Raw genomic sequence first — 53002 nt, 5'->3', positions numbered from 1 at the left:
TAAATAAAATTATATGAAAAAGCATAAAGAATTTCGAATCTTAACTGGGTTAGCAGTTGCAATATTTATTTTTATTTTTTCCCCTCAAGGATTTGCCCAAAGCGAAAATCCTGGACCAAAGATAGGAATAAAAGGTGGTTTAAACTTTTCTCAGTTCTTTGTAGACCAACCAACGGTTGATGATGAAAATATGAAGGTTGGATTACATTTTGGTATTTTCACTAAAATAGCCCTTTCCAATTCCATAGCTTTTCAGCCTGAATTACTCTATACTAATGTTGGTTCCAAAATTGCCTATGGAAGTTCTGCTGGAAGTCTATTGGGTGTAAGTGAAGGAGAAGTAAGATACAATTTGAACTACATCCAATTACCGCTTGCTTTTGTCTTCAATATAGGGCCATTAAATCTCCATGCGGGTCCTTACTTCTCATATTTGGCATCAGCTAATGTTAAGAATTTGAGAACTTCCGATCTTACAACATTAAATTCAATTGAGTTAAACAAAGATAATTTCAACAGCCTGGATTATGGTTTACTAGCCGGTATTGGTTTCGATTTTGGAAATTTAACTATTGGTGCAAGGTACAATCATGGTTTGCGTGAAGTTGCAAAAGATGGAATAGCCCGTGATCTTACAAACAATTCCAAAAATTCTGTAGCCCAAGTATATATTGGTATTGGATTTTAATGATACGATCCTAGGCGATAATATGCCAGAATGGTTCTGAATTAAAGCATATTGGAATGGTTATTAAAAACCAAAATACCCCAATCTCCCAAATGTTTTTTTTGGGGGATTGGGGTATTTTCGTAAAAATTCATTTTTACTAAACATACAAATTGGAATTCACCACTTTGCTGTTCTGGTAAAAATGAGCGAAGGGCATAAGATCTCCTGTCACTTGGCCCTCTCTACCGTTTCATTTTTCATCTTCCCAGTCAAATGTAATACACTTAATCTGATCAGCAATACCCAAGGAATGGCGTGAAATACAAAATCAAACCAATCCAAGGCCGCCATTCCTTTGGCCCCTCCGGCAATCCATTTTATTTTACCCCAAATATGTGGTTCAGGCACAAATGGAGCCAGGCCTAAGGTCAAACTCATGAGGATAACAAACCTCCAATTATTGATCGTTGCTTTCATTTTTTCACTTTTAAAGTAGCTTTTCTCAAGTCTTCCCCAATCTGAGATGTGTAATTTTTTTCACTGTTCTTTTTGACAAAGGGATAAGTAATCTGCGTCCAGAAGGTCTTGGGAAATGCTTCCATTCCATCAAAGCCCAACGCCTCATCTCTACCCTCATGGGGAATATAATCCGTTCCAAAAAGGTAATCCCAAACACTTAAAGTAATTCCATAATTCACCCCATACTTCCTATCTTTCGGCAAAGCTTTGACATGGTGCCAAAGGTGCATGATGGGGTTGTTCAGAATATATTTCAAAGGCCCATAGGTAAGTCGGATATTGGCATGGTTCAAATGCCCTATCGCTGTGGCAAAAATATGGACAATAAAGAATTCCTCCAGCCCAAAACCGATCATGGCCAAAGGAATGTACTGGGCTGTTTTGTAAATGATGGTCTCCATCCAGTGAAACCTCAAGTGCGCTGCAAATCCCATTTCCTCCACTGAATGGTGGACCTTATGGAATTCCCAAAGTATAGGCACCCGATGTAACAAGCGGTGTATATTCCACTGGATAAAATCAGCTACCAAAAAAAGTAAAAGGAATTGCCCCCAAAGAGGCCAAGTTTCCACTTGAATTGCAACCAAATTCTTCACGCCAAAAAAACCCAAGAAATCATTGAAAGCCTCCACTGCCACATTGGAAATGGCATTATAGGCAATCAATGAAAAAAGGAAATAATTGAAAAACATGTAAAAACCATCCAGCCAAAAATCTTTCCTGAAGGTTGCTTGCGTTTTGCGCCAAGGAAAGAATATTTCCAATAGCCATACCCCGATGGAAAGTCCCAGCAACCACCAGAAATAATTCGTCCAGGAAGGGTAAAACATTTCATTGACCAGGTAATTCCAGTAACCGTAATAAGAATCAAGAATGATTTTGATATACTTTTCCATAATTTATCTTCTCAAAGTTAAAGAAAAAGGACAATCCACATGATTGCCCTCTTTCGGTACTCCCATAAACCACAACTAATGTTATTTATATTCCAGAATAAAGGAACTCATATCCAATACTTGAAAAGTTTTTAGTGCATTCTGAATAATACTGCTCCCCGCAGCTGACCTATATCCTGTCCCACAATGCACCACGATTGGCTTATTGGTAGGAATCTCTCCAACCCTATCTGCCAGTTCGGGCAGGGGAATATTGATAGCCTGCTCGAAAATCTTTCCTTCCGCTACTTCACCTGCATTTCTAATATCTATGATAGTAAATGCCTCTGGATTCGCATCAAAGGACTTTTGGTCAAAAAAGTCCATGCGCTCACCTCCTTGATCATTGTAAACAAAAGCCCCCTTTATAAATGGCTCGTAGCCTATTTTAGCTGCTTTGGAAATCAATTCCTCTAAACTTTCTTTACTTTCAGCTACCAGGTAGTAGGCTGTTTCTGGGGCAATTAAACTGCCCAACCAAGTTTCAAACTTGGCCCCATTCATAATGTTGATGGCATCCGGCAGATGGGAAGTCTTATACAATTCCTGATTTCTGCCATCTATAATTTTAACCACCTCTGTTACCGGATGATTTTTATCCAGTCTATTTACCCCAAGTTTTGATGCCTGGTAGGCAGGAGCACCTTCTTTATTAATGTCTACATTAAAGGGGAAATACTTCGGAATAAAGGGCTGATCTTTTAACAGTAAGGCCACAAACTCTTCCTCTGACATTTCCTGCAGCGCATAATTGGTCAGTTTTTCCTGTCCTATGGTGCTGCTTTTTTCCGCTGAAATGGCTTTTCCGCAGAGGGAACCCGCACCATGGGCAGGATACACTATCACATCTTCGTCCAGCAACATCAATTTCTCTCTTGTGCTGAAATACATCATTTTGGCCAATTCTTCCCTTTGAGCCATGATATTACCAACCGACTCTCTCAAATCCGGTCTGCCTACATCACCGATAAAAAGTGTATCCCCAGTGAAGACCGCCACATCTTTCCCGTTTTCTTCTACTATTATGCTGATCCCATCCGGTGAGTGGCCGGGAGTATGAATGGCCTTAAGTCTTACTCCTTTTGGCATTTCGATTACATCCCCCTCATCGAAGGCTTGATGGGGATAACCTGCACCCACCAATTCGCTGACAAAAATGGTAGCTCCCTTTGTCTGATGGATTTCGAGGTGAGAACTCACAAAATCAGCATGGGGATGGGTATTGATTACGCCAATAATATTGGCATTTACAGATTGGGCATAATCGTAATAAGGTTGTGGGTTTCTTCCTGGGTCTACCAGGTACATTTGGTCATCCACATGAACTGCATAGCTGAAATGTGCCAGCCCATCGTCTTCAAATTGCTTGATGACAACATGCTCCATTTTGGCCGGTTGGATCATTTGATCAAACTGGGCATGAACTACTACTAAGGTTAGTAAGGAAAGGATAAGGAAACTGAGTAATTTTCGCATAGTTGGGTTTATTTGAGTAGAATTCATCCTACGATAAACAAAGATAAAAAGGTTGGCCCAGCTAAAATGTGATCTAGGTTACACTTGGGACCTTGGCAGATAAAATAAAACCAGATCTTCTATCTGGATTCCCCATCAAAATCGAGCCATAACTGCATTCCAAAATGAGATTGTTCTAGCTCCACATTCAGGTTAGAAATCCCTATACCAAAAAGTCTCACAGGCTTTTGTAACGTTTCCTGCCTCAACAAATCCACCACCGTATCCCAAATTTTCTCCATTTCAGGAAATTGTTCAAAGGTCTTACTACGCGTTTGTAGGCTGAAATCAAGGTATTTTATCTTCAATGTGACCGTTCTGCCTTTCACACCAGTACGGGCGATTCTTCTGTTGAGCTCATCAAAGATATCTTTGAGAGCGGGAATCCACTGCCCCTCTCCTGTCAGGTCTTTATCAAAAGTATTCTCTGCACTCAATGATTTTCTAAGCCGGTTAGGTTGGACTTCTGAGGAATGAATACCCCGAACGATATTGTAAAAATGCAGTCCTGACTTACCGAATTTCTTGGTAAGGTATTGTAAAGAAAACTGCTTCAAGTCATAACCATTGTGAATCCCAATTGCCTTCATTTTTTCAGCAGTCACTTTCCCGATACCAAAAAACTTTTCAATAGCTAACTTTTCCAAAAATGCTTCAGCCTCTTTGGGCAAGATAACCGCCTGACCATTGGGTTTATTGATATCCGAAGCAGTTTTGGCTAAAAATTTATTATAAGATATTCCTGCGGAAGCATTAAGTCCCACCTCTTCCCGAATACGCTTCCTTATTTCTTCAGCAATCAATGTGGCTGAGGGATTATTGACTTTGTTTTCAGTCACGTCCAAAAATGCCTCATCCAAAGACAAAGGTTCTACCAAATCGGTATAGTCAAAAAAAATGTTGCGGATTTGATTGGAAAGTTCCTTGTAACGGTCAAACCTGGGTTTTGCAAAAATCAAATGAGGGCATTTTAGGGCCGCCAGTTTTCCGGACATGGCAGAGCGTACCCCATATTTCCGGGCTTCATAAGAAGCCGCTGCGACGACACCCCGCTCACGGTTGCCCCCAACGGCTACAGGTTTCCCCATTAATTCAGGATCATCCATCTGTTCCACGGAAGCATAAAATGCGTCCATATCCACATGGATTATTTTCCTGATCTTTTCCATTAGCTTCTTTTTTCCAATACATCCAAAATGGCAGCAGCCTTGAGGTAACATTCCTCCCATTCATAAGCGGCATCTGCATCATAAGTGATTGCACTTCCCACTGCAAAATACCCCTTTCCAATAGCACGGTCAAAAATAATACTTCTAATAACCACATTGAAGTCAAAATCACCATCGGCATGGATCATTCCAAAAGCACCTGAAAACCAACCCCTTTTGAAATTTTCATATTGTTCTATAAGATGCATACATTTGATTTTAGGCGCTCCAGTCATACTGCCCATAGGAAATGTGGCTTCAATGATTTCCTTAAACCCCAATCCTTCCCTCAGTCTACTGCTAACCGTTGAAATCATCTGATGCACTTTGGCAAATGGATAAACGCCAAAAAGTTCCATGACCATGACCGATCCTGTTTCTGAAATCTTGGAAAGGTCATTCCGCATCAAGTCCACTATCATCAGGTTTTCAGCCCTTTCTTTTTCTGAAGCCAATAATTTTTCGGACAATGCCAAGTCTTCCAACTCATCTTTACCTCTTTTGATGGTTCCCTTTATAGGTTGGGCAAGGAGTCTGAGCCCTTCTTTCTTCAAAAAACGTTCAGGGGAAGCAGCAAGAAGGAAATTATCCTCAAACTTAAACAATCCAGAAAATGGCATGGGTGAGATGCTCATCAAATCCAAGTACCCTGATATTGGGTTCCAGCTGGTTTCAGTAAAAGAAAAAGACATACAATAGTTGAGCTCATACATATCCCCCTCCTCAATATGCTGTCTAATGGCATAAATGTCTTCAAAATACTTGGTTTTGTCCGTATGCGCAATGACATCCACTTTAGGATTGGTAAAAAAAGACCCGTCAAATAGCCCTTTAAAGTCCAAATTCAGCTCCGTTTCAATGAGCATTGCATTCTGCTCAAGACTGATTTTTAATGTAGGAATAAAAAAAGCAACTTCCGGACAATCAACCAAGGAAGGATTTTCAGAGCACAAACGCTCCAATTGGTTTTTGAAATCATATGCCAAAACCCCAATTATTTCACTTTTACTTTCATACTCAGGGAGCAACTCCCAACCAATCGCAAAATTCCCTGCAAATATTTTTTGGGGAAATGAACCATAAGGATAGGCGATTTCATGGTGTTGAAAACAGGCAAAATAAGAGAAACGAATATCTAACCAACTTAAAACAGAAAATAGCCAGTCTTTCTTTTCTACAGGTATTGCTATGCGGTATTTTCTTAACATGGGGTAAAATTAGGAATTGGGCATAAAAAAAGAGGAAACTTTTCGCTTCCTCTTTCATATTTAAATTGTGGCCGAATTAGTTGGCATTGATGTCAAATTCTACGCTTACTGTATTGTAGATAAACTGATCTTTTGCTTTGTCCACTGCACTGCTTTCGTCTCCATAAGCCAATCCCCAAGCTGTTCTGTCAATATTGAATCCAGCTTTAGCTTTTACAGCACCATCAGCAACCGAAACTCGTGCAGGAAATTTGATATTCTTGGTTGTACCTCTCATGGTCAAGTTACCTGAAATCCAGTGTGTAGGATTGTCAGCAGCAAGCTCAGAGTCACTGGCAGGTGTGTAATCTGTCTCAAATTCTTCTTTGTCTTCAATAGAACCAGCACTGAAAAGCTCTACACTGGTCAATTCAAAAACTGCCTGAGGATAATTTGCTGCATCAAAAAAATCGTCAGACTGAAGGTGACCCCACAGTTTTCCATAATTTTCGTTGGACTCTTCCATATCCTCAATTTTGAGGGCGGTAATGTCAAATACAAATCTTGCACCTGTTAAGGACTCTCCTTCAACCATCACTTCTCCTTCAGTAACAGGAATGAATCCCCAATGCTTTCCTGCTGGCTTATATCCTGTCCAATTGATTTTACTGGAAGCTGCATCCACAGCCAATGTAGATCCTGAACCTGCCGCCACATCCTGGGCGTCTGTTGTTTCAACGGTGTCACTTGGACCACCACAGGCAATTGTCATCATGGCAGCAGCCAAAAACAATCCAGATTTTTGCAATAATTTCATAAGTGTTTTGTTTAGTTTTCGGAATTTAAATGTCTATACATCAAAACCCGCTGAGGAAAAAAAAGTTCAATTTTATCCAAAAAAAAATATCTTTGAATAGAACAATCTTTCAATACTTAAATTGAATTAATATGGCTTTGATAAAGCAAGTGAGAGGATACCATCCTGAATTTGGACCAAATTGTTGGTTTGCAGAAAATGCTACCATTATTGGGGATGTGAAAATGGGAGAAAATTGCACGGTTTGGTTCAATGCCGTAGTCCGTGGAGATGTAAATGAAATCAGGATCGGTAATGACACAAATATTCAGGATGGGGCTGTAATCCATTGTACATACAAAAAAGCTGGTACTTATATCGGCAACAGGGTATCTATAGCGCATAATGCTATTGTTCATGGCTGTACGGTTCATGATGAAGTTCTGATTGGAATGGGCGCTATTGTCATGGACCATGCCATTATTCACTCAGGTGCTGTAATAGCTGCTGGGGCAGTGGTGCTTTCAGGAACTGTGGTGGAAGCTGACAGCATTTATGCCGGCATACCGGCAAAAAAAGTCAAAGCAACCGGTGCTGAAATGAGGGAGGTTATTCTGCGTACTGCGAAAAATTACCCTATGTATGCAGAATGGTTTAAAGAAATTTGAAATTATAAATTAAACTATTGGACCTTACCCAGCCTTTAATAAAAAACCAAATCCAACAAGCCAAACTTAATTCGTTAATCATTTCACAATATTTTTTTAACCTAACTTAAGCCCCATTTAATTAAGGATTTTAAAATTAAATTTCCCGACCAAAAACATTCAGAGATTTTTTTGTATATAGCCAAAAAGCAAACTAATTTTATTCAACGCAGCGTATTCATTTTATGAAAGAAGAATATTTTAAATGGTACTCCCCAAATCTTCACAGAGAGGTAGAAATGTTGGTTTTTGGCCATAGAGGTTATCCTGTAATTCTTTATCCTACCTCCATGGGCTCTTATCATGAAAACAGGGACATGGGCCTAATAGGCGCAGCCCAGTGGTTCCTAGAACAAGGTCTTGTTCAAATTTTCTGTCCTGTAAGTAATGACAGGGACAGTTTTTACAACAAACACATCCATCCGCATCAGAGAATTCAAAATCATATCGCCTATGACAAAATGATATGCCATGAGATTGTAGAAAGGGTGCGTTTGAATACCGCAGTTGGGAAGGTAGTCGTTGCAGGTTGCAGTTTTGGTGGCTACCATGCGGCCAATTTCGCATTCCGCCATCCAGGATATGTCAGCCATATGTTTTCTCTTTCCGGTGCTTTTGAAATCCGAAATTTTATGGATGGGTACCAACATGAAGATATCTTTTACAATTCTCCCATGGAGTTTCTCCCCGGTCTTCAGGATGGGGAATTATGGAATATGGATATTGTTCTGGGAACTTCGAATTGGGATATCTGCTTTGATGCCAATGTGAGATTGAGTGATGTTCTGGAGTCCAAGGGCCTGAGGCATTGGTTGGACGTTCGAAGGGACAGACAACATGATTGGCCAGTATGGAAAGAAATGTTCCCACACTATTTATCAAGAATTAAATTCAATTAAAAAAACATACACCTTTATGAAAAAAATAGGAATTCTTTTTGGTATGGAGGATACATTTCCCCAAGCTTTTGTCGATAGAGTCAACGAAAAAAAAATAAATGGCATTGTGGCTGAACCGGTTTTGATAGACAAGGTTGTACAAAACAAGCTCACCGAATATGCAGTAATAATTGACCGCATATCCCAGGATGTGCCTTTCTACAGGGCATATCTTAAAAATGCTGCGCTGACAGGTACTGCTGTGATCAATAATCCTTTTTGGTGGAGTGCAGATGATAAGTTTTTTAACAATTGCCTGGCAGACCAACTGGGTGTTCCATTACCCAATACAGTAATTCTACCATCCGCAGAGCATCCTACGGATACCACGGGTAAATCTTTCAGGAACCTCAAAATGCCTTTGGACTGGCAGTCCATTTTTGATTATGTTAAGTTTCCTGCCTACATGAAGCCCTATGCCGGAGGTGGTTGGAAGAATGTTTATCGCTTGGAAAATCAGGAAGAGTTTTTCCAAAAACACAAGGAAACCGGCCAATTGGTGATGTTGCTCCAGGAAGAAATCTTATTTGATGACTATTTCAGGGTCTATTGCCTGGGAGGCAAAGCTGTACGCATTATGGAATATGAGCCGAGAAATCCTCATCACCTGCGTTATGTAGTCAACAGGCCCCCATCTTCCAAAAAGTTACTTGCAAAAGTAAAGGAATACACGATGCAGCTTTGTCAGGGTTTGGGCTATGATTTCAATACAGTGGAATTTGCTGTACGGGATGGCATTCCCTATGCCATTGACTTTGGTAATCCTGCTCCTGACGCTGATGTCAACTCAGTAGGACAGGAAAATTTTGACTGGGTAGTTGAAGAAGCCGCTAAGATGGCCATTGCTTACGCAAAGGCTCAAAAGCCTGGAAAAATCAACCTTACCTGGGGTACTTTTATGAAAGATGCAGTAAGTATGGCCAAAAGGTTCTGATGATGAAAAAATTACCGGTTTTTACCCTAGGAGTCGAAGAGGAATACCAGATCATTGATCCGGAAACTAGAGACCTCAGGTCCCATATGTCCAAAATTGTGGAAGGGGCAAAAATTTTCCTCAAGGAACAGGTCAAAGCAGAAATGCACCAGTCTGTAGTGGAGGTCGGCACCAATATCTGTCAAAACGTAGCAGATGCCAGGAAAGAAGTAGGCTTCCTCAGGAAAAAGATAGTGGATCTTGCAGCCGAACAAAACCTCACTGTTGGAGCTTCTGGAACCCACCCTTTTTCCAAATGGCAGGAACAGCCAATCACCGATGATCCCAGATACCACCACATTATCAATGAACTGCAGGATACAGCACGTTCCAACCTGATCTTTGGGCTGCATGTGCATGTGGGTATAGAAAACCGGGAAATTGCCATGCAGATCATGAACCAAGCATGCTATTTCCTTCCTCATATTTACGCCTTATCCACCAATTCCCCCTTCTGGGAAGGCAGATTTACAGGATTCAAAGCTTACAGGGCGCATATTTTTGCAAAGTTTCCACGGACTGGACTTCCCGAGTATTTTGATTCGGTACAGTCTTATGACAACTATCTGGAAACTTTGGTCAAAACAAACTGCATCGATAACCCAAAAAAAATATGGTGGGACCTCAGATTACATCCCTTTTTTAGTACTATAGAATTCCGCATCTGCGACATGTGCCTGACCTTGAATGAGACCATGTGCATTGTAGCTTTAATTCAAGCTGTGGTAGCCAAATTGTACAAAATGCACCTGATGAATACCAGTTTCAATGTATACCGCATTGCTCTGATCCGTGAAAATAAATTTAGGGCAGCAAGGTATGGCACAGAAGGTATGATGATTGATTTTGGCCAGAAAAAAGAAGTGGGGTATAAGGCCCTGATGTTAGAGCTACTGGAATTTGTCGACGATGTCGTGGATGAACTGGGAAGCCGGGATGAAATCAATTACATCCACAAAATTCTAGCCGATGGTACTGGCGCAGACAGGCAGTTAAAAGTATACAGTGAAACAGAGGATTTGAAAAAGGTGGTGGATTTTATTACAGAAGAGTTCACAAAAGATATTTAAAAAGGAAGTAAAGGCTAAAGCTAAAGGATTGAAATAGCATTAAAATGGTGTCTTTGCATGATGATTGCAAAAATCACCATAACTTGCGTGTAAATTGGATAATTCATGGAGGCAAAAATCAAGGTAGCTTTATTGGATATGTACAATGGCAAAGTCAATCAAGGCATGCGTTGTATACATGACATTGTTGGAAGGTTTGAAAACCAACTGACCTTGGATGTATTTGATGTCAGGTTAAAGCATGAAATGCCAAATTTTGAGGACTACAACCTCTTTATTTCCTCCGGAGGTCCGGGTAACCCTCTTGAGGGGGATGGTGTATGGGAAGTAATGTTTGAAAAATTGTTGGACGATATCTACAAATGGAATCAAATCAACAAAAACAAAAAATACATGCTCTTTATCTGTCATTCTTTTCAGTTGGCCGTCAAGCACTTTGGTTTAGCAGCGGTAAACAAAAGGAAGTCTACTTCCTTTGGGGTGATGACCATTCATAAAACAGAAGAAGGAATGGAAGACCCTCTTTTCAGAGGTTTGGACAATCCTTTTTGGGCCATAGACTCCAGAGACTATCAGGTAGTCAAGCCAAGCAAGAAAAAATTCAAGGAAATGGGAGCAAAAGTAATTGCCCTTGAAAAAATGAGGAACCATCTGGAATACGAAAGGGCATTGATGGGAATACGCTTTTCAGATGAAATGGTGGGGACACAATTTCATCCCGAAGCAGATCCGGTTGGGTTTTTCAGCCATTTAAAAAAACCAGAAGTCAGAGAAGAAATCATTGCCCTCAAGGGAAAAGCCAAATACCTTATGATGCTGGAACATGTGGTGGAAGAACATACGATTTACAAAACAAATGAAACATTGATCCCTAATTTCCTGAGGAGGTCAATCCGTAAAATCAGAGAACAGGAAGGCATTTTCGTCTAATTCAATTCATATGGTTACAAAATACCGCGAACTTTTTAACAGTCAGTTCAGCCAGGAAAAATACGAGGCTTTTTTAAAAGACCTGGCACATGATTTCAATTACCTCCCCAGTTTTAGGGTGGCAGAAAGTCCTTTTTTCATTTCTGAAAAACTCAAAGGACAATTATTGGAAGGCTGTAAGCAATTGGTAGATTTCATCAAAAGAGAAGACTTTAAAGCATTGACCCAAAAATCACTTTTGGTCAACTACCATGTACCAAAGGAAAATGAGCATACCCATTTCTTGGCTATAGATTTTGGAATCTGTGAGGAAGATGGTGAGATCATTCCGAAGCTGATAGAAGCACAGGGATTCCCTTCCATTTTTAACTACCAAGCACATCTGCACAAAAAATTTCTTAAGCAGTACCCTTTCCTAGAGGAACTCAGCCCCTATCTTGATGGGATTGATGAAACCTCCTATTATGCCTTATTGAGAAGGACTTTACTCAATGGCATTGCCCCTGAACATGTAATATTGCTGGAAATTGAACCGGAAAAACAAAACACCAAAATCGATTTTTACTATTGCCGAAAGGATTTTGGTATCCCAGTAGTCTGTGTGACTGAAGTTATTAAAAGAGGCAACCAACTCTTCTATACCAATGAAAGGGGTAAGGAAGTCCTGATTAAAAGAATTTACAACCGCGTCATTTTTGACGAACTGGAAAACAGAAAGGATCTTTCATTACAATTCTCTTTTATAGATGATCTTGAAGTAGAATGGGCAGGCCATCCCAATTGGTTTTACAGAATCAGTAAATTCATTCTTCCCCACCTCTCAGGACCATATTTTATAGAAAGCACCCTTTTGAGTGATTTGGAAGAAATTCCTGAGGATCTGGAGAATTACGTATTGAAACCTCTTTTTTCCTTTTCCGGTGCAGGTGTAATTTACAATGTCAACAGGAAGGATATAGAAGGTGTGATGCAGAAAGACCTCTATATTTTGCAGAAGAAAGTTCAGTATAAACCCGTATTGCAAGCAATAGAAGGCAATGTTAAAGTTGAAGTAAGGCTTTTGCTCCTTTGGCCTGATGGTGATGAAAACCCTACCATTGCATCCAATGTGGTCCGCTTAAGCAGAGGGGAAATGATAGGCGTAAAATTCAACAAAGACCGGGATTGGGTCGGTGGAAGTATCGGTTTGTTTGTTTAAACCATAAAAAAACCTCTGGAATTTACTCCCAAAGGTTTTTCTTAATTTATTTATTATGGTTACTTTCAATTTCTATTGTTTCCTTCTGGATCATTTTTTGGCTGATTAGGCATCCAACCCGGTGTAATGTCCCTTTCCTCTAATTTCACCAAACGCCCTTCTTCAAAGGTAGCCAATACAAAGAAGCGATCTCCCCTATTGACTCTGTATGTTTTCTGATTCCCATCCAGTCCTGCCAATACAGCCTCTTTGTTCTGTCTTAAAAATTTCCTTTCGGTCATGCCTTGCTGAAATTCCGGTCTTGGAGCACAAGCACCTAATAAAACAACTGTTACAAATAGTATTAGTAAATTTTTCATAATAAAATTCTTTTGTACTAAAGATTATTGCAAAAACTTTGCCATAAATTTTGTATCTGAGCATTAGTCAATTAGCCTAGAATTTTAGGGATTTTATCAAAGTGCTTGGCAGCAATATAATTTTGCCCTACCTTTGTATCAAGCGGCACGACCAGCTCCTGCTGAATCCCCCAGGTCCGGAAGGAAGCAAGGGTAGGCGGTCGTAGCGGTGCGATGCCGCTTACTTTTTTTTATCTTTCAGATTAGCTATCTTCCAATTCCCCATTATTCCTTTAACTTTGTAGACATTATTAACAATCAACCTATTTCCTATGAAATTCTTTATTGATACAGCCAATTTAAGTGAAATCAAAGAAGCTTACGAACTTGGCGTATTGGATGGCGTGACCACCAACCCCTCCCTAATGGCCAAAGAAGGCATCAGTGGAGATGAAAATGTACGTGCACATTACAAAGCCATTTGTGACATTGTGGATGATAATGTCAGCGCTGAAGTAATCGCGACAGACTTTAACGGCATCATCAAAGAAGGAAAAGAACTGGCTAAATTAGACGATAAGATTGTGGTTAAAGTGCCCATGATCAAAGAGGGAGTTAAAGCCATCAAGTACTTTAGCAGTGAAGGAATAAGAACCAACTGTACCCTTATTTTTGGTCCAGGTCAGGCCATTTTGGCTGCTAAAGCAGGGGCGACCTACGTCTCCCCCTTTGTGGGGCGTTTGGATGACATTTCTTACGATGGAGTGGATCTGATTGAGCAAATCGTGCACATATATGAAAATTATGGTTATGCTACCCAGGTGCTTGCTGCCTCTATCCGACACACCATGCACCTGATCAGGTGTGCTGAAATCGGTGCAGATGTGGCCACTTGTCCGCTTAAAGTAATTACAGGATTATTGAACCACCCACTGACAGATGCAGGATTGGCGCAGTTTTTGGCCGATCATGCCAAAGCAGCTAAGAAATAAGACCATAAAGAAAAAGGGCCTCTATACCGGCCCTTTCCTCTTTTAAAAAACTTTTTTCTCAATTTGGGGTATTAGGATTTAACATCTACCTTTAATAATAAACGGAGACCATGTACATCATCAAAGTCAAAGGAAAAGCCAAAATTCCGGATTATATACAGATCCGGGATGAGAATTTTGTATTGGTATCTTATTTCCGTGCTGACCGTCCAATGAAAAACATGGAAAAGTTCGGCTTAGAAGGAAAAGAAAAAGAACTGGAAACGCTGATCAACGAGTTGCCTTTCGGAAAACTTCAAAAACTGGAATTGTAACCATGGTTTTTACAAGTGAGCCCATTATCCATGTTGACAAAGCCTGTGTTTTTCAGGGATTGGACGCCATTTTGCAGGATGTCAATTTTACCATAGAAAAAGACGAATTTGTTTTTTTGATCGGTAGAACGGGAAGTGGTAAAAGTTCCCTGCTCAAAACACTGTATGCTGACCTCCCATTGAAAATGGGAACTGCAAAAATTGTTGGCTTTGAACTTGAAAAAATAAAAAATAAAGATGTGCCTTTCCTTAGGAGAAAGTTAGGCATCGTATTTCAGGACTTCCAGCTGTTCCATGACCGTTCAGTAGCTGAAAACCTGTTTTTTGTCATGCGGGCAACCGGCTGGAAAGATAAAACCAAAATGAAAACCCGGATGATTGAGGTCCTGATGAAAGTAGGACTGGCAGACGCATCGACCAAAATGCCTCACCAACTTTCAGGCGGTGAACAACAAAGAGTGGTAATTGCCAGGGCATTGATCAATAATCCAGCGATCTTATTGGCTGATGAACCTACCGGAAACCTCGATCCGGATGTAGCAGATGGCATTTTCAAACTTTTTCAGGAAATCAATAAGGAAGGCACTGCCGTATTAATGGCCACGCACAACCATGACCTTCTTCGCAAATATCCTTACCGGGTATTGAAATGTGAAAAAGGAAAACTTCTGGACAGCAAAACAGCAGACATTAGCATAGACACCTCCTATTATTAAGAGGTGTTTTTTTATTTCTTATGATCTGGAAATTTGCTAATATTAAACCTTAACCAAAAATTATTGGTTTAATAACAAGTAAATGCCTTTAATCATGAGTAAATTCTTCAAAAAACTCAAACTCCTCCTTTTAATAGTGGGCACATCCATTATACTGGGTGCATGCGAGGATAAAAATGAAAATAATCCAAGAAGAACACTGGATCCAAATGAGAAGGTGAATACTTGGATAAAAGATGTAATGGATGAGGTTTATCTGTGGCTTGAAAGCATGAGACAACCTGTGGCGCTAACTTCAGAGCCCGAGTTATATTTTGAATCTTTGTTGAATAGACCTACGGATCGGTTTTCGGTCATTTATCCGGATTATCAGGAATTGATAAATCAGCTTCAGGGAGTGAGTCTAGAAGCTGGTTATGAAATTCTGTTGGCCCGGGAAAGCGAAACAAATAACAATATCGTTGCTTTTGTCACCTATGTTAAAAAGGGCAGCCCTGCTGAACAGGCAGGAGTTAAAAGAGGTGATAGGATAGAAAGGATTAATGGAGAAAGGTTGACATTTGATTCATACATACGTTTATTGGGCAATAGATCGGAGAACCATAGCATTACTTTCTTTCGGTATAATAATGAAGCGGCTGCCTTCCAGGCCCAGCCTGCAGTTTCTTTAACTGTCACTGAAATAGCGGAAGATCCTAACTTTTTGGATACCATTTATCAGGTCAATAATGAGAAAATCGGATATGTGGTCTACCATTTCTTCGCCCCTGGAACTGACAATAGGTATGACAATAGAATGGATCAGATTTTTGCAGAATTTCAAACAGAAGGTATAGACCATTTGATACTTGACTTCAGGTACAACGGAGGTGGATTTGTGAGCAGTGCTATAAATTTGGCAAGTTTGATCGCACCAAATGTTACTTCCAATGACGTATTTTCGAAAAGACTTTTCAATAGCTTCTTGATGCAGTTTGAAAACTTTCAAAACGTAGAAACTAAATTCAGGTCTAAATCTGAGAATTTAGGATCACAGCTACAAGGAAACCGTATTTATATTCTCACTTCAAGAAGAACTGCATCTGCCAGTGAATTGATTATCAATGGGCTGAAACCGTATATGGATGTGGTCATCATAGGAGATATCACTACAGGAAAAAATGTAGGTTCGGTACCAATTGAGGACGAAGACGATCCCGATAATAAATACGGATTATTGCCTATTATATTCAAGGATGCCGATAAAAACGGGCAATCTGAATTTTCCGAAGGTTTCCTTCCGAATATCCAAGGTGTAGAATTAAGAAATCAAAACCGTCTTTTGCCTTTTGGAGACACGGATGAGCTCTTATTAAAGTTAGCATTAGATCGCATAAAAGGCGTCCAACAGGCCGGTGCAAGATTAAAAACCTTCGATATTGAAATCATTGGAAGTTCCTTTGAAAATAAAGCGCATTATGGAAAAATGGTGGACATGGACCCTTCCATCAAGACAATTTTGAAACGGAAAAATCAATGATTTTTGCCTCAATCTTACTTATCAAACTAAAAACTCACAGACTGACCGCATTTGGTCAGTCTTTTTTGAATGCTTAAAAAATACCTTCCAGCATTGAGCTGGAAACAGGTAAATACCAAATACGTATTTCAATCTCAATTAATTAAGAAACCGAATCTAAAATCTGTCATAAAAATCTGTCATTTTGTCGGTATTTTCTTAATTTTGCATCCTGAATTGCTGATCATATGGAAAACATCATCAAAGATATAGACATTATTTCCCCGGACGAGGCGCAAGCATGTGACTTTAAGACCACCGAGGAGGAAAATACGGGGAAATCCAAAAAATTATACATAGAGTCTTATGGTTGCCAGATGAATTTTTCCGATTCGGAAATAGTGGCTTCCATCATGAAAGAAAATGGCTTCGACACCACTTCCGATTTTGAACAAGCAGATGTCATATTTTTGAATACCTGCTCCATCCGTGAAAAGGCTGAGCAAACTGTCAGAAAGAGACTGAATCAATTCAATACCATTAAGAAGAATAAGCCGGAGATGACCATTGGTGTACTTGGATGTATGGCAGAAAGGCTGAAGGATAAGCTTTTGGAGGAAGAAAAAATCGTAGATGTTGTGGTAGGCCCTGATGCTTACAGAGACCTCCCCAATTTGGTGGCTTCTGCAGAAGAAGGAAATAAAGGTGTCAATACATTTCTTTCAAGAGAAGAGACTTATGCAGATATTTCACCTGTAAGGCTCAACTCCAACGGCGTAACAGCCTTCATTTCCATTATGCGTGGCTGTGACAACATGTGCTCATTTTGTGTGGTGCCATTTACCCGTGGAAGGGAAAGAAGTAGGGACCCCCACTCAATAGTCAGGGAAGCCAGGGAATTATTTGAAAAAGGATACCGGGAAGTAACCCTCTTGGGGCAGAATGTGGATTCTTACAAATGGTCACCGGAGGAAAACAACAAAGCCCGACTCAATAAAAAAGAGGAAGAGGTGACCAAGGTGGTGAATTTTGCCAATTTACTGGAAATGGTAGCATTGGTTGATCCCAAACTCAGAATCAGATTCAGTACTTCTCATCCAAAAGACATTACAGATGAGGTATTGTATACCATGAAAAAGTATGACAATATCTGTAAATACATCCACTTGCCTGTACAAAGTGGCAATTCCAGGGTTTTGGATCTGATGAACAGGACCTATGATAGGGAATGGTATCTGAATAGAGTAAGGGCCATCCGGGAGATTTTGGGGGAGGAATGTGGCATTTCTTCAGATATGATTGCGGGTTTTTGCACGGAGACCGAAGAAGAACATCAGGATACACTGACATTAATGGATATCGTCAAATATGATTTCTCCTACATGTTCTACTACTCAGAAAGACCCGGAACCCTCGCTGCCAAGAAATATGCAGACGACATTCCTCTGGAAGTGAAGAAGCGAAGATTAGCGGAAATTATAGAAAAGCAAAATGCACTTTCTTTGGAACGAAACAAACTCGATATCGGTAAAGTGCAGGAAATCCTGATTGAAGGAACTTCCAAAAGATCAGAAGCACAACTGAAGGGAAGAAACTCTGCCAATAAAGTGGTGATTATTACAAGGGAAAACCAGCTTAAAAAAGGCGATTATGTCAAGGTAAAAATAACAGATTGCTCCGCTGCAACGCTTTTTGGTGAAATTATATCCTAAACCTATTTAGCCTTATGTTTTCACCTTCTGAAATTCAAAGTATTAAACAAAGATTCGGGATTATTGGCAACAGTCCCTTGCTCAATCATGCCATTTCAGTGGCCATGCAGGCCTCCCCTACAGAGATGACAGTCCTGATTACCGGAGAAAGCGGCAGTGGCAAGGAATCATTTTCCAAGATTATCCATGCTTTAAGTACCCGAAAACATGGTAAATTCATTGCCATCAATTGTGGCGCCATTCCTGAGGGAACCATTGATTCTGAGCTTTTTGGTCATGAAAAAGGTTCTTTCACAGGAGCCCATGAGGCAAGAAAAGGCTATTTTGAAGTCACGGATGGAGGATCTATTTTTTTGGATGAAATAGGAGAAATGCCATTGGGTACCCAAGCCAGGTTGCTAAGGGTTTTGGAAAATGGGGAATTTATAAAAGTAGGTTCCTCCAAAGTCCAAAAAACAGATGTCAGGGTCATCGCTGCCACCAATGTCAACCTGATCAAAGCGGTAGAAAGAGGGAAGTTCCGGGAAGACTTGTATTATAGGCTCAATACTGTTCCAATTTATGTCCCACCCCTAAGGGAAAGAGGGGAAGATGTAGTGCTTTTATTCAGGAAATTCACTTCTGACTTTTCTGAGAAATACAGTGTAAAGCCCATTTCACTCAGTGAGGATGCTAAAAAGTTATTGATGGGATTTCCTTTTCCAGGTAATATTCGGCAGCTTAAAAATATTGCCGAGCAGATTTCGTTGTTAGAGCAGGAAAGAGAAGTAGACGCTCCTACCCTCTCCAAATACCTTCCTACAGGACAAAGCCGATTGCCTGCGGTATTTGCAGGAGGAGGATCTGGTGAAAATAAAGATTTTTCTGAAAGAGAATTGCTTTATAAAGTGCTCTTTGACATGAAGAAGGACATGAATGAGCTCAAAAAATTAGTGTTGGAAACATATCAATCGGGTGGACTGAATGCCAATATTATCAACAAGCACCAAAATCTTTTTGAGGACTTGGAATCTCCTGTATCGTTTGAAGATACCCAAAAGCCAACAGCTCCCTCTGTCAACATGCCTTTGGTGCTGGATGCAAAGGCCAAAAAAGAAGAAATTGAATCTTACGATGATGACAACATAGAGGATATAGTCCATGAAGAGGACGACAATTCCTTATCTTTGGAAAAAAAGGAAAAAGAAATGATAATCAGGGCATTGCGGAAACATAACAACAAAAGAAAATATGCTGCCGGTGACCTGGGCATTTCTGAAAGGACCTTATACAGAAAAATTAAGCAGTATGATATTGATTAAGCGGTATCTTTTAATAGGCTTTATCCTCCTCAGTACATGGATGGTGCAGGCTTGCTCTGTAAGTTACAGCTTCACGGGCACTAACATCAACTATGATATAATCAAATCTTTTTCCGTGGACAATTTCTTCAATGATTCCGGCGGCGGTCCTGCCAATATGGAGCAGTTGTTTACGGAATCTTTGAAAGATTTTTACCAGAGGAATACCCAATTGGAGCTGATCAGAAATAATGGTGACCTTCAGTTCTCTGGATCCATTACCCGATATACCATCACTCCACAGGCCACTGTAACTACTACAGATCCCAACTTACCGGACCGGGCCGGGCAGATGCGTCTCAACATCTCTGTAGAAGTAGACTATGTCAATACGGTCAATGAAGACGAAAGCCTGAAAAGAACCTTCACTTTCTTCAAAGATTATGACCCAAGATCCACCTCTATCCTTCAAGTGGAAAGCGTTCTCATCGAGGAAATTTTCGAAAGTATCATTCAGGATATTTTTGCTGCCACGGTGGCCAATTGGTAAAATTTAGTAAATTGTACTTTCTAAAAAAAATCATCAGTGAATTCTTTACAGTTACTTGGAATTATTCAACGAGCGAATCATCTCAGTAAAGATGATTTTCTGGAACTGCTCAAACTCCATGAGGCTTTTCCTTACTTTCAGATTCCTAAGGTTTTACTTGCCAAGTACGAATTCGAGAAGTCAACAACACCAGGAAATGAACTGCTCCCCTGGGCTGCGATTACCTCCCCAGACAGGGCATGGTTGAAAAAAATGATAGAAACACATGTCCCCTTCCAGGAAAATAGAGCAACCTTGGAGGATGAAGCAATGGACCAGGATGTAAACATCCAAAAACCAGATGAAAAGAAAAGTCCTGAAGGGATCAAAAATTTCATCGATGACCTGGAAGGGCATCTAATTCCGGAACACAAAAAACCAACCAGCAATAAAGATATTACGGCTACCTTGAAAAAACTGGGGGAAGAATTGGCCCAGAGTAAACTCAAAGCCCTGGAAAGGCTGGAAAAGGGAAATGGGGGGGCCAGTTTAGAAAATATAAATCCAGTTTCTGCTGAACCTGTTTCCAAGACCAAAGAAACTGAACCTGTGCAACCGGAAAGCATACCAACTGAGAAGGAGGCCCTGGCTGAGGCAGAAACGGAGCGCAAACCAAAGAGAAGAGGACATAAAGATGACCTCATAGAATCCATCCGTAAAAAAGAAAAAAAGGAAATACACGATAAGAAAAAACAGGAGCAGATCGATATCATCAAAGCATTCAGCAAAAAAGAAATCAAATTGGCCACCATCAAAGAAATTGAAGGGCAGCAAAATCAGGAAGACCTCTCAGAAAACAGCACCAAGCTCAATCCCAATCTGATTACAGAGGCTTATGCCGGGATTTTGGTCAAACAGGGAAAAAAAACAAAGGCCAAAGAAATTTATAAGAAGTTGATGGTGAAGTTTCCAGAGAAAAACACTTATTTTGCGAAATTAATTGAAGAACTTGAAAAAAAATAAAACAATCATATGTTTACCCTACTTATCAGTGTAATTATTATCCTTGCAGTTTTGTTGGTTTTGGTCATTCTTGCCCAAGACTCAAAAGGAGGCGTTGGAGCGGCCTTTGGAGGCAGTGCCTCGCAGATTATGGGCGTAACCAAAACAGGCAATATTTTGGAAAAGGCCACTTGGGTACTTTCTATTGTTATTTTGGTATTGTCTTTGACATCTTCGGCTTTCTACAGCACAGAAAGCGGTGATGATTTTTCTTCGCCTAACATAGAGAATGCAAGAAAGCAAATCCTTACTCCTTCCTTTGGTGAAGGGGAAGGTTTATTACCTTCTATTCAAGAAAATACTGAGGAAGAAGGAGAAGAAGATACTGAAAATTAAACGTTACTGTCAGTTTCAAAAAGGGGCTTTAAAGCCCCTTTTTTTATTTTATTGTTTTCAGCAACAAACGTTTGCTTATCGGAAGAAAGCTTTCTTGTAAAGGTATTTGATGTGCACAGTGTATCCTGTAAGCAGCAGGATTTGGCAGTTCCTTGTAAGCTCGGATAAGATCAAGTTTGACTTGTTCGAAAGTCTGACTCAGGCTGATTTTGACTTTCTCTATCAGCTGCATCATGATACCTTTGAAGGTATCGAGGCTATTCTGAAACAAATTTATCCTATACCGGTAAATATAAACATCCTTTGAGTCTTTGAATGAAAGAAAGGCATAACCCTCTTTTTGATAAATTGGGGAAATTCCAACAGGTTCTATAACCATTTCCTCCTCAAGAAAGTCATAAATACTTTTGCCTTCTTCTATGGCTTTTTTCAGTTTGGGCAAAGCATAAGCAACTATTTCTTCCAGCTGCTTCATCATATCGTCATCGGGATCCAATGCCTTGTATTTTAATTTCATTTCCTTGAAATCGGGACCTTCCAGTAATTTGGGAAAGGATGCCTTCAACTGTTCCCTGTTTTCCGAAAAGCTTTTCAATTTGGAGTAATGCTGGACCAATTCTCCTAAGGGTGGATAGAGCTTAACTTCTTTAAACTGTGATTCCACATGTTGAAGGTAAGCCAGAAGGATGTATTTTTTTTTTTTTATTTCTACCCAACCTTCCGTGATCCAATTTTCAGATAAATTTTTCATAAGTACCTAATTTGTTAAAATTTAAAAAAAACTGACATAAGAAAAAAGTTTTGGGAAAATTTGACAGTCAAAATGAGATAAATAAAAACTTACTGACAGTAAAACGATCTGCTTTTACGCCTTTCTGTCAGATTTGGTCATTAAACTGAATTTGGCACAAGAAATGATTATTCGCTTAGTAACGTTTTAGAACTAACCTTAAAAAGTCTAATTATTATGTCAAAAGTTAACATCCAACCTCTTGCAGACAGGGTTCTGGTAGAACCTGCTGCAGCTGAAGAGAAAACTGCCTCCGGCCTTTACATTCCGGATACTGCAAAAGAAAAACCACAAAAAGGAACCGTAGTAGCAGTAGGGAATGGCAAAAAAGATGAACCCTTGACTGTAAAAGTAGGTGACACAGTGCTTTATGGCAAATATGCCGGCACAGAACTCTCTGTAGAAGGTCATGATTACCTGATCATGAGGGAAGCTGATATTTTCGCGATTCTGTAATCATCTAAAAAACAATCAAAAACTAAAAAAACAAAAAAATGGCTAAAGAACTATTTTTCAATACCAACGCAAGAGACCGATTGAAAAAAGGCGTAGATGCTCTTGCTGATGCAGTAAAAGTTACCTTAGGTCCTAAAGGAAGAAATGTCATCATTGACAAAAAATTTGGTGCTCCTACCATCACCAAAGATGGTGTTTCGGTAGCAAAAGAAATCGAATTGGAAGAACCCATTGAAAACATGGGCGCACAATTGGTGAAAGAAGTGGCTTCCAAAACTGCTGACAATGCAGGAGACGGAACTACCACTGCCACCGTGTTGACTCAAGCAATCTTCAACGCCGGAATCAAAAACGTTGCGGCAGGTGCCAATCCAATGGACCTAAAAAGAGGTATCGACAAGGCTGTAGCTGCTGTGGTAGCTGAATTGAAAGCCAATTCAAAAGCCATCTCTACTAGTAAAGAAATCCAACAAGTGGCTACTGTTTCTGCTAACAATGACGATGAGATCGGTAAAATGATCGCTGATGCCATGGACAAAGTAGGCAAAGACGGTGTCATCACTGTGGAAGAAGCCAAAGGTACAGAGACAGAAGTAAGAACCGTGGAAGGTATGCAGTTTGATAGAGGTTACCTCTCTCCTTACTTTGTGACCAATACTGAAAAAATGGAAGCCGAATTGGAAAGGCCTTACATTTTGATTTATGATAAGAAAATCTCTGCTATGAAAGAATTGCTTCCGATTCTTGAGCCTGTTGCTCAGTCAGGAAAGCCATTATTGATCATAGCCGAAGATGTAGACGGAGAAGCTTTGGCTACTTTGGTGGTCAATAAAATCAGAGGTGCTTTGAAAGTAGCCGCTGTTAAGGCCCCAGGATTTGGTGACAGAAGAAAAGCCATGTTGGAAGACATTGCCATTCTTACCGGTGGAACTGTGATTTCTGAGGAAAGAGGTTATAAACTGGAAAATGTAACCATGGATTATCTTGGTACAGCTGAGAAGGTAAATATCGACAAAGACAATACAACCATTGTAAATGGTGCTGGAGAATCCGACCAAATCAAGGCAAGAATATCTGAGATCAAATCTCAAATAGAAAAAACAACCTCTGATTATGACAAAGAAAAACTTCAGGAGAGATTGGCCAAGTTGTCTGGTGGAGTAGCTATCCTATACATCGGAGCTGCTACTGAAGTGGAAATGAAAGAGAAAAAAGACAGGGTAGATGATGCCTTGCATGCTACCAGAGCTGCTGTACAGGAAGGTGTAGTAGTAGGTGGTGGTGTTGCCCTGGTGAGAACAGCTTCTGCCTTAGAGAACCTCAAAGGTGAAAACGAAGATCAGGATACCGGCATCAACATCATAAGAATTGCTATTGAGTCTCCATTGAGAACTATCGTAGAAAATGCAGGTGGTGAAGGATCTGTAGTGATCAATAAGATCAAAGAAAACAAAGGCAATTATGGTTACAATGCAAGAACGGATGTATATGAAGATCTATTCAAGGCAGGTGTAATTGATCCGACCAAAGTAACAAGATTGGCATTGGAAAATGCAGCCTCTATAGCAGCCCTATTGCTGACTACAGAGTGTGTGGTAGCTGATGTGAAAGAAGATGGTCCTGCCATGCCTCCAATGGGTGGCGGAGGAGGAATGGGCGGCATGATGTAAGCCAAGCCTCAACAATTTCAAAAATAAAAAGGAGTCCGATTTGGACTCCTTTTTTGTTGATACCCAATTGGTATGCATTGTCCTTATATTTTAAGCATTAGGACTTCTATTACGAGCTCATAACACTTTATAATCAATTGTTATACTGTATTTAGCTCATTCACCATAGAGATGAATACGCTTCATTCGCTAAATGCTTGATTATTTTGCGTTTTGATCTCTTCCCGATATTCATTGGGACAGGCTACTACGCAACCTAATGCGTAATGCGGGTTAAATGTATTCATGAAAAAGAATTTAAAATTTTGAAGACTATGCATATCTTTGAAAAAAATTCTGCGTTAGGAATTTTAAGAAAGCCTATAACCCCGCTAATGTATCCTTACTTTGCGATTATTCTTGTAGATGATGATCCCATCAATAACCTGATCAATAGGAGGTTAATCTCTAAACTGAATATAGCAGATAGCGTAGAAGATTATCTGCAGGCTGAACAGGCCCTTCAAAGAATTCAAGAAATAGATGTATCGAAACCGGTTTTGATTTTATTGGATATCAACATGCCTGTAACCAATGGTTGGGATTTTTTGAATCTATATCAGGAAAACTTTAAGGAAAGACAGGATAAAATCGTCATGCTTTCCAGCTCTATCGACTACAAGGATAGGAATAAGGCCCTTTCTTATAATGAAGTACAGGCTTTCTTGGAAAAACCATTGACGCCGGAAAAGATGAAAAGCATTTTATAAAGATATTTCCCCAAAGAGATAAACCAATGGAGGTCAAATTGGAATTGTATGAGTTTGGAGAGCAGGTTTTCAAAAAACACCTGATTCAATCCATGGAGGACCTTGGGCCTTTTTTGAACGGCGATCATAAGTTTTGGTTAAATGTGGATAGCTTAAACAATCAGGACTTAATGGAGGGATTAGCAGCCGTTTTTGACATCCACAAAATGGCTTTAGAAGATATCAAAAGTAACGGACAAAGAACAAAAATTGAGGATTATGGGCATTTCATCTTGATTGTGATCAAAATGCTGTACTCCAAAAATCAAGGCCTCGATATAGAATCGGAACAGGTCAGTATCATTTTTGGAAAAAACTATGTGATTACCTTTCAGGAAACACCTTTTGATATTTTTGATGGTATCAGAGCAAGATTGGAAAATCCCAAAGGCCGAATGCGGAAAAACAGTACGGATTATTTTGCTTATGCTTTGGTCGATGCCATTGTGGATGAGTATTACCTGCTTTTGGAAAAGATTACTGATAGAATAGAAATCCTGGAAGACAGTATCGTCAGTCAGGATAAAAATGTCAAACTGGCAGAAATATACCATCAGCGAAAATACATACAGGAAATCAAGAAGGTGATATGGCCTACAAGGGAACTGCTCTCCGTCTGGCGGAAATCAGAAAATCCTTTGATCAAAAAAAGAACAGCACCATATATCAACGATGTGTATGAACAAACCGTTGAAATCATGGAAAATCTGGAAATGCAAAGGGAATCCATCACCACATTGGTGGAGATCTTCATGAGCAATATTTCCCTGAAGCAAAATGAGGTGATGAAGACCTTAACAATTATTGCCACCATATTTATCCCACTTACCTTTTTGGCAGGCGTATATGGAATGAATTTTGAAAATATGCCAGAGCTAAACTGGCGCTATGGATATTGGGGGACTTGGTTGGTATTTCTCTCCATTTCCCTATTGATGGTGCTTTATTTTAAGCGGAAAAGGTGGTTTTAATCAATCATTAAAGATCACACCAGTTTACTTGATCTCAGAAAAATTCCTGCAACAATTATTATCTAGTACTTTATTAATTAATCCCCTATTTTTGTAAATATAATTCAATTAATTTGAAATAATTTTGCAAACCTTGGTGATAAAAATCGGTTCCAATGTCATTACCGAAAACTCGGGTATGCCTGATTTTTCCCGGATCAAGTCGCTTTGTTCACAAGTCAATTCATTAAAAAACAAAGGAAAGAAAGTTATTTTGGTCACTTCGGGAGCAGTTGCTTTTGGAAGAAAAAACATTCATCTCCAAGATAAGATTAATCCCGTACTAAAAAAGCAAATCTGGGCTGCTAATGGGCAAATAGCCCTGATCAATACGTATCAAAAATTATTTGCTGATTTAGGACATTCTATCGCTCAGGTATTGGTCACCAAAGAGGATTTCAGAGATAGAAAGCATTACCTCCATATGAAAAACTGCTTGGAGGGACTGCTTTCACTGGGCATCATTCCAGTGGTCAATGAAAATGATACGGTGGCCATTACTGAATTGATGTTTACCGATAACGATGAACTGGCCAGCCTCACTGCTGCCATGGTCAATGCGGATGCATTAATCTTATTGACCAATGTAAATGGAATCTACACCGGCCCCCCAGAAGATACCAATTCAATGCTCATTGAAAAGGTAGATCAACAAAGCCAGGATTTATCCAACTTCATACAGGCGAGCAAGTCTTCTTTCGGAAGAGGAGGAATGTTAACCAAACTGAACATGGCCAAAAAATCCGCCAACCTTGGGATCGAAGTTTTCATTGCTAATGGTAAAAAAGAGGGGATTCTAGATGAAATCCTTGATAGAAGGGCCCAATGTACCCGCTTTGAACCTTCACCTGTCAAACATAGTCCAAAAAAATGGCTGGCCCATGGAGAACAGTACTACAAAGGGGAGATCAAAATCAATGATGGAGCGGAAAAAGCATTATTTTCCAATAAGATCAGCAGCCTATTGCCGGTAGGAGTAGTTTCATTTTCAGGTGATTTTGAAAAAGGTGATATCTTGAGAATCGTCAATGAAAGCGGTAAGCGCATCGGTCTGGGGAGGGCAGAATATGGAATGAAGTCATTGGGAGAAAAAATCGGCCAAAAAAACCAAAAACCCATTATCCATTACGACTACCTTTATCTTTTTATACATGAATGATCTTAACATTGTTTTTTGGGATTTAAAACAAGCTTCCAGGAAACTGAGCCAAGTGCGCGAACATCAAATTCAGGATACCTTGGATGATTTGGTAATTCTCAGCCAAAAAGCGATTCCTGAAATATTGCATGCCAATCAAATGGACCTGGCCAAAATGGATCCTGGAGATCCAAAATATGACCGGTTATTACTGACTGAGGATAGAGTCATGTCAATTTTGGAAGAGGTCAAACAAGTCAAAAACCTTCCCAACCCACTGGGTCATGCATTGGAAAAAAAGATACTTGAAAATGGACTGGAACTCCTCAAAACCTCAGTCCCACTTGGAGTTTTAGGGGTAATCTATGAAGCCCGCCCCAATGTTACCTTCGATGTTTTTTGCCTTTCATTGAAGTCTGGAAATGCCTTGGTGCTTAAAGGAGGATCTGATGCAGCTCATTCCAATAAAGCCATTATGAAAGTCATTCATCTGGCCCTGAAAAAAAACGACATCCCAACTGCAGCCTTTTTATTGCTCCCTCCTGACAGAAAAGCCACAGAAGCACTCTTAAATGCAGTAAGTGTCGTCGACATCATCATCCCACGTGGGAGTCAGGGATTGATCGATTATGTACGGGAAAACTCAAAAGTACCTGTCATTGAAACCGGTGCTGGTATTGTGCATACCTATTTTGATGAGACTGCGAATCTTGAAAAAGGCAAAGCCATCATCTTCAATGCCAAAACCCGAAGACCTAGCGTTTGCAACAGTTTGGACTGTCTGATTATCAATGAAAATCGACTGAGGGACCTTTCCAAAATCATTGCCCCACTCCTGGAGAAAGACGTGCTGATATATGCTGACGAAAAGGCTTTCCATGCTCTTCCCTCCCACCCTTTGATAATGCCAGCCGAGGCAACCCATTTTGGCACCGAATTCTTATCACTGAAAATAGCCATCAAAACCGTTGATAATTTGGATCAGGCACTAGACCATATTGCCCAATACAGTTCCAAACACAGCGAAGCAATTATTTCTGAAAGCCCGGAAAATATCGCACGTTTTTTGAATGAGGTGGATGCTGCAGCAGTGTATGCCAATGCATCAACAGCCTTTACCGATGGCAACCAATTTGGACTGGGGGCAGAAATCGGCATCAGTACCCAAAAACTCCATGCCAGAGGACCCATGGCTCTAAAAGAACTGACATCTTATAAATGGGTAATCAGAGGAAATGGCCAAATCAGGAACTGATCAAAGGTGTATTCTTCTTAAAAATATGATCATAATTATTTTTCTGCAAACTTCACCAATTCTTCCAAGGGAATAAATTGCAATGTCTTTTCATGTGTAGCTTCCAGCACTATATTGGGGGCCAGCCCAACCTTATATGCCTCAACCCACCTGCTGGCACATAGACACCACTTGTCTCCAGGTTTTAATCCTGGAAACACATATTCGGGCCTAGGGGTAATGAGGTCATTCCCTCGGCTCAGACTAAATTCTAAAAATTCCCTCGTCATCACAGCACACACTGTATGGGTGCCCAAGTCATCTTCACCTGTCTCACAACAGCCATTTCTATAATAACCTGTCATAGGGTCTGTACTGCAATTGAGTAATTCTTCTCCAAATACATTCTTTGCCATTTTTTTATCTTTTAGAAACATACAATGCCCATAATATCAATAATGGGTGAACCAGCACCAGGCGAACCCAAGCCAGCCATTCCGGCACACAAAGTCCATCTTCTACACAACTTCCGATCTGAATGAAATATACGTGAGAGGGTATAAAAAGGACCATCAAAACTAAAATTCCTGCTGCAGATACTTTTCTGCTAGAAGGCAAAAGGATTCCCAGTCCCAGAAAAATTTCCAAAACTCCGGAAGCTAAATTGATGAATTTAGGCCATGGTAGGTAGTCTGGTATTAAAGGGTAATAGAAGCCCGGTTGGATAAAATGGTTGATTCCAGCTATTATAAAAAACAAGCCCAGTGCATAGGTTAATAATTTTTGTATCATTTTAATGCCCATTGATGTTCAACATGAACTTTTCTCAATATAAGAAAAAATGGGACCCACCAAATCAGGTCATTGGTAATTAATGTATAGGCAAATGTGATCGGGACATCACCCAACAAGTAGTTATATACAAATCCAATGGGACCAAAAATTTTACCCAAAAATCCGACTGCCACAATAGGCCAGTGACGTATAGGGTCAAAACTGGCCCACCAATAGCCCAAACCATAAACTCCTATCACCATTCCCATTCCCTGCCAGACCATGGGATGGTTAATAGGCTCCATTCCTGTAAGGAGAAAAAACTGTTGAGGAAAGAGTACTACCCAAGCACCCCAACACAAATTATATAGTGCCGCCAATTGAAGTGTCATTTTCATATCTGTTTAACCTGAAATAAAACCATTGGTTTAATAATACAAGTTTAACAATTTGCTAATCTTTAATTTTCAATATGACAGTAGATTGGCTCTAATTTTAAATCTTAAAACCTAAAAGATATTATGAAAAGACGGGATTTCTTCAAAAACGGCTTACTGACCACATTAGGACTGGGTGCTTTCGGCACAGTACCTGCCTTGGCAGCTCCTTCCAAAAAGGCCGGAATGGCAAAAAACATCATCTTTTTGGTGAGTGATGGCATGAGTACAGGAACCTTGAACATGGCAGATATATTGGCAAGGCATAAGTATGGAAAGGCATCGACCTGGATCGACCTGTATCAGCAAAATCAAGTCCGAAGAGGTCTAATGGACACTGCTTCTGCCAGCTCTTTTATCACAGACTCTGCAGCAGCAGGTTCCGCTTGGGGTGGTGGTATGCGGGTCAGAAATGGGGCGCTTAACGTAGGTCCTGATGGAGAAAAACCAGTGCCTATTCTTCAAAAATTTAAATCCATGAATAAGGCTGTGGGTTGTGTTACCACTGTGCAGATTACCCATGCAACACCTGCCTCCTTTTGTGTCAATAATGGCAGCCGGAATGCAATGCCCGAAATAGCAGAGGATTACCTCAAATTGAGATTTGACGTCATGATGGGGGGAGGAGCCTATTATTTCAGTGCTGAAAGACGACAGGACCAAAGAGACCTTTTTGAAGCTTACAGACAGACCGGTTTTGATCTGGTCAGAAATAAGGAAGAAATGATGCGCAGCTCAGGAGAAAAACCCATTATGGGGGTTTTTGCCGATGATGGATTACCATATGCCATAGATAGGATGACAGACCCTATTCTAAGCCAAAATATTCCCAGCTTGGCAGAGATGACCCAAAAAGCCATTGATATCATGCGCTCTAGGCCCCAGGGATTTGTATTGCAGGTTGAGGGAGGCAAGGTGGACTGGGCAGCCCATGGAAATGATGCACCTGCTCTTTTATATGACCAGTTGGATTTTGATGCAGCAGTGAAAGTAGCAATGGATTTTGCAATGGCAGATGAAGACACCCTCGTGATCCTTACCACCGATCATGGAAACTCCAATCCTGGTCTTTTCTACAATGGACAGGCCAATAAAAATTTCGAAAGATTGTACGATACAAAAGCTTCTAACGAATGGATGCTCAGACAAATCAACCCTGATTTTAATGTAGAAATGGTCAGAGAACTGTTTATGGAATACCAACAGATGCCTTTAAAAGCCGAAGAAGCGGAGGCCATTCTATCATCCTATACAGTAGGCGCAGATGGATTGTATAACCCTACGAATCTGCCCTTTCACCAATTGGCAGGAATCCAATCCCGTTATACTTCCATCCAGTGGGCTGGAACCAACCATTCTGCAGATTATGTGGAATTGGCCATGTATGGGCCTGGAAGTGAAAAAATGAGTGGTTTTGTAAAGAATTATGAACTGCATAATTTAATGCTTGAGGCATGCGGTGCTGAAAGAGAATTATTCGTGTAGCGCTTTTTTTAAATCAGGTAATTAAAATTTACCTGATTTTTTTTATTTTTAGTATTGTCAATGCGTTGATGTTATTTGGCTTAAAATCAAATATTTTGGGAAAGGAGATGCGGGTAACTGGATTTTATATTGTCAAAAAAATTAAAAGGCTGCTCTTATTGCAACTGGGGTTGTGTATCCATCAATCCTGTGATATCCATCCTGTATTTGAAGAACGGGTATGTCCAAATCCCATAATTGCAGAATTACATCAAGTGAACAGGCTTTTTTTTAGCCCCTATCAACAAATGCGTTTTTCCACAGAAAACGATACCGTATCTTTGAATGAATTCAGATACAATATCGAACTGGATTTCAGGCCTTTAAAGCATTTTAATTCAAACTTTTCCAAAGAAGATTTTCTTTTGGCAGGATGTAACCCCAGATTTGACGTTCAGAATATTTCCAATATTCGAATCTTTAACAACAATAGCTTCCTTGGACTCCCACCCTCTACAGATATTTCTTATCTTTTTGAATTACCTGATGGAACCAGATTAAGCAAATTCAGGGATTTTTCAAGATTAGAAAATTTTATTTCCTTAAGTTTGATGTCTCCACTTACCAAAACTGAACAATTGAATTCCAAACTGATCTTTTATTTCAAAGATGGTTCAGAATGGGTTTTTGATAGTAAATCCCCAGTCTTGATCCATTAAGTCTTAATTAATTTTTTATGGATGCCTTTTCCGGATCATACTTCAATTTCCCCACCCAATAAAGGTATAGTACTTTCGAATACCTGAGCATGAGCGGCAACAAAAGGAAATTGGCAACAACCACTGTAATAACATAAACAGAAATCTCCGGGTCATCAAACACATAATTGAGAACAATCAGGATGTTGATTACCAGAGCCACTGAAAAAGCGTAACTGATATACATGGCACCATAAAAAAAATCAGGTTCTGGGGTAAGGACTGCTTCACAATGTGCACATTTTTGATGCACATCTGTCAGCTTCAAATAACTCATCATGGCCACCGGAAAAATATTACCCTCTCTACACCTTGGACATTTGCCATTTAACATGGCATTTCCCAGACTTCTTCTTTTCATAATATAATTAATAAGACGCAAAATAAATGGATGATCTCCAAAACAACGTGATATAGGTCACAATTAGATTTTAATTAGAATCAATCGAAAAGTAGTCATTTTATCATAATTTAGCTACTTTTGAATTATGTTAATGCGTTTACAAAAAAGCATCATCAGTAAATTTTTGGTTTACCTCTTATTGGTGAACTTTATTAACCTTACTGCCAATTTTTACCATGCTTCTGTTATGGACTCTACCCTATTGGCACACCATGACCCCATAGATTCATTGGCTGAACTGGTGCTGGAATTTGTATTGGACATGGATGAAGAAACTATTCCTGATACGGAAGTTCCTCATGAAAAAAAGAAATTTACAGATATTAAACTTCATTTTGAGAAAGAGGAATTAAAACTTCAAATAGTAAGTCTTTGTACCTCTTTAACATTTACTGATTTTTATTCCAATATTTTTGAATCAATCAAAGGGGATGTTTTTTCCCCTCCCCCCCAATTCATTTAAGATGACGTTTCATTATCAGATGTAATCAAGACAAGCATCTGATCTATAATTTTACATCACAGGTATGAATTAAATCATTGTAAATAACCATGAAGAAAAATATCTTTTTCTTGATTTTTCTTCTTGTGTTTTCCATAAAGGGTAACGCGCAAAAAGGAGAAGATCAAAATACAACTGACACAACCAAAAAGGATAACATAGAAAATAAGGGATTGATTGAGGAATTAAAGTACATCAAACAGCCAGGTCTGGCGAATGCAGCTTCCAAGATTTATTCAGCGGAACGCAGGTATTCAATCAGCGGCTTTACAGAAATCAATTCCGTGACTTATTTGGGTGAAAAAAACAGAGGAGATGACCTCGAATTGTTCTACAGTAACCTTTATAGATTTGGGGTTTATTTCGGGTATAAAATTACAGACAAGTTCATTTTCATGTCTGAATTACAAGGGGAATTCCTTCATGACGGTTTTAGGGAATCGGGAACCGAATTCAATTTTGAGTGGATATTTGATTACCTGTTTCATCCCTCGTTCAATCTCCGGATTGGAAATTACCCTATTCCCATAGGATATACCAATATCAATGAGGAACCCATTGCCTTTTACTCTGTAAATAGGCCTGAAGTAGAAAGGATCATTTCCCCTACCCAGTGGTTGGAGACCGGAATTATGTTTTATGGGAATTTCCTGAACGATCAATTGGAATATAATCTGGGAATGACAAAAGGGCTAGATGCTGCCAATATGGTGGAAGGAACTTGGATTAGAAGAGGTCGGTACCATAGCTTTGCTTGGCCTGAATCATGGGCAGGAAATGGAAAATTGGAATACGTCGGAAGAGAAGACGTCAAATTGGGGATATCAGCCTATCATGGCAATGCAAATAGCGGAAGGAAATTACCAGATGGTAGTAATTTTGCTCCTATGGTTTCTCTTTATTCTGGATTCTTTGGTTATGACTGGTCTGATTTTTCATTGTTTGGCTTGGTGATGAAAGGCTCAATGACACAAACTGACAGGATATTTGTCTTCAACAACCAGATTATGGGGAAAGAAACCTTCGGCTATTACGGAGAATTGCGTTGGGACATCTGGGGGAAATTTAATAGCCAAAAAGATTGGAAATTGCCCATCTGGATAAGATACGAAAGGCTTGATACGCATGCATCAGTAGGCACTGGTTTTGATACAGAAGGATTCGATAGACAAAACCTACAAATCTTAAGTTTGGGTGCAAATCTAAGGCCTAAAAAAAATATAGTATTCAAGGGTAACTATCAAATACGTAAAAATTTGGTTGACAGCCCCTTAGAAGAAGCAAACAGGATAGAGTTCGGAATAGGTCTTATTTTCTGAAACCACCTGCGATTAATTCCAGTAAAAAACACCGGTTAAATAGAAAAGACCGCCGAGGTTGGTTTTCCTTGTAACCAAAAAATATGCAAAATTTGCAACGAAATTAGAAGAAGCAATGAAAAAGTTATGGGGTATCTTAACCTTTATGGTCATTTCAATCGGCATGATCAAGGCTCAAGATGAAATAGACAGCCTAAAATTGGAGAGAGTTATTTTGGACAGCATATTTTTGGCTGAATTTGAAGAGCCTGAAAAATACAAAAAACCAAAAGTGCTGCATGCAGAACCCCTTTACATTGACCTTATCAGAGATCTGGGTGCAAGAAAAGGAGAAAAGGAATGGAACGTAGGTTTTGGCATGTTTGACAAAAGAGGCGTTGACAAATACGAAGCCCTCGTGGAATATGAATGGGCACCAATTGACAGGTTAGGCCTAGAAATAGAAGTACCTGTAACCCTCTTTAATGTAAGAGGTAACCCTACAGATATTGATCGCCCGTCCAATAGGATCGAATCCCTAAAGCTGGCAAGCCAATGGTCATTCCTGGTTTCTGAAAAGGCTAAAACTACTTTGGCTTTGGGTTATATCCATGAATTTGAATTTGTCGATCTCAACAAAATAGGACGGGGGGATATATTCAAGGGAAATATATACAACCCATTTTTTATCGCAGCCAAAAGATGGGGAATGAATTACCATACTTTGGTTTATACTGGACCAAGGATAGAAAAAGAATTCAATAGCAGAAGAGAAATAAGCTATGAAATCCATAGCAATTTCCATTATATGATAGCAGGTACGAGAAACTTTATCGGTATTGAAGTCAATAAAGAAATCATCAATGGGAAATTGGAAACTGTCCTTCGTCCTCAGATGCGCGTAGGACTGGCGGAAAACCTGATGGTAGGTATAGTCACAGGAATACCTATCAATAGGGAAAGGGAAAGTTTGAGTTCCTTCGTACGGATCATCTATGAACCTGGATTCAAAACCTTTCATTAAAAAAGACCGCTAAATGCGGTCTTTTTTCAAAATTGTTTAGGGACAATTCCTTTTGCTGAAAAACCAATAATTTCATCCAGCTCATAATCTTTTCCTTTGCCCCATCGCAGTAATTCTTCAATCGTATAAATTTCTGTAGTGTCCAGATCCCTCACTTTGAAATTTTCTCCGGACAACCTGGCCAGAATTTCCAACCTCCTAATCTCTCCCTGATTGGTCAGTTCATAAAACCTACCTACCCTTAAATTGTCCAGTGCAATGGCCATACTTAATCAATTTCTAGTTGTTGGATTCTTTTTACCGGTCCGGGACAATATTGCTGATGACATCCAATACAGGTATTGATAACCGTTTGGTAATTTGCTTTCACCAGTTCTAGTGGACTTTCTTCTAAATTAGCCAAGCTTTCCAAATAAGCCTCCCCCATCATATGGAATATAGGAGTCTTTACTTTGGGGTCTGTAGGCTTCACTTCAAGAAGATTCCGGTGCTTTTCTACATAAGATTTGATGCGCTCCCCATTTCCAACTGCAACCTTCACCTCTTCCAAGTCTTCAAACATTTCCCGCATCAATAATGCCAAGGGAGCATCCTCATTGGGAAACCGCTGCACCTTCAGCTGTTCCTTTTGATTTTCAGGCTTACAACCTGCGAAAAGAAATATACTGAACAGAAAAACCCTGAAAAAGGTCTTATGCATTATCTTGGATAATTACTCCAATGGCCTCAAAAGCATATTCTTTTTTCGGGGACTTGATGGCCTCGACTTCTTCAACAGATTTCCCTGCATCTTCTGCATAATGCTTTAAGGTGGCCACGTCCGTAACTTTTTTGGTCGCTACTCCCTCAATAATTACGGGATAGCCATGTGCATTTTTGGGAACAAAAAAACCATAATCTTTGAAAGTAACGCGCATGCTTTCTCCATTCGGCAAGTCAATGGTCATCCAACAACCTTTTTTTGAACATACCTCTTTGATCTCCCCAACTACCTTTCCATGAAATTCATTTTCGGTCTCCAAAACGGCTACAAGTCTATCCAATGTATTGACTCCTTGGTCATTGATTTCCTCACCAAAATATCCAATCGGTAATGTTTCAGATGAAACATCTGTACTTTTTTCCTGAACTTCCTTGCTATTACAAGCTGATAGCGTAAAAACAGCAAGTAAAATGACAGATAAAATCGTTCTCATAAGCATTTTTTTTTCAAAAATAATCAAAAGTCAAGCTGAATAAAATATTTCCAGACTTTCAATCTTTTAATTTTTCTGCAAAAACCTTTTTAAATTTCTCCAACTTTGGACGGATCACAAACTGACAATAAGGCTGCATGCCATTATCATTGAAATAATTCTGATGGTAATCTTCAGCCACGTAGAAATTATTGAAGGCGGTAACTTCTGTTACTATTGGTTTGTCAAAGGCTCCGGAAGCATTCAATTTGTTTTTATAAAATTCAGCCGCTTCCTTCTGTGCTTCATTGTGGTAAAAAACAGCCGACCTGTACTGTGGCCCAACATCCGCTCCCTGACGGTTTAATGTAGTCGGGTCATGAGTGGACCAAAAGACTTCCAATATTTCTTCAAAAGAGATAACAGCAGGATCAAAATAAAACTGTATTACCTCTGCATGACCTGATGTTCCGGAAGTAACCTGTCGGTAGGTAGGCTGATCTACGTGTCCACCACTATAACCAGAGCGTACGGTCTCTACTCCCTGTAAATTCTGGTAAATGGCCTCCGTACACCAGAAACAACCAGCACCTAAGGTAGCTACTTCATACCCATTGGGTGTCTCAACTTCTGTTTTGGGCAAATCTTGCATGGTCTTATTTTTTTTGGATGGCGTCTGTTGTGCACAGGCCATATTTCCTGTTAGCAATAGGATGAAAAGAATATGAAAATATTTCATAAGGATAATCATTTGTAGGAATAACCAATATTGGAATCAAGAAGTTTTCAATACCCGGATTCTTACAGGCCCAACAGGTAATTCCAAAGGGTCAATTGCTTTGTTATTTTGTAAAACTACCAGTTTTCCTTCCCTATAAAGGCGCATCATTTCGAGCTGAATATCATGCATAAAGTGTCGCCAATCCTGCGGATATAACCATCTGACCACCTCTGAAGGACAAAAAGAAGTATGCCCTCTTATCCTTCCCATTTCCAAGATGGCAGTTTCTAAGATATAGGGGAATAAGGTTTTCTGCTCCATAGGGCAAAAAACAAAAAAAAATTAAAAAATCATTTAAAAAATAAAGAATACTGAAATTAAAAAATTCTTCAAAAAACTTGAATTTAATTACGCATGAGGTTCCTTACCCTTGAAGCAAGCTCATTGGGGTGGAAAGGTTTGGCCATATGGTCCGAAGCGCCGGAATTCAAGGCTTCTTTTACAAAATCTTCCTTGTCCCCTTCTGTACTGAGGACGATAACAGGACAGTCCGGCTTTTTCTCTTTTACATAATCTATAATTTCAACACCATCTTCTCTGGGAACCAATACATCCGTGATTAAAAGATCAGGCGATACAGTGTTAAAAAGATTAATGCCCTCTTTCCCATTGGTGGCAACAGTAATATTGTACCCCTCTTTTTTCAATTTAAAAGTAACCAAACTGGAAATCAGTCTGTCATCTTCTATTACCAAAATCTGTTTCATGTAATACGCTTTAAACAATTGATAGGATAAATATAAATATTAAGAATTATAAAAAACAAGCGTTTTAAAACTTAAAATTGTATAAATTTTTTATAAAAAAATACAAATAAATGAAAATGCATTATGTTAAAAAATATTTGCCGTTCTTAACCGATTTTGCCATTTAGAAAAAAAATAATTTTTTGAAAAAAAAATCTTTCGTAACCTTGATTATTGAGAAAACCAGTAAAATCAACATATACGTTATGAATATCCGATTCAAACCAAAGGTATTCAGTAGTTTAATTTTCATGGCATTATTTGTCAGCCTACATACTTTTGGTCAGAGTGATCCAAAGGGAGAAAGAAGGGTGACAGGTACCTATGCCATAGTGAATGCTACGGTTACCACTTCTCCAGGAAAGACCATAAACGGGGCCACCATTTTAATTAAAAACGGATTGGTTGAAAGTATAGGCAATAACCTCTCTCTTCCTCCAGAGGCCCAGATTATTCCAGGAGACTCTTTATTTGTTTATCCTGGGTTTATTGATGGCGCTTCAGGTGCAGGAGTAAGCAAACCGGCCGATCCCGAAAGACCGGCTGATTTTGATTCTTCCAATCCTCCCGATGAGATTGCAGGCATCACTCCGTGGAGATCAGTCCTTGACAATTATGACCCAAAAAGCAGCCAGATTTCGGATTGGAGAAAGGTTGGTTTCACCATTGCCCAGATAATTCCAGAAGGTGGTATGCTTCCAGGAAAATCTGCCATTGTCACCTTCGGAGGAAAAACTTCTTCCAATATTTTGGCGAACAATACTGCAATGGGTGCAAGATTTAGGAATGTAGGTGGTGGACGTGGGATGTATCCCGGCACACAATTGGGCATTATGGCCAAATTCAGGGACTTGTACAAAAATGCTGAGTTATCTGCAAAACACAACCGGCTGTTTGCCTCCACTTCCGGAGTGGCAAGACCGGAGATGAATAAAACGCTCGAGGCCTTTTTCCCTGTTTTGGATAAAAACATGCCTATCCTTTTTGAGGTTTCCAACGATTTAGAAATCAAAAGGGCAACAGCGCTACAAAGGGAATTTGGATTCAATTTGATCCTCACTGGTGTAACAGAAATTGATTATGCATTAGATGATATGAAAGCTTCTAATGCCAAAGTACTCATAGGATTCAGATTACCCAATGACAAGACTGCCAATGCAGATTTGGAGGGTAAAACCGAAGAAATGCAGTCCCGGACACTCAAAATCAGAGAGGCATATAAAAGCATCCTCGAAGGCCCTTCCAAACTTGAAGCAGCCGGAATCCCATTTGGGTTTACCAGCATGGGCGGCAGGAGTTCTGAAATGCTGAAAAACATCCGTTTGATGATTGAAAATGGATTGAGTGAAGATGGAGCACTCGCAGCTCTGACCATCAATAATGCCAATATAATGGGCATACAAAAATTTGCTGGAACACTGGAAAAAGGTAAACTTGCCAATATGGTGATCAGTACTGCTCCGATCTTTTCAGAGGAAGCTCAGATTCAACATGTTATTGCTGATGGTTATCTTTTTGATTATGATGTCAGCAAAAAAAGTAAGGCCAATGGAGAAAATGGAAAAACCATTGACATTGCCGGAGTCTGGGAATACACTTCGGATACACCCGCAGGTAGTTCTGATGGCACCATGGAAATCAAAAAAGAAGGAGATTCCTACAAAGGAACAATCACTTATGACAATCCGGCAGGCAGCGGAAAAGCCAGTTCTGAGATGAATAACATCACCCTATCAGGGAATAACCTCTCCTTTACTTTTAATGTCTCCGCCGGAGGCATGGCATTGGAAGTTACGGTAGCAGGTGATGTTTCGGAAGATGATTTCCGTGGTAATATGTCACTGAGTGATTTTGGCAGCTTCCCTCTCAACGCCAATAAAAAACCTAATCAAAGCAACCAATAATTCCAAAAGCGATGAAAAATTTAAAAATAATAATCAGCGGCTTTTTGGTGTTGGGTACAATGCTTGCAAATGCCCAAACACCGAAAGGATCCGTACTCATAAAGAATGCTACTGTTCTCACTGTTACTCAGGGAGACTTAGAGGCAACAGATGTACTGGTAGAAAATGGCATCATAAAAAAAATCGGGAAAAATTTAAATGCCAATAACATTGAGGTTATAGATGCCAGTGGAAAATACCTCATGCCCGGAATAATTGATGCCCACTCCCATGTGGCTTTGGATGCAGTCAATGAGGCTACTGCCCCTATTACGGCTGAGGTCAGAATGGCAGATGTGGTCAATCCTTATGATATAGGGCTTTACAGGGCACTAGCAGGAGGAGTAACTATTTCCCATGCCATGCACGGTTCTGCCAATGCCATTGGTGGACAAAACATAACTTTAAAGCACCGTTATGGCACATTTAGCCCTGAAGACCTTTACATGAAGGAGGCGCCAAGGACCATTAAGTTTGCGCTTGGTGAAAACCCAACGCGTGTTCACGGACGTGGCAATGGGATACAGCCAAGGACAAGAATGGGCGTAGATGCGGTAATCAGAAATGGATTCAATGAGGCATTGCAATACAAAAAAGCCTGGTCTAATTATGAAAACGCCCTCAACCAAAGAGGATCAAATCCAGTACCACCTAAATATGACAGTAGACTGGAAACACTTGTGGACATCCTGGATGGTAATATTATCATACACTGCCATTCTTATAGGGCTGATGAAATTTACGCCCTGATCAACACCTGTAGGGAGTTTGGAATCAGTAATATTGTCTTTTCCCATGTCAATGAGGGATTCAAAGTGGCGCCGGAATTGGCTGAGTATACCATGGGGGCCTCTGTATTCGCAGATTGGTGGGCTTATAAATTCGAAGTGTACTATTCTACAGCTTATAATGCAGCTATCTTAATGGAAAACGGCGTCATCACTTCCATCAATTCGGATTCCGGAGAATTGATCAGACACCTATACCATGAAGCAGGCAAAGCACAGCGCTATGGTGAATTGGATGACCAGCAAACACTGGCCCTGATCACCATCAATCCTGCCAAACAACTTGGAATCGCAGATAAAGTAGGTTCTATTGAAGAGGGAAAACAAGCAGATTTGGTCATCTTCAATGAGCATCCCCTCTCAGTGTATGCCATCCCCCAAATGACATTCGTAGATGGTGTAAAATACTTTGATATCAACGATGACCCGGATGATATGAGGCTCAAGGTAAGTGCGAGTGAGGCATTGGAACCCATCTACCTCAAAGAGCACGAACACCGTTGCATGCATGGGGTGGATTTCTTCTTTACCAATTTTGGAAGAAACCTGTTTAACCATACACATTGATACCTAAGGGTTTGGATAAAATGGCAAAATCATGAAAAAAATGAAAAAATTAATATATACCTGTTTGCTGGCCTTTTTACCGCTTTTGGCATCGGCACAGTTTGATGGGGAGTTTATAAAACCAAGAACTGGTAAATTCTTGCTGCAGAATGCTACCGTGGTCACCGTGACCAAAGGAAACATTGAAAATGCAAGCGTATTGATCGATGCAGGAAAAATCATCGCAGTAGGGCAAAATATTGCCGATACTGATGCAGAAGTTATTGATTGTTCCGGACATTTTATTTATCCCGGAATGTTTGATGGTGGAAGCCGATTGGGATTAGTAGAGGTCAATTCTTTGGCAGAAACACAAGACTATGCAGAGATTGGACAGGTTACTCCCAATATGCAGGCGTTGGTTGCAATCAATCCCAATTCTGTCGCCATTCCTGTTACAAGAGTAAGTGGAGTAACTACCACCCTGGCCCTGCCTTCCGGTGGAATATTTCCAGGAACTGCTGCCCTGATCAATCTCAATGGCTATACCCCGGATCAAATGTATGCCGGTTTCAAAGGAGTAGTTCTGAACTTCCCTTCTTCAGCGAGAAGAAGTACATGGGATCGAAGAAGTGACGAAGATATCAAAAAGGAAGCAGATCAGGCACAGAAAACCTTGAATGAAATCTGGGGAAGGGCCGAAACGTATTACCAGCTCCAGCAAGCCAATGCGGAACTCCAATATTATCCCGAAATGGAGCAATTGGCGAAAGTCCTTGCAGGAGAATTGCCCTTGTTGGTAGAAGTGAATGCAGCGACAGACATACTCTCTGCCATTGATTGGATCCAATCCAAAAACGTCAAAGCCATACTTACTGGGGTAGCCGAGGGTTGGCGCGTAGCAGATAAAATCGCAGAGGCCGAACTTCCCGTCATTACAGGACCCATGTTGTCGATTCCCACAAGGCAATCAGACAGATATGATGCATCCTATACCAATCCTGGCAAAATGGCCAAGGCAGGGGTAAAAGTGGTGATCCGAAGCAATGATGCCGAAAATACCAGAAATCTCCCCTTCAATGCAGGCTTTGCAGCAGCCTATGGAATGGGAAAAGAAGAGGCACTAAAGGCCATCACGATCAATGCCGCAGAAGTTTTTGGCATCGCTGATGAAATGGGGTCTATTGAACAAGGCAAAAAGGCTACTCTGTTTGTCGCTACTGGAGATCCATTCGAAACCAAAACCCAAATTCGCCATGTTTTCATTGACGGATATAGGGTTCCTATGAGTAACAGGCATATCAAACTGTACCAGGAATTTTTAGAAAGATCTCCAGGTTTGGAAAAAAATTGATTTGGAATTAAGTTTGAGCCGCAGTTAGAATTGGCTGCGGCTTTTTTTACAATCTTATCTATGATAGTCAGCACTACAAACCAACTGGAAGGTTATAAAATAACCGCCTATCTGGGCATTGTTTCCGGAGAAACCATTATTGGGGCCAATGTATTTAAAGATTTCTTCGCCAGTATCACCGACATTGTGGGTGGTAGAGCTGGTGCTTATGAGCGCGTCCTCAGAGAAGCCAAAGCAACCGCCATGGCCGAAATGGAGATGCAGGCAAAAGCTTTTGGTGCAAATGCAGTCATCGGCATTGACCTGGATTATGAAACAATAAGGGATGGAATGCTAATGGTCACGGCTGCCGGAACAGCCGTGAAAATAGAAAAGGTTTTTACTTAGTTGACAATTTCAATTTTTCCGGAAGTTACCTCCCCACGGATGGTATTTGCAGCGCCGTTGTTGATATTCAAGGCACCAGAAGATACCGCATCTCCGACCCTTGCGGATCCACTTCCCGTTGTGATATTGAAATTGAAATCTCTTAGATTACTGAATGTCTGTATATAGATGTTTCCAGAAGAAGCTTTAAGTGCAGTTTGAGGACTTAATCCCGAATTAGTAGCAAATAATTGGCCTGATGATACCGTCACATTGCCTATAGCCTTCACATTGTTCATTTCAATTTTCCCTGAACTTACTGTCGCGTTCAATATGCCGTTATGGTCTTTGACAATTACTTCCCCGCTTGATGCCTCTACCTGCACATCACCTTCTACTCTTAGCAATTCTATTTTCCCAGATGTCAAATCGGCCTCAATTCCCCCAAGAATATCTTCAAATATTCCCCTTCCTGCATTGATATTCAACTGCAACCTTGGTATTGCCAAGTTCTGTGCAATAATCTCTCCTGAATCAACTTGCAGACTTGCTGAAGGATGAACCACATTTTTAACAGTGATTTTTCCAGATCCGGCTTCAAGGTCAAGCAACATACTTCTTGGACCGGTAAAAAGGATAACACCTTCTCCCCTTGCGCTGCCGCTGAATAGTCGGTTATTGGTTTCTAAAAACACCCTTAAAGTGCTTCCTACCAATCTGTATTCCACCTCAAATTTACGGCTGGAATTGGAACGCAATTGCACATCCAGACTAAGTGTCTGTCTGCCACTTTCACCCACATACTGCACTTCCAAAAATCCCCCATCAACTTCAATTTTGGTCACTCCTTGAAAATCCTCTTGAAACTCAGAAACTAAAGAAAGGTCGTCACTCAAGCAACTGCTCATGAATAAAAGCATTCCAGGCAAAAACGCCCACTGAAAGTTTTGGAGCTTCTTTACAAAATACTTGTGCTGATCATTTCCAGCACCCAAGAAATTTAATTTCATAATTTAAATTGATGTTTAGATGTACATGATAACCTAGCGAAAGGAATGCCAATTTATTCATGAACCAGAGCCTATTGAAATATTTTTTATGTAAGGCCTTGCAATTATAAATTACAGGTGCTTATTTTGTTTTGTCTTTCACTTTTTGCGTGAAGGATTTATAAAGAAGAGGCGAGAGACAGGCTCATAGACCCTCTGGCAACCTGGAAAATCCAAGGTGCCAATTCCTGCCGGTTGAAAATATTGTCAGCTGGAAATATAAATTCTACAATTATGAATTTAATAAAACGCATTTTAGGACAGCCCCCAAATCCCTACTCTTGTACTGATATTTACTGTTGTCTAGGCTACATGTAATATTTTCATTGCATATTTAATATCCTATAAAATCTATAGGTAAATTTCAACACTCCATTAAATCCTAAAACTAATCATTATGTCTAACTATCATTTCGAAACCCTACAGTTGCATGCCGGACAAAGTCCGGACCCAACTACCAATTCAAGAGCTGTCCCCATTTACCAGACAACCTCCTATGTTTTCAACTCTGCTGATCATGGCGCCAATCTTTTTGCATTAAAAGAATTTGGCAATATTTACACCAGGATCATGAATCCAACTACAGACGTCTTTGAAAACAGAGTTGCTGCACTGGAAGGTGGAGTTGCTGCAGTAGCTACTGCCTCTGGACAAGCCGCACAGTTTCTGGCACTCAACAATATTCTGCAGACAGGGGAAAACTTTGTTTCCACCTCTTTTCTTTATGGTGGCACATACAATCAATTTAAAGTTGCCTTCAAACGTATCGGCATAGAAGCCCGCTTTGCCGCGGGAAATAACCCAGCCGATTTTGAAAAATTGATTGACGAGAAGACCAAAGCCATCTATTTGGAAACCATAGGGAATCCAGAATTCAATATCCCTGATTTTGAAGCCATATCCTCACTTGCCAAAAAGTACGATATTCCTGTGGTAGTAGACAATACTTTCGGTGCGGGTGGATACCTTTTTCAACCCCTGAAACATGGCGCCAATATCGTAACAGCCTCGGCAACCAAATGGATCGGAGGACATGGAACCTCTATTGGAGGTATCATTATTGATGGAGGGAATTACAATTGGGGAAATGGGAAATTTCCACAATTTACGGAGCCTTCTGAAGGATACCACGGACTCAAATTCTGGGAAGTCTTCGGAGAAAACAATCCTTTAGGACTTCCCAATATTGCTTTTGCAATCAGGGCAAGGGTAGAAGGATTAAGGGACTTTGGACCGGCATTGAGTCCATTCAATTCCTTCCTCCTACTTCAAGGCCTGGAAACCCTGTCTTTACGGGTACAAAGAACGGTAGACAATGCCTTAGCCATCGCAGAATGGTTGGAAAAGCATCCCAAAGTACAAAAAGTCAATTACCCCGGCCTCAAATCTTCTCCTTACCATGAACTGGGTAAAAAATACCTCCGACATGGTTTTGGCGGTGTTTTGAGTTTTGAACTGAAAGGGAACAAGGAAAGTACCAAGCAATTTATAAATGAACTGAAGTTGATTTCCCACCTTGCCAATGTGGGGGATGCCAAAACTTTGATCATTCAACCCGCTGCTACCACACACCAACAATTAAGCGATGTAGAACAGGTTGCTGCTGGGGTGACGCCCACCCTTCTTCGGATATCTTTGGGAATTGAACATGTTGAAGACATAAAAGCAGATCTGCAACAGGCGTTTGATAGTATAGCCTAATTAATACATCAAAACCTATCAGGTCTCAATACCTGATAGGTTTTAATCAACCCTTTTTATATAATGAATTTAGAAAGCGATTATTTGATCATAGAAATGGCGCAGGAAACCTACAAGCACGAAGGTATATTGGAATTGGAGTCAGATGAAAAACTACAGGATTTTGAAATAGCCTATACCACCCAAGGACATTTGACCACGGCAAAAGACAATGTCATCTGGGTTATACATGCCCTTACCGGTGATGCCAATGTTCAGGATTGGTGGGGAGGCCTTATGGGTGAAGACAAATTTTATGATCCTGCAAAATATTTTATTGTATGCGCCAATTTATTGGGCTCATGTTACGGATCTACCAACCCGCTTTCAAATCATCCAGAAACTGGAGAAACTTACTATTATGATTTCCCTCAATTGACCACACGCGATCTGTCAAAATCCCTGGATTTACTCAGGGAACATTTGGGTATCTCCCAAATTCATACCCTGATCGGGGGTTCACTTGGAGGTCAGGTGGCTTTGGAATGGGCCTACCTTCTCGAAGCAAAAGTGAACAATACAGTTATCCTGGCCTCTAATGCCAAAACCTCAGCTTGGACCATAGGTTTTAATGAAACCCAGCGAATGGCCATTGAAGCAGACAGCACTTGGGGTTCTAAGCACCCGGAAGCCGGCAAAAAAGGACTAGAGGCTGCTAGGGCTATGGCCATGATGTCCTACCGGCATCCAGAAGACTTTGCACTCAAGCAGACTGATCAGGTTGAAAAACTGGACAATTTCAGAATAGCTTCCTACTTGCGCTATCAAGGTCAGAAATTGGCCAACCGATTCAATGCGTTTTCTTATTGGGTGCTGAGCAAAACAATGGACAGCCATGACCTGGGCAGGGGTCGTGGTGGAACAGCTCAAGCCCTTTCACAAATACAATCCAAAGTTCTTGCAATTGGAGTCGATAGAGACCTCCTCTTCTTAAAAGAAGAATCCCAGTTTATCGCGCAACATGCCCAAAAAGGAAGCTTCAGGGAAATCAAATCCAGCTATGGCCACGATGCCTTTTTGATTGAGTACGGACAACTGCAATATATTCTCAGCAGCTTTTACCTGGAAAGCAATACGCTGTAAATGCGGAGGCCGATTACTGAACCCGTAATTTTGATTTTCAGAAAAATGATTGGAATAGCTGCAGGTTAAGATTAATTTTAAGTATGAAATTTACACAAATCAAAGAAACCTGCCTTTATATCAGTGACCTGGATTTAGCAGAGAATTTCTACCATCGGATTTTGGAAATGCCTGTCATCTCAAAAGTGAATAACAGACATATTTTTTTTAGATGTGGGACAGCCGTCTTGCTCTGTTTTATACCCGAAGTGACCAGGAATGAAAAAAACCTTCCACCTCATTATGCCACAGGTAAACAACACATTGCGTTTGAAGTAAGTCGCAAGGAATATCAAGAAACCAAAAAAATCCTAATAGAGAAAAAAATAAGGATTACTCACGAGCAGGAGTGGAAAGATGGGCTCGAAAGCCTTTATTTCGAGGATCCTTTTGGACATGTACTGGAGATTGTCCCGGAAGGTATCTGGGAGTAATTGCGGGCAATCCTAAAATAATCACTGCGCCCTGGTCCATTCCACTGTTCTTCCAATCAGAGAAACTCCTATAAATCCCCTGACCTCAAGTACTTTTTCCCCTTTCTTCTTGAGCGTACTGGAATAAGTCTTTCCATTTCTAGGATCATAGATAGCTCCATTTTCCCAACTTCCTCCCTTAAACTCGAAGTTTTCCAATAGTTTCATGCCAAGAATAGGTCTTTCTCTTTTGGATTTGTCCACATTGTTTGCATCCAAAATGGGTTTGCCATTTTCCATGGATTCTTTTAGCCATACTACCCTACCAAAGTATTTTCCTCCATCCTTAAAGATTTCTATTTTGGCATCTTCTTCCGTATTGTACCATAGACCTAAAATATCGTCTGCTTTTTGAGCCAAGGTGGTTTGCATCGTTGAGAAGATCACAACAAATGCAAAAAGAATTGACTTTTTACCCATGAGTTTGATTTTTTTTGTCAGCTTTCAAAGTATAGTAATACTTTTACGGTTAGAAATGTTCCATCTTTCAGGGCTTTTTTTAATATGTACAAAAACCAAAAGACGCATTCTTCCGGTTCACAGGGTTTGTTCCAATTGCTCCTTCAAGAGGTCAATTTTGAGCTTTTGCCCGAAAAAGCCATTTACCTTCCAGATCAAAAAAGTCTTTTGATTGCAGATCCCCATTTTGGCAAAGCGGCACACTTTAGAAAAGCAGGTGTACCCGTCCCAGAATCTGTACATCATGGGGATTATGTGAAAATCAAAAAACTTATCCAAAATTTCCAACCGCTTCATCTTTTCTTTTTAGGAGACCTTTTTCATAGTGATTTCAATCAGACCTGGCTTGATTTGGAAGCCTTCCCTGGCCTTTTTCCTGGAATTCAATTCCACCTAATTAAAGGGAACCATGATATACTTCCTGCGCAATTTTACCGTTCAGAACTTTGGGATGTACATTCCCAATCTTTGGTGCTTGGCAATCTTTTACTCTCCCATGAACCAGAAATGGACATTCCAGAAGGAATGCTCAATATTTGTGGGCATGTCCATCCTGGAATATCACTCTATGGCCAAGGTAGGCAAAAGTTGACTTTGCCCTGTTTCTTTGTCTCTCCCAAAAGGATCATTCTGCCAGCATTTGGGCGATTCACCGGATTGGCAAAGTTGGAATGTGAAAAACATGACAGGGCATTCGTCATCGCCAATAAAAAAATAGTGGAAGTCAATTTAAGCACCTAAGATTGGTTTAATCCAGGAAGCTGTTTAATTTTGGCAGAATTAAAACCGTATATAAGGGTGACTCCAAGAAAAAAAACAAGACTGGGAAGGTTTAAATTTATCTCTGTACTTTTTAGTACGACCCTCTCCCTTTTTATAGTGGGTTTATTTTGAGTAATCGTTATCCAGGCCAAGACCCTAACCAGTCTGATTCGGGAAAATATTGAAATCCAGGTATTCTTAAATAAAAACCTTTCTTCCTCAGCACTAACAGAAATCGGGAATGTACTGGAATCCAAACCCTATGTTTTGAAGAAAGATGACAAATCCGGAATACAGTTTATCTCACAGGATGAAGCAGCCAAGGTTTTTCTGCAAGATACCGGAGAGGATTTCGCCCAATTTCTGGATGACAATCCCTTAAGGGATAGCTACACCGTTTCTATTGCAGAGGAATACCAGACATCTGATCAAATCAAGGAAATCGTAGAAGAAATCCAAAAAATAGAGGGGGTTTTCGAAGTCACGTATATGGCAGACCTGGTGGAGTCCATCAACCAAAACCTGACAAAAGTAGCCATCGTGATGGGAGGCTTTATTCTTATCCTGATATTTACTGTGGTGATGCTGATCAACAACACCATCAAACTGGCCCTTTTTTCTCAGCGTTTTCTCATCAGAAGCATGCAATTGGTTGGGGCCACAAGAGGATTCATAAGAAAACCCTTCTTACTAAGAGCATTTTTCTTCGGTATTTTGGCAGGAATCATCGCTTCCGCCTTGCTCTTTTTAATCATAGAATATACCAAAGCCAATATTGATGGTTTTGCTTTGCTACAAAATTATACCTTATTGTATTACCTGTTCGGAGGACTGATTGTAATCGGAGCCATGCTTTCCCTTTTCAGCACCCTTCAAGCGGTTAACAAATATTTAAACATGTCACTAGACGAACTATATTAAAATGGCAAATACACCTTTCCCCTTCGAAAAAAAGAACTACAGGCTCATGCTGATAGGTATTGGTATCATTGTTTTGGGATTCATCATTATTGGTCTTGACAGTGAACCGCATGGCTTTGGCTTTATGGGACTTACATTAGGTCCAATCATTACCTTGATCGGCTTTTTGTTTCAGTTTTATGCAATTTTTAAAAAACCAGAAACGAAATAATCCATGGAGATTATCGATGCGCTCATCCTTGGAATAGTTCAGGGATTGACCGAATTTTTACCAGTTTCCTCAAGCGGACACCTGGAGCTTGGAGCCGCCCTCCTTGGAAGTGATAAACTTCCGGAAGAAAGTCTGATGTTTACTGTAGTGCTTCATTTTGCGACGGCATTGGCAACATTATTGGTTTTCCGAAAGGATATTGCTGAAATTCTTACCGGACTGTTAAAGAGAGAATGGAATGAAGAAACCCAATTTTCTTCCAAAATAATCCTCTCCATGGTTCCTGCAGTCATTGTAGGTCTGTTTTTTGAAGAAAAACTGGAACAGTTTTTTGGAGGGAAAATTGTATTTGTAGGAAGCATGCTCCTGGTCACTGCGTTGCTGCTCTTCCTTGCGGACAAAGCCAAGAATACAGATAGAGGTGTGTCATTTCCCAATGCCATCATCGTTGGATTGGCACAAGCTGTAGCCATGTTGCCAGGGATTTCCCGGTCCGGGGCGACCATTTCAGCCTCGGTACTTTTGGGTATTGATAAAAATAAAGCTGCACGTTTTTCATTCCTGATGGTTGTTCCTTTGATCTTTGGGAAAATTGCCAAAGACCTCTTGGATGGTGGGCTTGTTTTCTCAGAAGACACATTTGGATACCTGGCCGTTGGTTTTATCGCTGCATTTATTTCAGGATATTTCGCCTGTGTATGGATGATTGCCCTGGTAAGAAAAAGTAAGCTCACCTATTTTGCTATTTATTGTACCATCGTAGGGCTCATTGCCATTTTCTCAGGAATATATTTGTAAGATGGAGGAAGCAGCACCTTACGGAGAAGTATTTTTAGTCAACAAACCCCGGGAATGGACCTCCTTTGACGTGGTAAAAAAAATTAGAAATGCCCTCAAAATCAAAAAAGTGGGACATGCAGGTACTCTGGACCCTTTGGCCACGGGATTATTGATCGTCTGTGCGGGTAAAAAAACCAAATCCATTGAGTCCTTCATGGGCCAGGAGAAAGAGTACACAGGGACCTTTGTGCTCGGTAAGACCACTGAAAGTTTTGATTTGGAAAGAGAAGTGCTGGAAGTAGCAGATCCTTCGGGACTAAAAACTGAAGATGTTAAGAAAGCCGCTGCGCAACTTACAGGAGACATTATGCAGATTCCTCCAGCGCATTCCGCCATTAAGGTAGGTGGGAAAAGGGTGTACAAAGCAGCAAGAAGGGGGGAAGAAGTCATCCTGGAAGCCAGACCGGTCACTGTATCTGTTTTTGAAATCACAGATTTTAATAACCCTGAAGTGCATTTCAGAATTGTTTGTTCCAAAGGCACCTATATACGAAGTCTGGCAAGGGACCTTGGAGAAATATTGGGTGTCGGAGCTTATCTTTCCGTATTATGCCGAACCAGAATAGGTGATTTCAAGTTGGAAGATGCAGAGGAAATAGAAGATCTGATCAGTACAATCAAAGCAAGGCCCCATGAAAATTTATGAGGGAACAACCCATTTTGAAAACATCAAAAACCCCGTGGTCACCAGCGGTACCTTTGACGGCGTACATTTGGGACACCAAAAAATATTGAAGAGAATTAGGGCTATTGCAGATGAAATCAATGGAGAGACCATATTGATTACTTTTTGGCCGCACCCAAGAATGGTGCTCTATCCCAATGAGCATAATTTAAGGCTATTGACCACTTTTGAAGAAAAAACCCATTTGTTAAGGGAGTTTGGTATTGACCACCTATTGACCATTCCGTTCACCAAGTCTTTTTCCAAACTTAGCTCGGCGGAATTTATCCAACAAATTCTAGTAGATACCATTAAAACCCGTAAATTGGTCATAGGATATGACCACAGATTCGGTAAAAACAGAGAAGGTGGATTTGATTATTTAAAAGCCAATAAACACCATTTTGGCTTTGAGCTGGAAGAGATATCACGAGAAGATGTGGACAATGTTGGGGTCTCCAGTACCAAAATCAGAAAGGCTCTCGAAGATGGAAAGGTGGAAGTAGCCAATGAATACCTTGGTAGGGAATACGACCTCAATGGCATTATCATCAAAGGGCAGCAATTGGGCAGATCCATAGGGTTTCCCACAGCCAATATGCATATCCCGCATGACTATAAATTGATCCCCTGTGATGGGGCTTATGCGGTAACTGCCCGTGTAGAAGGGAAAATCCATCAGGGAATGCTCAACATTGGCAATAGGCCTACCGTAAACGGTAATAGCCAAACCATCGAAGTCCACCTATTTGATTTCGATGGAGATCTTTATGATAAAAGAATCTGTGTACAACTCAAAGCCTACCTGAGACCGGAAATCAAATTCTCCGGACTGGAAGAACTGAAAGCACAACTTCAACAGGATAGAGAGGACGCACTAAGGCTTCTTTCCTGCTAATATCATTTGTATAACCCAAAAATAATTTTTCTATGATCAACAAAACAGTGGCCAACGCCGAAGAAGCTGTTCAGGACATTTCTTCAGGATCCGTACTTATGCTTGGGGGCTTTGGACTTTCCGGAATTCCGGAAAACAGCATATCCGCCTTATTGAACAGAGATATCCATGGGCTAACCTGCATCTCCAACAACGCCGGAGTAGATGATTTTGGAATTGGCCTCATGCTTAAAAAACGCATGGTCAGGAAAATGATCTCTTCCTACGTGGGGGAAAATGCGGAGTTTGAAAGGCAGCTATTGTCAGGAGAACTGGAAGTTGAGCTCATTCCACAGGGCACCCTCGCAGAAAGGATACGTGCAGGTGGTGCAGGTATACCGGCATTTTTCACCCCTGCCGGGGTAGGTACCGAAGTAGCAGAAGGAAAAGAATTGCGGGAATTTGACGGCAAATTGTATTTGATGGAAAGGTGGATGAAAGCAGATTATGCGATTGTCAAAGCTTGGAAAGGAGATACTGCAGGAAACCTGATTTTCAAAGGTACAGCAAGGAACTTTAACCCCATGATGGCTGCAGCTGGAAGAATCACCATTGCAGAGGTGGAAGAATTGGTCCCTGCTGGGAAATTAGATCCCAATCAGATTCATACACCAGGAATTTACGTGCAGCGGATTTTCCAGGGAAAGGATTACGAGAAGAGGATCGAGCAAAGGACGGTGAGAGAATAGAAGGTTGTACCATGTACTAAGTACCAAGTAGAGGCGAGAGACGAGAACCGAGAACCGAGAGAGTGCCGAGCGTTATAAAAAACTATTTTGATAGCTTTTTAGCGAGGAGCCAGGTTGCAGGGCTGGAAAAATAAAAACTTAGAACCAAGAGAAAAGAAACAAGAATTTCGGAAGTTACCCATAGGCAATAAATTTCTAGAAAAAAAACAAAAAACCAAAGCAATGCTGAATAAGAACCAAATAGCCCAAAGAATAGCCAAAGAGGT

The 53002-nt window shown here is 40.3% G+C and carries 60 protein-coding genes, 1 other RNA gene, 1 pseudogene and 1 riboswitch; of the genes and pseudogenes, 42 read left to right on the top strand and 20 right to left on the bottom strand.

Annotation, left to right across the window (positions count from 1 at the left end):
- Positions 1 to 13 precede the first annotated feature (13 nt).
- The gene (locus QZT73_RS11640) at positions 14 to 688 is read left to right on the top strand and encodes a porin family protein (RefSeq protein ID WP_291785439.1); all 675 of its coding nucleotides are present in this window, start codon (positions 14 to 16) and stop codon (positions 686 to 688) included.
- Positions 689 to 898: 210 nt separating this feature from the next.
- Here QZT73_RS11640 and QZT73_RS11635 read toward each other — a convergent pair whose 3' ends face one another.
- The 6 genes from QZT73_RS11635 to QZT73_RS11610 all read right to left on the bottom strand — a co-directional run bounded on the left by QZT73_RS11635 (position 899) and on the right by QZT73_RS11610 (position 6851).
- Entirely contained in the window at positions 899 to 1147 is a 249-nt protein-coding gene (locus tag QZT73_RS11635; protein WP_291785437.1) for a hypothetical protein, read from the bottom strand.
- Complete coding sequence (locus QZT73_RS11630; protein ID WP_291785434.1) at positions 1144 to 2085, bottom strand: sterol desaturase family protein; 942 nt, start codon at positions 2083 to 2085, stop codon at positions 1144 to 1146. Before QZT73_RS11630 ends, QZT73_RS11635 begins: the two co-directional genes overlap by 4 nt.
- Positions 2086 to 2166: 81 nt before the next feature.
- Complete coding sequence (locus QZT73_RS11625) at positions 2167 to 3600, bottom strand: MBL fold metallo-hydrolase (protein WP_291788279.1); 1434 nt, start codon at positions 3598 to 3600, stop codon at positions 2167 to 2169.
- A 119-nt stretch (positions 3601 to 3719) separates the two neighbouring features.
- Positions 3720 to 4808: a DNA polymerase IV gene (gene dinB / locus QZT73_RS11620; protein ID WP_291788277.1), complete on the bottom strand. Its 1089-nt coding sequence runs from the start codon at positions 4806 to 4808 to the stop codon at positions 3720 to 3722.
- Positions 4808 to 6055 carry an anthranilate synthase component I family protein gene (locus tag QZT73_RS11615; RefSeq protein WP_291788274.1) on the bottom strand — a complete coding sequence of 416 codons (1248 nt, stop codon included), beginning with the start codon at positions 6053 to 6055 and terminating at the stop codon, positions 4808 to 4810. Before QZT73_RS11615 ends, dinB begins: the two co-directional genes overlap by 1 nt.
- Before the next feature lie 76 nt (positions 6056 to 6131).
- Positions 6132 to 6851, bottom strand: coding sequence for a YceI family protein (locus QZT73_RS11610; RefSeq protein WP_291788272.1), 720 nt, complete (start codon positions 6849 to 6851; stop codon positions 6132 to 6134).
- A gap of 131 nt (positions 6852 to 6982) precedes the next feature.
- Here QZT73_RS11610 and QZT73_RS11605 point away from each other — a divergent pair, with 131 nt between their 5' ends.
- The 6 genes from QZT73_RS11605 (at position 6983) to QZT73_RS11580 (ending at position 12646) form a co-directional block, all read left to right on the top strand.
- The gene (locus tag QZT73_RS11605) at positions 6983 to 7498 is read left to right on the top strand and encodes a gamma carbonic anhydrase family protein (RefSeq protein WP_291785421.1); all 516 of its coding nucleotides are present in this window, start codon (positions 6983 to 6985) and stop codon (positions 7496 to 7498) included.
- 224 nt (positions 7499 to 7722) lie between these two features.
- Complete coding sequence (locus tag QZT73_RS11600; protein WP_291785419.1) at positions 7723 to 8436, top strand: alpha/beta hydrolase-fold protein; 714 nt, start codon at positions 7723 to 7725, stop codon at positions 8434 to 8436.
- Between the two features lie 16 nt (positions 8437 to 8452).
- Positions 8453 to 9409: a hypothetical protein gene (locus tag QZT73_RS11595; protein WP_291788270.1), complete on the top strand. Its 957-nt coding sequence runs from the start codon at positions 8453 to 8455 to the stop codon at positions 9407 to 9409.
- Positions 9410 to 9411: 2 nt separating this feature from the next.
- A complete protein-coding gene (locus QZT73_RS11590) occupies positions 9412 to 10518 on the top strand; it encodes a carboxylate-amine ligase (RefSeq protein WP_291778155.1) in 1107 nt (368 codons plus the stop codon).
- 105 nt (positions 10519 to 10623) lie between these two features.
- Positions 10624 to 11448 (top strand): GMP synthase, encoded by an 825-nt coding sequence (locus tag QZT73_RS11585; protein WP_291778148.1) that lies wholly within the window; start codon positions 10624 to 10626, stop codon positions 11446 to 11448.
- A 10-nt stretch (positions 11449 to 11458) separates the two neighbouring features.
- Positions 11459 to 12646, top strand: a complete 1188-nt coding sequence (locus QZT73_RS11580) for a hypothetical protein (RefSeq protein WP_291788268.1) — start codon at positions 11459 to 11461, stop codon at positions 12644 to 12646.
- A gap of 65 nt (positions 12647 to 12711) precedes the next feature.
- On the opposite strand, the gene QZT73_RS11575 is transcribed toward QZT73_RS11580, so the two are convergent.
- Complete coding sequence (locus tag QZT73_RS11575; protein ID WP_291778142.1) at positions 12712 to 13005, bottom strand: hypothetical protein; 294 nt, start codon at positions 13003 to 13005, stop codon at positions 12712 to 12714.
- A 137-nt stretch (positions 13006 to 13142) separates the two neighbouring features.
- Between QZT73_RS11575 and ffs the strand changes: the two genes are divergently transcribed.
- The 10 genes from ffs to secG all read left to right on the top strand — a co-directional run bounded on the left by ffs (position 13143) and on the right by secG (position 21423).
- An RNA gene (gene ffs, locus QZT73_RS11570) (signal recognition particle sRNA small type) lies at positions 13143 to 13233 on the top strand.
- 83 nt (positions 13234 to 13316) lie between these two features.
- The gene (gene fsa, locus QZT73_RS11565; protein WP_291778140.1) at positions 13317 to 13976 is read left to right on the top strand and encodes a fructose-6-phosphate aldolase; all 660 of its coding nucleotides are present in this window, start codon (positions 13317 to 13319) and stop codon (positions 13974 to 13976) included.
- 110 nt (positions 13977 to 14086) lie between these two features.
- Positions 14087 to 14290, top strand: a complete 204-nt coding sequence (locus tag QZT73_RS11560) for a fructose-6-phosphate aldolase (RefSeq protein ID WP_291778137.1) — start codon at positions 14087 to 14089, stop codon at positions 14288 to 14290.
- A 2-nt stretch (positions 14291 to 14292) separates the two neighbouring features.
- The gene (locus QZT73_RS11555; protein WP_291778134.1) at positions 14293 to 15006 is read left to right on the top strand and encodes an ATP-binding cassette domain-containing protein; all 714 of its coding nucleotides are present in this window, start codon (positions 14293 to 14295) and stop codon (positions 15004 to 15006) included.
- A 94-nt stretch (positions 15007 to 15100) separates the two neighbouring features.
- Positions 15101 to 16525, top strand: coding sequence for a S41 family peptidase (locus QZT73_RS11550; RefSeq protein ID WP_291788266.1), 1425 nt, complete (start codon positions 15101 to 15103; stop codon positions 16523 to 16525).
- Between the two features lie 227 nt (positions 16526 to 16752).
- Positions 16753 to 18216 (top strand): tRNA (N6-isopentenyl adenosine(37)-C2)-methylthiotransferase MiaB, encoded by a 1464-nt coding sequence (miaB, locus tag QZT73_RS11545; protein WP_291778128.1) that lies wholly within the window; start codon positions 16753 to 16755, stop codon positions 18214 to 18216.
- A gap of 14 nt (positions 18217 to 18230) precedes the next feature.
- Entirely contained in the window at positions 18231 to 19517 is a 1287-nt protein-coding gene (locus tag QZT73_RS11540; protein WP_291788264.1) for a sigma-54 dependent transcriptional regulator, read from the top strand.
- Entirely contained in the window at positions 19504 to 20046 is a 543-nt protein-coding gene (locus tag QZT73_RS11535; protein WP_291778123.1) for an LptE family protein, read from the top strand. The genes QZT73_RS11540 and QZT73_RS11535 overlap by 14 nt, the downstream gene beginning before the upstream one ends.
- A 36-nt stretch (positions 20047 to 20082) precedes the next feature.
- Entirely contained in the window at positions 20083 to 21048 is a 966-nt protein-coding gene (locus QZT73_RS11530; protein ID WP_291788261.1) for a hypothetical protein, read from the top strand.
- A gap of 9 nt (positions 21049 to 21057) precedes the next feature.
- Positions 21058 to 21423, top strand: coding sequence for a preprotein translocase subunit SecG (gene secG / locus QZT73_RS11525; RefSeq protein ID WP_291788258.1), 366 nt, complete (start codon positions 21058 to 21060; stop codon positions 21421 to 21423).
- Between the two features lie 43 nt (positions 21424 to 21466).
- On the opposite strand, the gene QZT73_RS11520 is transcribed toward secG, so the two are convergent.
- A complete protein-coding gene (locus tag QZT73_RS11520; protein WP_291788255.1) occupies positions 21467 to 22174 on the bottom strand; it encodes a hypothetical protein in 708 nt (235 codons plus the stop codon).
- A 216-nt stretch (positions 22175 to 22390) separates the two neighbouring features.
- Here QZT73_RS11520 and QZT73_RS11515 point away from each other — a divergent pair, with 216 nt between their 5' ends.
- The 6 genes from QZT73_RS11515 (at position 22391) to QZT73_RS11490 (ending at position 28530) form a co-directional block, all read left to right on the top strand.
- Positions 22391 to 22669 (top strand): co-chaperone GroES, encoded by a 279-nt coding sequence (locus QZT73_RS11515; RefSeq protein WP_219286312.1) that lies wholly within the window; start codon positions 22391 to 22393, stop codon positions 22667 to 22669.
- 38 nt (positions 22670 to 22707) lie between these two features.
- Complete coding sequence (gene groL, locus QZT73_RS11510; RefSeq protein WP_291788252.1) at positions 22708 to 24339, top strand: chaperonin GroEL; 1632 nt, start codon at positions 22708 to 22710, stop codon at positions 24337 to 24339.
- A gap of 374 nt (positions 24340 to 24713) precedes the next feature.
- Positions 24714 to 25088 (top strand): response regulator, encoded by a 375-nt coding sequence (locus tag QZT73_RS11505; protein WP_291778153.1) that lies wholly within the window; start codon positions 24714 to 24716, stop codon positions 25086 to 25088.
- Positions 25089 to 25114: 26 nt separating this feature from the next.
- Entirely contained in the window at positions 25115 to 26098 is a 984-nt protein-coding gene (gene corA, locus QZT73_RS11500) for a magnesium/cobalt transporter CorA (protein WP_291788250.1), read from the top strand.
- 121 nt (positions 26099 to 26219) lie between these two features.
- Entirely contained in the window at positions 26220 to 27296 is a 1077-nt protein-coding gene (gene proB, locus QZT73_RS11495; RefSeq protein WP_291788281.1) for a glutamate 5-kinase, read from the top strand.
- Positions 27289 to 28530: a glutamate-5-semialdehyde dehydrogenase gene (locus tag QZT73_RS11490; protein WP_291788247.1), complete on the top strand. Its 1242-nt coding sequence runs from the start codon at positions 27289 to 27291 to the stop codon at positions 28528 to 28530. The genes proB and QZT73_RS11490 overlap by 8 nt, the downstream gene beginning before the upstream one ends.
- A 35-nt stretch (positions 28531 to 28565) precedes the next feature.
- Here QZT73_RS11490 and QZT73_RS11485 read toward each other — a convergent pair whose 3' ends face one another.
- From QZT73_RS11485 to QZT73_RS11475, 3 genes are read right to left on the bottom strand one after another with little or no spacing between them, the layout of a single operon-like run.
- Positions 28566 to 28925, bottom strand: a complete 360-nt coding sequence (locus tag QZT73_RS11485; RefSeq protein ID WP_291777166.1) for a DUF2237 domain-containing protein — start codon at positions 28923 to 28925, stop codon at positions 28566 to 28568.
- 4 nt (positions 28926 to 28929) lie between these two features.
- On the bottom strand, positions 28930 to 29301 hold the full coding sequence (locus QZT73_RS11480; protein ID WP_291788246.1) for a hypothetical protein: 372 nt from the start codon (positions 29299 to 29301) through the stop codon (positions 28930 to 28932).
- Complete coding sequence (locus QZT73_RS11475; RefSeq protein ID WP_291777163.1) at positions 29298 to 29681, bottom strand: alkyl hydroperoxide reductase; 384 nt, start codon at positions 29679 to 29681, stop codon at positions 29298 to 29300. The genes QZT73_RS11480 and QZT73_RS11475 overlap by 4 nt, the downstream gene beginning before the upstream one ends.
- A 123-nt stretch (positions 29682 to 29804) precedes the next feature.
- Here QZT73_RS11475 and QZT73_RS11470 point away from each other — a divergent pair, with 123 nt between their 5' ends.
- Together QZT73_RS11470 and QZT73_RS11465 are read left to right on the top strand one after the other, a co-directional pair.
- The gene (locus tag QZT73_RS11470; RefSeq protein WP_291788242.1) at positions 29805 to 31205 is read left to right on the top strand and encodes an alkaline phosphatase; all 1401 of its coding nucleotides are present in this window, start codon (positions 29805 to 29807) and stop codon (positions 31203 to 31205) included.
- 95 nt (positions 31206 to 31300) lie between these two features.
- Complete coding sequence (locus tag QZT73_RS11465; protein ID WP_291777159.1) at positions 31301 to 31903, top strand: hypothetical protein; 603 nt, start codon at positions 31301 to 31303, stop codon at positions 31901 to 31903.
- A gap of 7 nt (positions 31904 to 31910) precedes the next feature.
- Here QZT73_RS11465 and QZT73_RS11460 read toward each other — a convergent pair whose 3' ends face one another.
- Positions 31911 to 32303, bottom strand: a complete 393-nt coding sequence (locus QZT73_RS11460; protein ID WP_291777157.1) for a DUF983 domain-containing protein — start codon at positions 32301 to 32303, stop codon at positions 31911 to 31913.
- A 133-nt stretch (positions 32304 to 32436) separates the two neighbouring features.
- Between QZT73_RS11460 and QZT73_RS11455 the strand changes: the two genes are divergently transcribed.
- From QZT73_RS11455 to QZT73_RS11445, 3 genes are all read left to right on the top strand, one after another.
- Entirely contained in the window at positions 32437 to 32808 is a 372-nt protein-coding gene (locus QZT73_RS11455) for a hypothetical protein (RefSeq protein WP_291788240.1), read from the top strand.
- An 89-nt stretch (positions 32809 to 32897) separates the two neighbouring features.
- Entirely contained in the window at positions 32898 to 34166 is a 1269-nt protein-coding gene (locus tag QZT73_RS11450; RefSeq protein WP_291788237.1) for a hypothetical protein, read from the top strand.
- 115 nt (positions 34167 to 34281) lie between these two features.
- A complete protein-coding gene (locus QZT73_RS11445) occupies positions 34282 to 35169 on the top strand; it encodes an HAEPLYID family protein (protein ID WP_291778279.1) in 888 nt (295 codons plus the stop codon).
- A gap of 26 nt (positions 35170 to 35195) precedes the next feature.
- Here the strand turns inward: QZT73_RS11445 and QZT73_RS11440 are convergent, their stop codons facing one another.
- From QZT73_RS11440 to QZT73_RS11415, 6 genes are all read right to left on the bottom strand, one after another.
- Positions 35196 to 35435: a hypothetical protein gene (locus tag QZT73_RS11440; protein WP_291778276.1), complete on the bottom strand. Its 240-nt coding sequence runs from the start codon at positions 35433 to 35435 to the stop codon at positions 35196 to 35198.
- Between the two features lie 2 nt (positions 35436 to 35437).
- Positions 35438 to 35869, bottom strand: coding sequence for a hypothetical protein (locus QZT73_RS11435; RefSeq protein WP_291778273.1), 432 nt, complete (start codon positions 35867 to 35869; stop codon positions 35438 to 35440).
- On the bottom strand, positions 35862 to 36365 hold the full coding sequence (locus QZT73_RS11430; protein WP_291788235.1) for a DUF4920 domain-containing protein: 504 nt from the start codon (positions 36363 to 36365) through the stop codon (positions 35862 to 35864). Before QZT73_RS11430 ends, QZT73_RS11435 begins: the two co-directional genes overlap by 8 nt.
- Positions 36366 to 36423: 58 nt before the next feature.
- Complete coding sequence (gene msrA, locus QZT73_RS11425) at positions 36424 to 37083, bottom strand: peptide-methionine (S)-S-oxide reductase MsrA (protein ID WP_291788232.1); 660 nt, start codon at positions 37081 to 37083, stop codon at positions 36424 to 36426.
- A gap of 36 nt (positions 37084 to 37119) precedes the next feature.
- A complete protein-coding gene (locus QZT73_RS11420; RefSeq protein WP_291778267.1) occupies positions 37120 to 37386 on the bottom strand; it encodes a DUF3253 domain-containing protein in 267 nt (88 codons plus the stop codon).
- Between the two features lie 83 nt (positions 37387 to 37469).
- Positions 37470 to 37832 (bottom strand): response regulator, encoded by a 363-nt coding sequence (locus tag QZT73_RS11415; RefSeq protein ID WP_291778265.1) that lies wholly within the window; start codon positions 37830 to 37832, stop codon positions 37470 to 37472.
- Positions 37833 to 38077: 245 nt separating this feature from the next.
- Here QZT73_RS11415 and QZT73_RS11410 point away from each other — a divergent pair, with 245 nt between their 5' ends.
- From QZT73_RS11410 to QZT73_RS11395, 4 genes are read left to right on the top strand one after another with little or no spacing between them, the layout of a single operon-like run.
- Positions 38078 to 39775, top strand: coding sequence for an amidohydrolase family protein (locus QZT73_RS11410; protein ID WP_291788230.1), 1698 nt, complete (start codon positions 38078 to 38080; stop codon positions 39773 to 39775).
- An 11-nt stretch (positions 39776 to 39786) separates the two neighbouring features.
- On the top strand, positions 39787 to 41169 hold the full coding sequence (locus QZT73_RS11405) for an amidohydrolase family protein (protein ID WP_291788227.1): 1383 nt from the start codon (positions 39787 to 39789) through the stop codon (positions 41167 to 41169).
- A 31-nt stretch (positions 41170 to 41200) separates the two neighbouring features.
- Positions 41201 to 42502, top strand: coding sequence for an amidohydrolase family protein (locus tag QZT73_RS11400; RefSeq protein ID WP_291778259.1), 1302 nt, complete (start codon positions 41201 to 41203; stop codon positions 42500 to 42502).
- A 60-nt stretch (positions 42503 to 42562) separates the two neighbouring features.
- Positions 42563 to 42889, top strand: coding sequence for a YbjQ family protein (locus tag QZT73_RS11395; RefSeq protein WP_291788225.1), 327 nt, complete (start codon positions 42563 to 42565; stop codon positions 42887 to 42889).
- Here QZT73_RS11395 and QZT73_RS11390 read toward each other — a convergent pair.
- Positions 42886 to 43878 (bottom strand): DUF4097 family beta strand repeat-containing protein, encoded by a 993-nt coding sequence (locus QZT73_RS11390; RefSeq protein WP_291778253.1) that lies wholly within the window; start codon positions 43876 to 43878, stop codon positions 42886 to 42888. The genes QZT73_RS11395 and QZT73_RS11390 overlap by 4 nt on opposite strands.
- Before the next feature lie 155 nt (positions 43879 to 44033).
- Positions 44034 to 44143: riboswitch (SAM riboswitch) on the top strand.
- A 171-nt stretch (positions 44144 to 44314) separates the two neighbouring features.
- Between QZT73_RS11390 and QZT73_RS11385 the strand changes: the two genes are divergently transcribed.
- The 3 genes from QZT73_RS11385 (at position 44315) to QZT73_RS11375 (ending at position 47214) form a co-directional block, all read left to right on the top strand.
- Positions 44315 to 45619 carry an O-acetylhomoserine aminocarboxypropyltransferase/cysteine synthase gene (locus tag QZT73_RS11385; protein ID WP_291778251.1) on the top strand — a complete coding sequence of 435 codons (1305 nt, stop codon included), beginning with the start codon at positions 44315 to 44317 and terminating at the stop codon, positions 45617 to 45619.
- 63 nt (positions 45620 to 45682) lie between these two features.
- Entirely contained in the window at positions 45683 to 46741 is a 1059-nt protein-coding gene (metX, locus tag QZT73_RS11380; protein WP_291788222.1) for a homoserine O-acetyltransferase, read from the top strand.
- Between the two features lie 83 nt (positions 46742 to 46824).
- Complete coding sequence (locus QZT73_RS11375) at positions 46825 to 47214, top strand: VOC family protein (protein WP_291778245.1); 390 nt, start codon at positions 46825 to 46827, stop codon at positions 47212 to 47214.
- Positions 47215 to 47235: 21 nt separating this feature from the next.
- Here QZT73_RS11375 and QZT73_RS11370 read toward each other — a convergent pair whose 3' ends face one another.
- Positions 47236 to 47673 (bottom strand): DUF2147 domain-containing protein, encoded by a 438-nt coding sequence (locus QZT73_RS11370; RefSeq protein ID WP_291778242.1) that lies wholly within the window; start codon positions 47671 to 47673, stop codon positions 47236 to 47238.
- Between the two features lie 84 nt (positions 47674 to 47757).
- On the opposite strand from QZT73_RS11370, the gene pdeM reads away from it, so the two are divergent.
- The 7 genes and pseudogenes from pdeM (at position 47758) to QZT73_RS11335 (ending at position 52736) form a co-directional block, all read left to right on the top strand.
- Positions 47758 to 48453, top strand: coding sequence for a ligase-associated DNA damage response endonuclease PdeM (gene pdeM / locus QZT73_RS11365; RefSeq protein WP_291788220.1), 696 nt, complete (start codon positions 47758 to 47760; stop codon positions 48451 to 48453).
- Between the two features lie 51 nt (positions 48454 to 48504).
- Positions 48505 to 49395, top strand: a pseudogene (locus tag QZT73_RS11360) (permease-like cell division protein FtsX).
- 1 nt (position 49396) lies between these two features.
- Positions 49397 to 49606, top strand: coding sequence for a DUF3098 domain-containing protein (locus QZT73_RS11355; protein WP_291778236.1), 210 nt, complete (start codon positions 49397 to 49399; stop codon positions 49604 to 49606).
- Between the two features lie 3 nt (positions 49607 to 49609).
- Positions 49610 to 50404 (top strand): undecaprenyl-diphosphate phosphatase, encoded by a 795-nt coding sequence (locus tag QZT73_RS11350; RefSeq protein WP_291788217.1) that lies wholly within the window; start codon positions 49610 to 49612, stop codon positions 50402 to 50404.
- 1 nt (position 50405) lies between these two features.
- Positions 50406 to 51092: a tRNA pseudouridine(55) synthase TruB gene (gene truB, locus QZT73_RS11345; protein ID WP_291788214.1), complete on the top strand. Its 687-nt coding sequence runs from the start codon at positions 50406 to 50408 to the stop codon at positions 51090 to 51092.
- The gene (locus QZT73_RS11340) at positions 51079 to 52008 is read left to right on the top strand and encodes a bifunctional riboflavin kinase/FAD synthetase (RefSeq protein ID WP_291788211.1); all 930 of its coding nucleotides are present in this window, start codon (positions 51079 to 51081) and stop codon (positions 52006 to 52008) included. The genes truB and QZT73_RS11340 overlap by 14 nt, the downstream gene beginning before the upstream one ends.
- 32 nt (positions 52009 to 52040) lie before the next feature.
- Positions 52041 to 52736 (top strand): CoA transferase subunit A, encoded by a 696-nt coding sequence (locus QZT73_RS11335; RefSeq protein ID WP_291778224.1) that lies wholly within the window; start codon positions 52041 to 52043, stop codon positions 52734 to 52736.
- Positions 52737 to 53002: the final 266 nt, after the last annotated feature.

It is taken from the genome of Cecembia sp. (assembly GCF_007126775.1).
Lineage (GTDB): Bacteria > Bacteroidota > Bacteroidia > Cytophagales > Cyclobacteriaceae > Cecembia.
Note: the sequence above shows the minus strand (reverse complement) of the source record. Positions and strands in the feature narration are given on the sequence as shown.

Coding starts and splice junctions, on each gene's coding strand:
- QZT73_RS11385 (WP_291778251.1), top strand. CDS start 44,315: ATGTCTAACTATCATTTCGAAACCCTACAGTTGCATGCCGGACAAAGT.
- truB (WP_291788214.1), top strand. CDS start 50,406: ATGGAGGAAGCAGCACCTTACGGAGAAGTATTTTTAGTCAACAAACCC.
- QZT73_RS11405 (WP_291788227.1), top strand. CDS start 39,787: ATGAAAAATTTAAAAATAATAATCAGCGGCTTTTTGGTGTTGGGTACA.
- QZT73_RS11390 (WP_291778253.1), bottom strand. CDS start 43,878: ATGAAATTAAATTTCTTGGGTGCTGGAAATGATCAGCACAAGTATTTT.
- QZT73_RS11335 (WP_291778224.1), top strand. CDS start 52,041: ATGATCAACAAAACAGTGGCCAACGCCGAAGAAGCTGTTCAGGACATT.
- QZT73_RS11460 (WP_291777157.1), bottom strand. CDS start 32,303: ATGAAAAGAAGAAGTCTGGGAAATGCCATGTTAAATGGCAAATGTCCA.
- QZT73_RS11440 (WP_291778276.1), bottom strand. CDS start 35,435: ATGGCCATTGCACTGGACAATTTAAGGGTAGGTAGGTTTTATGAACTG.
- QZT73_RS11590 (WP_291778155.1), top strand. CDS start 9,412: ATGAAAAAATTACCGGTTTTTACCCTAGGAGTCGAAGAGGAATACCAG.
- QZT73_RS11640 (WP_291785439.1), top strand. CDS start 14: ATGAAAAAGCATAAAGAATTTCGAATCTTAACTGGGTTAGCAGTTGCA.
- QZT73_RS11630 (WP_291785434.1), bottom strand. CDS start 2,085: ATGGAAAAGTATATCAAAATCATTCTTGATTCTTATTACGGTTACTGG.
- QZT73_RS11445 (WP_291778279.1), top strand. CDS start 34,282: ATGAAAAAGTTATGGGGTATCTTAACCTTTATGGTCATTTCAATCGGC.
- QZT73_RS11485 (WP_291777166.1), bottom strand. CDS start 28,925: ATGGCAAAGAATGTATTTGGAGAAGAATTACTCAATTGCAGTACAGAC.
- pdeM (WP_291788220.1), top strand. CDS start 47,758: ATGTACAAAAACCAAAAGACGCATTCTTCCGGTTCACAGGGTTTGTTC.
- QZT73_RS11625 (WP_291788279.1), bottom strand. CDS start 3,600: ATGCGAAAATTACTCAGTTTCCTTATCCTTTCCTTACTAACCTTAGTA.
- QZT73_RS11415 (WP_291778265.1), bottom strand. CDS start 37,832: ATGAAACAGATTTTGGTAATAGAAGATGACAGACTGATTTCCAGTTTG.
- QZT73_RS11580 (WP_291788268.1), top strand. CDS start 11,459: ATGGTTACAAAATACCGCGAACTTTTTAACAGTCAGTTCAGCCAGGAA.
- QZT73_RS11420 (WP_291778267.1), bottom strand. CDS start 37,386: ATGGAGCAGAAAACCTTATTCCCCTATATCTTAGAAACTGCCATCTTG.
- QZT73_RS11435 (WP_291778273.1), bottom strand. CDS start 35,869: ATGCATAAGACCTTTTTCAGGGTTTTTCTGTTCAGTATATTTCTTTTC.
- QZT73_RS11560 (WP_291778137.1), top strand. CDS start 14,087: ATGTACATCATCAAAGTCAAAGGAAAAGCCAAAATTCCGGATTATATA.
- QZT73_RS11585 (WP_291778148.1), top strand. CDS start 10,624: ATGGAGGCAAAAATCAAGGTAGCTTTATTGGATATGTACAATGGCAAA.
- QZT73_RS11535 (WP_291778123.1), top strand. CDS start 19,504: ATGATATTGATTAAGCGGTATCTTTTAATAGGCTTTATCCTCCTCAGT.
- QZT73_RS11350 (WP_291788217.1), top strand. CDS start 49,610: ATGGAGATTATCGATGCGCTCATCCTTGGAATAGTTCAGGGATTGACC.
- QZT73_RS11470 (WP_291788242.1), top strand. CDS start 29,805: ATGAAAAGACGGGATTTCTTCAAAAACGGCTTACTGACCACATTAGGA.
- QZT73_RS11610 (WP_291788272.1), bottom strand. CDS start 6,851: ATGAAATTATTGCAAAAATCTGGATTGTTTTTGGCTGCTGCCATGATG.
- QZT73_RS11520 (WP_291788255.1), bottom strand. CDS start 22,174: ATGAAAAATTTATCTGAAAATTGGATCACGGAAGGTTGGGTAGAAATA.
- QZT73_RS11550 (WP_291788266.1), top strand. CDS start 15,101: ATGAGTAAATTCTTCAAAAAACTCAAACTCCTCCTTTTAATAGTGGGC.
- dinB (WP_291788277.1), bottom strand. CDS start 4,808: ATGGAAAAGATCAGGAAAATAATCCATGTGGATATGGACGCATTTTAT.
- QZT73_RS11490 (WP_291788247.1), top strand. CDS start 27,289: ATGAATGATCTTAACATTGTTTTTTGGGATTTAAAACAAGCTTCCAGG.
- QZT73_RS11410 (WP_291788230.1), top strand. CDS start 38,078: ATGAATATCCGATTCAAACCAAAGGTATTCAGTAGTTTAATTTTCATG.
- QZT73_RS11595 (WP_291788270.1), top strand. CDS start 8,453: ATGAAAAAAATAGGAATTCTTTTTGGTATGGAGGATACATTTCCCCAA.
- miaB (WP_291778128.1), top strand. CDS start 16,753: ATGGAAAACATCATCAAAGATATAGACATTATTTCCCCGGACGAGGCG.
- QZT73_RS11515 (WP_219286312.1), top strand. CDS start 22,391: ATGTCAAAAGTTAACATCCAACCTCTTGCAGACAGGGTTCTGGTAGAA.
- QZT73_RS11450 (WP_291788237.1), top strand. CDS start 32,898: ATGAAGAAAAATATCTTTTTCTTGATTTTTCTTCTTGTGTTTTCCATA.
- QZT73_RS11480 (WP_291788246.1), bottom strand. CDS start 29,301: ATGATACAAAAATTATTAACCTATGCACTGGGCTTGTTTTTTATAATA.
- QZT73_RS11430 (WP_291788235.1), bottom strand. CDS start 36,365: ATGAGAACGATTTTATCTGTCATTTTACTTGCTGTTTTTACGCTATCA.
- QZT73_RS11555 (WP_291778134.1), top strand. CDS start 14,293: ATGGTTTTTACAAGTGAGCCCATTATCCATGTTGACAAAGCCTGTGTT.
- groL (WP_291788252.1), top strand. CDS start 22,708: ATGGCTAAAGAACTATTTTTCAATACCAACGCAAGAGACCGATTGAAA.
- QZT73_RS11575 (WP_291778142.1), bottom strand. CDS start 13,005: ATGAAAAATTTACTAATACTATTTGTAACAGTTGTTTTATTAGGTGCT.
- fsa (WP_291778140.1), top strand. CDS start 13,317: ATGAAATTCTTTATTGATACAGCCAATTTAAGTGAAATCAAAGAAGCT.
- QZT73_RS11370 (WP_291778242.1), bottom strand. CDS start 47,673: ATGGGTAAAAAGTCAATTCTTTTTGCATTTGTTGTGATCTTCTCAACG.
- QZT73_RS11395 (WP_291788225.1), top strand. CDS start 42,563: ATGATAGTCAGCACTACAAACCAACTGGAAGGTTATAAAATAACCGCC.
- QZT73_RS11340 (WP_291788211.1), top strand. CDS start 51,079: ATGAAAATTTATGAGGGAACAACCCATTTTGAAAACATCAAAAACCCC.
- QZT73_RS11455 (WP_291788240.1), top strand. CDS start 32,437: ATGCGTTTACAAAAAAGCATCATCAGTAAATTTTTGGTTTACCTCTTA.
- QZT73_RS11505 (WP_291778153.1), top strand. CDS start 24,714: ATGTATCCTTACTTTGCGATTATTCTTGTAGATGATGATCCCATCAAT.
- QZT73_RS11600 (WP_291785419.1), top strand. CDS start 7,723: ATGAAAGAAGAATATTTTAAATGGTACTCCCCAAATCTTCACAGAGAG.
- QZT73_RS11540 (WP_291788264.1), top strand. CDS start 18,231: ATGTTTTCACCTTCTGAAATTCAAAGTATTAAACAAAGATTCGGGATT.
- QZT73_RS11375 (WP_291778245.1), top strand. CDS start 46,825: ATGAAATTTACACAAATCAAAGAAACCTGCCTTTATATCAGTGACCTG.
- QZT73_RS11475 (WP_291777163.1), bottom strand. CDS start 29,681: ATGAAAATGACACTTCAATTGGCGGCACTATATAATTTGTGTTGGGGT.
- secG (WP_291788258.1), top strand. CDS start 21,058: ATGTTTACCCTACTTATCAGTGTAATTATTATCCTTGCAGTTTTGTTG.
- corA (WP_291788250.1), top strand. CDS start 25,115: ATGGAGGTCAAATTGGAATTGTATGAGTTTGGAGAGCAGGTTTTCAAA.
- QZT73_RS11355 (WP_291778236.1), top strand. CDS start 49,397: ATGGCAAATACACCTTTCCCCTTCGAAAAAAAGAACTACAGGCTCATG.
- QZT73_RS11635 (WP_291785437.1), bottom strand. CDS start 1,147: ATGAAAGCAACGATCAATAATTGGAGGTTTGTTATCCTCATGAGTTTG.
- QZT73_RS11615 (WP_291788274.1), bottom strand. CDS start 6,055: ATGTTAAGAAAATACCGCATAGCAATACCTGTAGAAAAGAAAGACTGG.
- metX (WP_291788222.1), top strand. CDS start 45,683: ATGAATTTAGAAAGCGATTATTTGATCATAGAAATGGCGCAGGAAACC.
- msrA (WP_291788232.1), bottom strand. CDS start 37,083: ATGAAATATTTTCATATTCTTTTCATCCTATTGCTAACAGGAAATATG.
- QZT73_RS11400 (WP_291778259.1), top strand. CDS start 41,201: ATGAAAAAAATGAAAAAATTAATATATACCTGTTTGCTGGCCTTTTTA.
- QZT73_RS11605 (WP_291785421.1), top strand. CDS start 6,983: ATGGCTTTGATAAAGCAAGTGAGAGGATACCATCCTGAATTTGGACCA.